This window comes from Acinetobacter sp. C15, from assembly GCF_013420645.1.
Taxonomy (GTDB): Bacteria; Pseudomonadota; Gammaproteobacteria; order Pseudomonadales; family Moraxellaceae; genus Acinetobacter; species Acinetobacter indicus.
The window spans coordinates 1-57,671 of record NZ_VOXR01000009.1 but is presented as its reverse complement, the minus strand read 5'-3'; the positions used below and the strand labels follow the sequence as shown (position 1 = coordinate 57,671).

The 57,671-nt window shown below is 47.7% G+C and carries 51 protein-coding genes and 3 tRNA genes (1 of these 54 running past the window's edge); 26 read left to right on the top strand and 28 right to left on the bottom strand.

Annotated elements, in window-relative coordinates; genetic code table 11:
• Positions 1 to 365, bottom strand: the 5' portion of a protein-coding gene (locus tag FTT63_RS05535) for an endonuclease/exonuclease/phosphatase family protein (RefSeq protein ID WP_127799025.1). 763 nt of this gene lie to the left of the window's left edge; 365 of the gene's 1,128 nt are visible here — the first part of the coding sequence; the start codon lies at positions 363 to 365; the stop codon falls past the left edge of the window.
• Between the two features lie 195 nt (positions 366 to 560).
• Between FTT63_RS05535 and asd the strand changes: the two genes are divergently transcribed.
• From asd to truA, 5 genes are all read left to right on the top strand, one after another.
• Positions 561 to 1,679, top strand: a complete 1,119-nt coding sequence (gene asd / locus FTT63_RS05530) for an aspartate-semialdehyde dehydrogenase (protein ID WP_005182074.1) — start codon at positions 561 to 563, stop codon at positions 1,677 to 1,679.
• 125 nt (positions 1,680 to 1,804) lie between these two features.
• Positions 1,805 to 3,220: a hypothetical protein gene (locus tag FTT63_RS05525; RefSeq protein ID WP_127799027.1), complete on the top strand. Its 1,416-nt coding sequence runs from the start codon at positions 1,805 to 1,807 to the stop codon at positions 3,218 to 3,220.
• Between the two features lie 65 nt (positions 3,221 to 3,285).
• A complete protein-coding gene (locus FTT63_RS05520) occupies positions 3,286 to 4,620 on the top strand; it encodes a fimbrial protein FimV (protein WP_127799029.1) in 1,335 nt (444 codons plus the stop codon).
• A 46-nt stretch (positions 4,621 to 4,666) separates the two neighbouring features.
• A complete protein-coding gene (locus tag FTT63_RS05515) occupies positions 4,667 to 5,635 on the top strand; it encodes an asparaginase domain-containing protein (RefSeq protein WP_163169936.1) in 969 nt (322 codons plus the stop codon).
• A gap of 18 nt (positions 5,636 to 5,653) precedes the next feature.
• The gene (truA, locus tag FTT63_RS05510) at positions 5,654 to 6,451 is read left to right on the top strand and encodes a tRNA pseudouridine(38-40) synthase TruA (RefSeq protein WP_104498493.1); all 798 of its coding nucleotides are present in this window, start codon (positions 5,654 to 5,656) and stop codon (positions 6,449 to 6,451) included.
• A gap of 140 nt (positions 6,452 to 6,591) precedes the next feature.
• Here the strand turns inward: truA and FTT63_RS05505 are convergent, their stop codons facing one another.
• Entirely contained in the window at positions 6,592 to 7,599 is a 1,008-nt protein-coding gene (locus tag FTT63_RS05505) for an AraC family transcriptional regulator (RefSeq protein ID WP_005182061.1), read from the bottom strand.
• Positions 7,600 to 7,829: 230 nt separating this feature from the next.
• Here FTT63_RS05505 and infA point away from each other — a divergent pair, with 230 nt between their 5' ends.
• A complete protein-coding gene (infA, locus tag FTT63_RS05500) occupies positions 7,830 to 8,051 on the top strand; it encodes a translation initiation factor IF-1 (protein WP_001284370.1) in 222 nt (73 codons plus the stop codon).
• 163 nt (positions 8,052 to 8,214) lie between these two features.
• Complete coding sequence (locus FTT63_RS05495; RefSeq protein ID WP_127799033.1) at positions 8,215 to 8,610, top strand: hypothetical protein; 396 nt, start codon at positions 8,215 to 8,217, stop codon at positions 8,608 to 8,610.
• Positions 8,611 to 8,690: 80 nt separating this feature from the next.
• Here the strand turns inward: FTT63_RS05495 and leuB are convergent, their stop codons facing one another.
• The 4 genes from leuB to leuC form a co-directional block, all read right to left on the bottom strand.
• Positions 8,691 to 9,770, bottom strand: coding sequence for a 3-isopropylmalate dehydrogenase (gene leuB / locus FTT63_RS05490; protein ID WP_005182055.1), 1,080 nt, complete (start codon positions 9,768 to 9,770; stop codon positions 8,691 to 8,693).
• Positions 9,771 to 9,810: 40 nt separating this feature from the next.
• The gene (locus FTT63_RS05485) at positions 9,811 to 10,374 is read right to left on the bottom strand and encodes a hypothetical protein (protein ID WP_016659592.1); all 564 of its coding nucleotides are present in this window, start codon (positions 10,372 to 10,374) and stop codon (positions 9,811 to 9,813) included.
• Positions 10,375 to 10,475: 101 nt separating this feature from the next.
• Positions 10,476 to 11,126 carry a 3-isopropylmalate dehydratase small subunit gene (leuD, locus tag FTT63_RS05480; protein WP_127799035.1) on the bottom strand — a complete coding sequence of 217 codons (651 nt, stop codon included), beginning with the start codon at positions 11,124 to 11,126 and terminating at the stop codon, positions 10,476 to 10,478.
• A gap of 75 nt (positions 11,127 to 11,201) precedes the next feature.
• Positions 11,202 to 12,635: a 3-isopropylmalate dehydratase large subunit gene (gene leuC / locus FTT63_RS05475; protein WP_127799037.1), complete on the bottom strand. Its 1,434-nt coding sequence runs from the start codon at positions 12,633 to 12,635 to the stop codon at positions 11,202 to 11,204.
• Positions 12,636 to 12,892: 257 nt separating this feature from the next.
• On the opposite strand from leuC, the gene FTT63_RS05470 reads away from it, so the two are divergent.
• The 3 genes from FTT63_RS05470 (at position 12,893) to ovoA (ending at position 16,513) form a co-directional block, all read left to right on the top strand.
• Complete coding sequence (locus FTT63_RS05470; RefSeq protein WP_005182043.1) at positions 12,893 to 13,129, top strand: DUF2061 domain-containing protein; 237 nt, start codon at positions 12,893 to 12,895, stop codon at positions 13,127 to 13,129.
• Positions 13,130 to 13,334: 205 nt separating this feature from the next.
• Positions 13,335 to 14,201 (top strand): LysR family transcriptional regulator, encoded by an 867-nt coding sequence (locus FTT63_RS05465; RefSeq protein ID WP_005182039.1) that lies wholly within the window; start codon positions 13,335 to 13,337, stop codon positions 14,199 to 14,201.
• 137 nt (positions 14,202 to 14,338) lie between these two features.
• A complete protein-coding gene (gene ovoA / locus FTT63_RS05460) occupies positions 14,339 to 16,513 on the top strand; it encodes a 5-histidylcysteine sulfoxide synthase (RefSeq protein ID WP_127799039.1) in 2,175 nt (724 codons plus the stop codon).
• Positions 16,514 to 16,589: 76 nt separating this feature from the next.
• Here the strand turns inward: ovoA and FTT63_RS05455 are convergent, their stop codons facing one another.
• Positions 16,590 to 16,838, bottom strand: coding sequence for a DUF2789 family protein (locus FTT63_RS05455; protein ID WP_005182035.1), 249 nt, complete (start codon positions 16,836 to 16,838; stop codon positions 16,590 to 16,592).
• Between the two features lie 183 nt (positions 16,839 to 17,021).
• The gene (locus FTT63_RS05450; RefSeq protein ID WP_005182034.1) at positions 17,022 to 17,681 is read right to left on the bottom strand and encodes an HAD family phosphatase; all 660 of its coding nucleotides are present in this window, start codon (positions 17,679 to 17,681) and stop codon (positions 17,022 to 17,024) included.
• Between the two features lie 183 nt (positions 17,682 to 17,864).
• Here FTT63_RS05450 and FTT63_RS05445 point away from each other — a divergent pair, with 183 nt between their 5' ends.
• Together FTT63_RS05445 and ptsP are read left to right on the top strand one after the other, a co-directional pair.
• Positions 17,865 to 18,347: an RNA pyrophosphohydrolase gene (locus FTT63_RS05445; RefSeq protein ID WP_005182032.1), complete on the top strand. Its 483-nt coding sequence runs from the start codon at positions 17,865 to 17,867 to the stop codon at positions 18,345 to 18,347.
• Positions 18,348 to 18,432: 85 nt separating this feature from the next.
• A complete protein-coding gene (ptsP, locus tag FTT63_RS05440; protein WP_127799041.1) occupies positions 18,433 to 20,730 on the top strand; it encodes a phosphoenolpyruvate--protein phosphotransferase in 2,298 nt (765 codons plus the stop codon).
• A gap of 13 nt (positions 20,731 to 20,743) precedes the next feature.
• On the opposite strand, the gene FTT63_RS05435 is transcribed toward ptsP, so the two are convergent.
• A complete protein-coding gene (locus FTT63_RS05435; RefSeq protein ID WP_005182025.1) occupies positions 20,744 to 20,923 on the bottom strand; it encodes a hypothetical protein in 180 nt (59 codons plus the stop codon).
• 429 nt (positions 20,924 to 21,352) lie between these two features.
• Between FTT63_RS05435 and FTT63_RS05430 the strand changes: the two genes are divergently transcribed.
• The gene (locus FTT63_RS05430; protein ID WP_016659595.1) at positions 21,353 to 21,844 is read left to right on the top strand and encodes a macro domain-containing protein; all 492 of its coding nucleotides are present in this window, start codon (positions 21,353 to 21,355) and stop codon (positions 21,842 to 21,844) included.
• 151 nt (positions 21,845 to 21,995) lie between these two features.
• On the opposite strand, the gene FTT63_RS05425 is transcribed toward FTT63_RS05430, so the two are convergent.
• Complete coding sequence (locus FTT63_RS05425) at positions 21,996 to 23,648, bottom strand: acyl-CoA dehydrogenase family protein (RefSeq protein ID WP_127799043.1); 1,653 nt, start codon at positions 23,646 to 23,648, stop codon at positions 21,996 to 21,998.
• 80 nt (positions 23,649 to 23,728) lie between these two features.
• Here FTT63_RS05425 and FTT63_RS05420 point away from each other — a divergent pair, with 80 nt between their 5' ends.
• Both FTT63_RS05420 and FTT63_RS05415 read left to right on the top strand, forming a co-directional pair.
• Positions 23,729 to 24,370, top strand: a complete 642-nt coding sequence (locus tag FTT63_RS05420) for a TetR/AcrR family transcriptional regulator (protein ID WP_127799045.1) — start codon at positions 23,729 to 23,731, stop codon at positions 24,368 to 24,370.
• Positions 24,371 to 24,662: 292 nt separating this feature from the next.
• Positions 24,663 to 26,183, top strand: coding sequence for a catalase (locus FTT63_RS05415; RefSeq protein WP_005182013.1), 1,521 nt, complete (start codon positions 24,663 to 24,665; stop codon positions 26,181 to 26,183).
• A gap of 69 nt (positions 26,184 to 26,252) precedes the next feature.
• Here the strand turns inward: FTT63_RS05415 and FTT63_RS05410 are convergent, their stop codons facing one another.
• From FTT63_RS05410 to hcaE, 8 genes are all read right to left on the bottom strand, one after another.
• A complete protein-coding gene (locus tag FTT63_RS05410; RefSeq protein ID WP_005182011.1) occupies positions 26,253 to 27,302 on the bottom strand; it encodes an MBL fold metallo-hydrolase in 1,050 nt (349 codons plus the stop codon).
• Between the two features lie 183 nt (positions 27,303 to 27,485).
• Complete coding sequence (locus tag FTT63_RS05405; RefSeq protein WP_016659599.1) at positions 27,486 to 28,394, bottom strand: DMT family transporter; 909 nt, start codon at positions 28,392 to 28,394, stop codon at positions 27,486 to 27,488.
• Between the two features lie 310 nt (positions 28,395 to 28,704).
• Positions 28,705 to 29,934, bottom strand: coding sequence for a 3-phenylpropionate/cinnamic acid dioxygenase ferredoxin--NAD(+) reductase subunit (gene hcaD / locus FTT63_RS05400; RefSeq protein WP_127799047.1), 1,230 nt, complete (start codon positions 29,932 to 29,934; stop codon positions 28,705 to 28,707).
• A 4-nt stretch (positions 29,935 to 29,938) separates the two neighbouring features.
• Complete coding sequence (locus FTT63_RS05395; RefSeq protein WP_005182005.1) at positions 29,939 to 30,904, bottom strand: 3-carboxyethylcatechol 2,3-dioxygenase; 966 nt, start codon at positions 30,902 to 30,904, stop codon at positions 29,939 to 29,941.
• A 67-nt stretch (positions 30,905 to 30,971) separates the two neighbouring features.
• Positions 30,972 to 31,787, bottom strand: coding sequence for a 3-phenylpropionate-dihydrodiol/cinnamic acid-dihydrodiol dehydrogenase (gene hcaB, locus FTT63_RS05390; RefSeq protein ID WP_005182001.1), 816 nt, complete (start codon positions 31,785 to 31,787; stop codon positions 30,972 to 30,974).
• A gap of 2 nt (positions 31,788 to 31,789) precedes the next feature.
• The gene (gene hcaC / locus FTT63_RS05385; RefSeq protein ID WP_005181999.1) at positions 31,790 to 32,116 is read right to left on the bottom strand and encodes a 3-phenylpropionate/cinnamic acid dioxygenase ferredoxin subunit; all 327 of its coding nucleotides are present in this window, start codon (positions 32,114 to 32,116) and stop codon (positions 31,790 to 31,792) included.
• On the bottom strand, positions 32,116 to 32,634 hold the full coding sequence (hcaF, locus tag FTT63_RS05380; protein WP_004781816.1) for a 3-phenylpropionate/cinnamic acid dioxygenase subunit beta: 519 nt from the start codon (positions 32,632 to 32,634) through the stop codon (positions 32,116 to 32,118). Before hcaF ends, hcaC begins: the two co-directional genes overlap by 1 nt.
• Positions 32,631 to 33,998 carry a 3-phenylpropionate/cinnamic acid dioxygenase subunit alpha gene (hcaE, locus tag FTT63_RS05375; protein WP_127799049.1) on the bottom strand — a complete coding sequence of 456 codons (1,368 nt, stop codon included), beginning with the start codon at positions 33,996 to 33,998 and terminating at the stop codon, positions 32,631 to 32,633. Before hcaE ends, hcaF begins: the two co-directional genes overlap by 4 nt.
• A 284-nt stretch (positions 33,999 to 34,282) precedes the next feature.
• Between hcaE and hcaR the strand changes: the two genes are divergently transcribed.
• Together hcaR and FTT63_RS05365 are read left to right on the top strand one after the other, a co-directional pair.
• Positions 34,283 to 35,182, top strand: coding sequence for a DNA-binding transcriptional regulator HcaR (gene hcaR / locus FTT63_RS05370; RefSeq protein WP_127799051.1), 900 nt, complete (start codon positions 34,283 to 34,285; stop codon positions 35,180 to 35,182).
• 306 nt (positions 35,183 to 35,488) lie between these two features.
• On the top strand, positions 35,489 to 36,166 hold the full coding sequence (locus FTT63_RS05365) for a DUF1345 domain-containing protein (RefSeq protein WP_005181979.1): 678 nt from the start codon (positions 35,489 to 35,491) through the stop codon (positions 36,164 to 36,166).
• Positions 36,167 to 36,241: 75 nt separating this feature from the next.
• Here the strand turns inward: FTT63_RS05365 and FTT63_RS05360 are convergent, their stop codons facing one another.
• The 7 genes from FTT63_RS05360 to FTT63_RS05330 all read right to left on the bottom strand — a co-directional run bounded on the left by FTT63_RS05360 (position 36,242) and on the right by FTT63_RS05330 (position 44,565).
• Positions 36,242 to 37,102: an alpha/beta fold hydrolase gene (locus tag FTT63_RS05360; protein WP_005181976.1), complete on the bottom strand. Its 861-nt coding sequence runs from the start codon at positions 37,100 to 37,102 to the stop codon at positions 36,242 to 36,244.
• Between the two features lie 282 nt (positions 37,103 to 37,384).
• Complete coding sequence (locus FTT63_RS05355; RefSeq protein WP_005181973.1) at positions 37,385 to 38,656, bottom strand: OprD family outer membrane porin; 1,272 nt, start codon at positions 38,654 to 38,656, stop codon at positions 37,385 to 37,387.
• A gap of 589 nt (positions 38,657 to 39,245) precedes the next feature.
• Complete coding sequence (gene dmpG / locus FTT63_RS05350; protein ID WP_005181971.1) at positions 39,246 to 40,265, bottom strand: 4-hydroxy-2-oxovalerate aldolase; 1,020 nt, start codon at positions 40,263 to 40,265, stop codon at positions 39,246 to 39,248.
• Between the two features lie 11 nt (positions 40,266 to 40,276).
• Complete coding sequence (locus FTT63_RS05345; protein ID WP_005181969.1) at positions 40,277 to 41,173, bottom strand: acetaldehyde dehydrogenase (acetylating); 897 nt, start codon at positions 41,171 to 41,173, stop codon at positions 40,277 to 40,279.
• A gap of 36 nt (positions 41,174 to 41,209) precedes the next feature.
• Positions 41,210 to 42,007: a 2-keto-4-pentenoate hydratase gene (locus tag FTT63_RS05340; protein ID WP_127799055.1), complete on the bottom strand. Its 798-nt coding sequence runs from the start codon at positions 42,005 to 42,007 to the stop codon at positions 41,210 to 41,212.
• 537 nt (positions 42,008 to 42,544) lie between these two features.
• Complete coding sequence (locus FTT63_RS05335; RefSeq protein ID WP_016659605.1) at positions 42,545 to 43,213, bottom strand: HAD-IA family hydrolase; 669 nt, start codon at positions 43,211 to 43,213, stop codon at positions 42,545 to 42,547.
• Between the two features lie 383 nt (positions 43,214 to 43,596).
• Entirely contained in the window at positions 43,597 to 44,565 is a 969-nt protein-coding gene (locus FTT63_RS05330) for an RluA family pseudouridine synthase (protein WP_045795497.1), read from the bottom strand.
• A gap of 753 nt (positions 44,566 to 45,318) precedes the next feature.
• On the opposite strand from FTT63_RS05330, the gene FTT63_RS05325 reads away from it, so the two are divergent.
• The 5 genes from FTT63_RS05325 (at position 45,319) to FTT63_RS05305 (ending at position 51,187) form a co-directional block, all read left to right on the top strand.
• Positions 45,319 to 48,723 carry an Rne/Rng family ribonuclease gene (locus FTT63_RS05325; RefSeq protein WP_180192067.1) on the top strand — a complete coding sequence of 1,135 codons (3,405 nt, stop codon included), beginning with the start codon at positions 45,319 to 45,321 and terminating at the stop codon, positions 48,721 to 48,723.
• A 170-nt stretch (positions 48,724 to 48,893) separates the two neighbouring features.
• On the top strand, positions 48,894 to 50,735 hold the full coding sequence (locus FTT63_RS05320; RefSeq protein ID WP_180192066.1) for a long-chain-acyl-CoA synthetase: 1,842 nt from the start codon (positions 48,894 to 48,896) through the stop codon (positions 50,733 to 50,735).
• A 130-nt stretch (positions 50,736 to 50,865) separates the two neighbouring features.
• A tRNA-Lys gene (locus FTT63_RS05315) sits at positions 50,866 to 50,941 on the top strand.
• A gap of 20 nt (positions 50,942 to 50,961) precedes the next feature.
• Positions 50,962 to 51,037 (top strand) — tRNA-Lys (locus tag FTT63_RS05310).
• A gap of 74 nt (positions 51,038 to 51,111) precedes the next feature.
• Positions 51,112 to 51,187: transfer RNA gene (locus FTT63_RS05305), tRNA-Lys, on the top strand.
• 125 nt (positions 51,188 to 51,312) lie between these two features.
• On the opposite strand, the gene FTT63_RS05300 is transcribed toward FTT63_RS05305, so the two are convergent.
• Positions 51,313 to 51,909 (bottom strand): hypothetical protein, encoded by a 597-nt coding sequence (locus FTT63_RS05300; protein WP_227554678.1) that lies wholly within the window; start codon positions 51,907 to 51,909, stop codon positions 51,313 to 51,315.
• 288 nt (positions 51,910 to 52,197) lie between these two features.
• Between FTT63_RS05300 and FTT63_RS05295 the strand changes: the two genes are divergently transcribed.
• Positions 52,198 to 52,464, top strand: a complete 267-nt coding sequence (locus FTT63_RS05295) for a PspC domain-containing protein (RefSeq protein WP_005181954.1) — start codon at positions 52,198 to 52,200, stop codon at positions 52,462 to 52,464.
• Positions 52,465 to 52,532: 68 nt separating this feature from the next.
• Here the strand turns inward: FTT63_RS05295 and FTT63_RS05290 are convergent, their stop codons facing one another.
• Positions 52,533 to 53,663 (bottom strand): HPP family protein, encoded by a 1,131-nt coding sequence (locus FTT63_RS05290; RefSeq protein WP_005181952.1) that lies wholly within the window; start codon positions 53,661 to 53,663, stop codon positions 52,533 to 52,535.
• Positions 53,664 to 54,143: 480 nt separating this feature from the next.
• Between FTT63_RS05290 and glyQ the strand changes: the two genes are divergently transcribed.
• Genes glyQ through FTT63_RS05275 form a run of 3 tightly spaced genes read left to right on the top strand, consistent with a single transcriptional unit; the run spans position 54,144 to position 57,462 of the window.
• On the top strand, positions 54,144 to 55,133 hold the full coding sequence (gene glyQ, locus FTT63_RS05285) for a glycine--tRNA ligase subunit alpha (protein ID WP_005181950.1): 990 nt from the start codon (positions 54,144 to 54,146) through the stop codon (positions 55,131 to 55,133).
• On the top strand, positions 55,133 to 57,202 hold the full coding sequence (gene glyS / locus FTT63_RS05280) for a glycine--tRNA ligase subunit beta (RefSeq protein WP_180192065.1): 2,070 nt from the start codon (positions 55,133 to 55,135) through the stop codon (positions 57,200 to 57,202). Before glyQ ends, glyS begins: the two co-directional genes overlap by 1 nt.
• A 2-nt stretch (positions 57,203 to 57,204) precedes the next feature.
• Positions 57,205 to 57,462: a hypothetical protein gene (locus tag FTT63_RS05275; RefSeq protein ID WP_227554676.1), complete on the top strand. Its 258-nt coding sequence runs from the start codon at positions 57,205 to 57,207 to the stop codon at positions 57,460 to 57,462.
• Positions 57,463 to 57,491: 29 nt separating this feature from the next.
• Here the strand turns inward: FTT63_RS05275 and FTT63_RS05270 are convergent.
• A partial coding sequence (locus FTT63_RS05270) for a transposase (RefSeq protein ID WP_171294848.1) occupies positions 57,492 to 57,671 on the bottom strand: 180 nt, incomplete at its 5' end.

The window sequence follows — 57,671 nt, the reverse complement described above, 5'->3', positions numbered from 1 at the left end:
TCAGCAATGAGCAGGTGATATTTCTGGTTGGTGGTCAATACATTGGAAACTATTAACGAAATTTGCTGATCAGGGTTCAGCTGCTCCGGCTTGACCTTTTTGACCTGCTTTTTCCAGATAAAGGTATAAGGCAGCACCATTTTCAGCTGGTACGCCAGAGCGGCAATCAGACCGGTTAAAATCACATAGCGCGGCGTATCCCAGGCCGCATCCCACAGCAGCATCAGCACAAAGGCCACAATCCCCAGCATCAGAACCTGCAATCTGGGAAAATCGGCACCTCGAAACCACCATTCATCGCGCGGAATCAGCGACCAGAAGCTGATCCAGATGACGAAAATGGCCAGCATTTCCACCCAAATCATATGCACCTACTTAGAAAGTTCATTTTTCTCGTTTTTTTTTAAATAGAAATCTAACGTTATCAATTTTGTATGTAACACAAACAAGTTATTTCACTCAATAATAATGATGTTTTGATTATGTAGAGCTTGCAGTTGTGTCCCCTTTTGATACACTCATACTCCTTTTTGTTTTTTTACGCACCGAGGCAAAGTGACATGAAAGTAGGTCTGGTCGGTTGGCGCGGGATGGTAGGTTCCGTCCTTATGCAACGTATGGTTGAAGAGAATGATTTTGCTCATTTTGAGCCATTTTATTTCTCTACCAGTAATGCCGGTGGTGAAGCACCAGCGTTTGGCGGTAAAACTGCCCCAGCACTTATGGATGCAACGGACATTAACAGTCTGAAGCAAATGGATGTCATTATTACCTGTCAAGGTGGCGACTATACCTCAGACGTGTTCCCGAAACTGAAAGCTGAAGGCTGGAACGGTTACTGGATTGATGCAGCATCTACCCTGCGTATGGATGATGAAGCGATTATCGTGCTTGATCCGGTGAACATGAACGTGATTAAAGACGGTCTGGTGAAAGGCACCAAAACATTTGTGGGCGGTAACTGTACGGTTTCACTCATGTTGATGGGCTTAGGCGGTCTGTTCCAGAACAATCTGGTGGAATGGGCAACCTCGATGACGTATCAGGCTGCTTCTGGTGCAGGCGCGCAAAACATGCGTGAACTGATCACCGGTATGGGCTACCTGTATAACAACACCAAAGAACTGCTGGATGACCCACGTTCTCCAATTCTGGACATCGACTCTAAAATTGCTGAACTGCAACGTGGCGAAGGTTTCCCGTCAGCCAACTTCGGTGTACCGCTTGCTGGCTCTTTAATTCCATACATCGACAAACAGCTGGAAAATGGCCAGTCGAAAGAAGAATGGAAAGGTCAGTCTGAAACCAACAAGATTTTAGGCAACCAGCAAATCGTACCAATTGATGGTCACTGTGTCCGTATTGGTGCCATGCGTTGTCACTCTCAGGCCCTTACCCTGAAACTGCGTAAAGATGTACCTCTGGATGAAATCGAAGATATCATCGCCAGCGCCAATGACTGGTCGAAAGTGGTACCAAATACCCGTGAAGCCTCAATGACAGATTTAACGCCTGTTGCAGTAACCGGTACCTTAACTGTTCCTGTGGGCCGTTTACGCAAGCTGAACATGGGTAAAGAATACCTGGGCGCGTTCACCGTCGGTGACCAGTTGCTTTGGGGTGCGGCAGAACCATTACGCCGTATGCTACGCATCTTAATTGACTATAAAAACGCGTAAGCCTTTTAAGCAAAAGTAAATTACAAAAAGCCGATCTGAAAAGATCGGCTTTTTATGTAACTAGCCTGTAAATATTTTACAATCGACTTACAACTCGCTAATCTATTCTTTTCGCTATGCGATAAATGACCGAGCTAACGATTAAGATGACCGTATATAACAAATTAAAGATCGCGATTTTAGCTATTCTTGCCTCACAACATATTCATGCGATTAATGTCGATCCTGTTCAGATTCAGTCAGCACCTGGGGAATTGCTGTATGCTGAAATGAACTTCCGTCAGTCCAATGTCAATGCGCCGATTGAAGTCAGTCTGGCCTCGGCAGAAGACTTGATGGCCATTGGTGCCAGCCATCGTCCACCGGGTCATTTAAACTTCTTTACCCGACGTGATGGTGCTGGCAACGGGGTCATTACCATTACCTCTTCTCGGCCACTGACCGATACCGAATTGAATATTGTGGTCAAAATTCGTGAAGGCTCGGCCACGCGTTTACAGCATATTAAAACCTCACTAAAACGTAGTACCCTGGCAGAACAACGCGCGCAGCTGCAACCGAAAGAGCAGCCGCTAACCCCGGTTATGGTCGTGAATGAACGGGACATTGCCTTAAACTTGCCGACCAGTACCGCCTATACCACAGCCACCACTGCATCTACCAGCACCACGCGCAGTGTAGAAGCACCCTTGGCGATTCAAGCCAGCCCGCCACCGGCTTTAAGTCCATCAACTACAGCAACTGTCAGCGCAGCAGCACAGCCGGCTGCAAGCCCTGTGTCAGCGGTTACGCCATCGACTTCGGCGACATCAGCTCAACCGGCCTCTACACATAACGCGGGCAACACAGCTGCCGTAAATACAGCTGCTCCGGTTTCAGCAGACCCACTGGTCAAGAAATATGCCGAGCAGTTAAAAGCGCAGCAACAGCAAGCACCGGCAAAGCCGGCACCAGTTACAGCACCCAAAGCACCTGCTCCATCTGCGCCAGCATCAACCACAGCACGGCATGTGGTGCAATCCAATGAATCGCTATGGGCGATTGCCTCACGTATTGCCACAGAGAACCAGCAGCCGGTCGGCGAAGTGATGCAACAGATTAAAGCCCACAATGAACATGCCTTTATTCAGGGCGATGCCAACCGTTTACGCCGCGGTGCCACCTTGAATTTACAGGCCGTCAGCAGCGGGCAAAAAGCCGCGAAAAAGACCGTGCCAATCCCAGCAACCCAGCCTTCACGCCAGTCTGGCAAGGCCAAATACCGGATCAGTCAGGCCGAAATGAGCCTGGTGGCAGAAAATCAGCAAGATTCTGCCCAAGGTTCTGCCAAAAAGAACACACAAAGCGCGCAAACCTCAGAAGAGTTGTCACTAAAAGTTATGACAGCGCGTGAGAAAACCGTTAAATTACAGAGAAACGTAACACAGTTAGAATTGGCATTAAGTCAGAAGGATCAAAGAATTCAATTACTCAATGCGCGTCTTGCTGAATTGCAACAACAGTTGAAAAAGCAACAAGCCGAAAATAAGCCAAAACTCTAACGTATTACTCAACATGATTTTTTCAGGAGAGATGGTTTATTCCTCTCTGCCTAAGGGGTAGCAACATGCTGATTTATGTGATTCCATTTATTTTGTTACTGGTCATCGCGCTGGTGTTAAAAAAGCGTGAAGCCAATAAAGAATCCGAACCAGCAGCAAAAAAACCGGCTGCAGCCAGTAAAACCAAGGCCAAGAAAAGCACCACTACGAAGAAAACTACGGTCAAAACTGCCGTAGTGGCTGAGCCTGTTGCCGAACCACAAGGAAGCACACCACTTCCGGCAGATTTACGCCAGACCATTGAGACCCAGATTCGTGACCGTAACTTTTTCTCGGCCGAAGCGCAGATTAATCAGGCGCTGAAACGTGACCCGTCGTTGCATGAACTGTATCTGCTATTACTGGACGTGCATCTGACCCAAAAAGATGAATTTGCCACCCGCCAATTGCTGGATCATCTGAAGAACCTGGGACTGGAAGATATTCTGACTCAGGCCAATGCCAAGGTAGATGCGCAAAAAGCCCCGCAGGCCAAAGAAGAACTTATTGAATTTACCCCAGCAACGCCTGCAGCAGTTCAAGCCACACCTGCTGAAAAAGCCCAAACTACCGCAGATTTTGATGCACTGATTCAATCCAGCAGTTCAAGCGCAGCTAGCACGTCATTTGACCAGCTACAACAGTCACTCAAAACTGAAACGCCTGCCGAAGCAAAAACAGAGGAATTGCCAGCACTGGATCTGGAATTTACCCCAAGCACTCCGGCTGCGCCTGTTAACACCCCTGCGCCAGCAAAAGCAGAAGAGGTTCAGCCTCTTGAATTTAATCTGTCTTTTGACTCGGCTGCCAGCACCCAAGTGGCTGCACCGGTAACACCGATTGAGCCAGTGACTCCGGCTGCACAAGAACCTCAGGCACTGGATTTCTCGTTTGAGCTGGAAAAGACTGCAACTGAAACCACACCGGCCGTCACCCCCCCACCTGCGGAAGAAAAATCAGACTTTAGTTTTGACTTCTCGATCAGTCCTACACCGGTGGCTGAACAGCTGGTAGAGCCTGCAGTTACCGCACCAGCAGACACTGCACCGCTATTCCAGTTTGACTTAGATAGCGCACCAACCATTGAAGCGACACCAGCAGCACCTGAAGCACCAATGGTTGAAGAGCCCGCTATTGCTGCGGTGGCGGCAACTGCAGTGGATCCGCATGATCCACTGATTCAGTCCTTCCCGGAACTGGGCGAAGTCAATGAAATCCAGCTGAATCTGGATCTGGCTCAGCAATATATTGAGCTGGGTGCCTATGATGCAGCCCGTGCCCTGCTGGCAGAAAAAGAAGCAAACTATTCTGCAGCACAGCAGCAACACGCCACGAAGTTACTCAATCAAATAGCTTCTTGAAGCAAATCTCACTAAGATAAAGCAGTCATCCTTGGCTGCTTTTTTTATGATGAAAAAAATTGCATTAATTTATATGGGCGGTACCTTTGGCTGTGTCGGCGAGCCACTCAGCCCCATGCCTGCAGAACAGTTTCTTCCCCAGCTGCGCCATGTGCTACCGCTACATCTGTCGGTGGAATGTTTTGTGGCACCGGTGATTCAGGACAGTAGCCGCTGTACCGCGACCGACTGGTTACGTCTGGTGCAGTTTATCCAGCAGCTGCAGTTACAACAGTTTCAGCATTTTGTCATCATTCATGGTACCGATACTTTAAGCTATGCCAGTGCCGTGCTGGCACACTTTATCGCGCAGTCTGCACATGTGGTGCTGACTGGCAGCCAGTATCCACTGCTGACCATAGATGGACAGAACACCCGTGACTTCAGTGATGCGCTGGATAACCTGAATTTTGCCCTGGAATCAGTGCTGCAATTGCCGGTTGGCGTGTATCTGGCGTTTCATCATCAATGTTTCCATGGTCGCAGCGCCTTAAAATGCCACACCACTGAATTAGATGCTTTTCAGGGTCAGGCCGCCAGCAGTGCTTTACATCAAAAAGAACAAGCCGCCTACTTGGTACAGGCTGCAGATCTGGACAAAGCACAACACTTCAACTGTATGAGTGTGATGATGCAGCCGATTGGTTTAGAGCAGCAGCTCGCCAATTTGAAACTGATCGCCCAGCAGCCACCGCATTGCCTGATTTTACAAGGCTTTGGTACTGGTAATCTGGCTGTAAATGAAACACTCCTGACGTTGCTACAGTCCTTACAGACGCAAGATTGTGCCGTGATTCTGACCACTCAAGTGCCATTTGGCCCATTGGATCAGCGTTATGCGATCAGCAGCTGGATCCAGAACAGTAAAATTTTAGTCAATGATGGCTTTGGACATGCAGATCTGTATGCAAAAGCATTAAAAATGTATTTACAATACCCGCGCAGAGAACAATGGCAACAGCATTGGTATGACTAAGGCCAATTTGAGGTGAATATGCAACGTTTTGCGGTCGGGATTGAATTTTGTGGTATTCGCTACCGGGGCTGGCAAACCCAGCAACCAGGCGTCCCGAGCGTGCAGGAAACGCTGGAAAAAGTCCTCTCTAAAATTGCCGATGAACCGATTATTCTGCATGGCGCTGGCCGTACCGATGCCGGCGTGCATGCCACCAACATGGTGGCACATTTCGACACGGCCGCCATTCGCCCTGAGCGCGGCTGGCTGATGGGTGCCAATAGCCAGTTACCCAAAGATATTGCGATTCAGTGGATTAAAGCCATGGACATGGATTTTCATGCCCGCTTTAAGGCCTGTGCGCGCCGCTACCGTTATGTGGTGTATAACCATCCACAGCGCCCGGCCCTGCTGCATAAACAGGTCACCCATGCCTACTATGCGCTGGATGTCGACAAGATGATTGCTGCCGCGCAAAAATTTGAAGGTACGCATAATTTTGAAAGTTTCCGTGCCGCGGCCTGTCAATCCAATCAGCCGGTCCGGACCGTCAGTCATTGCCGCCTGATCCGTCATGGGCATTATTTGGTGCTCGATATTCAGGCCGATGGTTTCCTGCATCATATGGTGCGGAATATCATGGGCTGTCTGCTGGAAATTGGACAAGGCATGTATGATATTGAGCATATTGATACGATTTTTGCCGCACAGGATCGTAAAGCGGCTGGCATTACCGCTCCACCCGATGGCCTGTATTTTATTCAGGCGCACTATCCAGAGCAGTTTGACTTGCCTCAAGTACCTTTAGGTCCGCATTGGCTGAATATGCCCGAATAATTGTATTCCGCCCTATCTCCCTTTTACTCAGGGAGTGGTTTCATTCTTGCCACTCCAAGCTTTAAAAACGAAAGTCACCCTTGCATCAAGCGGCAACTCTAAAAAAATCCCCCTTTAATCAAGGGGGACTGCGGAGATGCTTAACGCTGTTTACGTTTCCGGTACTCGACCGGTGTTTCATTGGTCCAGCGTTTAAAAGCCCGGTAAAAGGTGCTCGGTTCAGAAAATCCGGTCAGATACACAATCCGCTCCACGCTTTCATTGGTATTGGCCAGCAGTTTTTTAGCCAGACGGCAACGATAATCCGAGAGAATCTGCTGGAAACTGGTATTGGCCTCACTCAGCTGGGTGCGTAAACGACGCGGCGTGATATTCAGCTGCGCTGCCACGGTTTCCAATGTGGTTTCCCCACTTTCTAGGGTCGACCCAATCGCCCGGCGTACTTCACCGACCAGATCATAACGCGCCAGTTCCTGCAGCTTCTCCAGCGCCAGCTGCTCATGTAACTGCAACAGCTCCGGCTCGGCCTGCCACAGCGGATATTCTAAAATAGAGGGATCGAAATACAGTCGTGTTTCATTCTGCCCCAGACTGACCGGGCACTCATAGACCCGGAAATATTCATCATCGGCAGCGCCCTGCTGGAAATTAAAGTCGATATACAGCGGCTGGAATTTGCCTTCGGTAATAAACTTGAAGAAACGCAAAATGCCCGACATGGCACATTCAGAAAAGTGACGATTGACAATATTGTCAGCCCACGGCTGTTGACCATTGGTTAAATAACAGCGGTCATCTTCAATCACCAGTTTGGCATCAAAGGCATCACTGATTAAACGCTGATAGGCCAGCGCCCGTTTTAAACCTTCACCAAAATTTTCCGAAGAAATAAACAGATGCTCAATCACCTGACCACGATAGAGGGGCAAATGTTCACCCAGATGCAAACCAATATCCGGATCACGGCTGACTTCTTCTGCCGCTACCCAAAACGCATACTGCGCGCCCAAAGGCGTACGATCATTGGCCTCAACCTGATTAAGTGCGACACCTGCTTTTGTTAATATTTCTTCGGTTGGCAAACCGGCACGACGAATCGCTTGGTAGCCTAATCGCAATACAACCGATGCATCAGTTAGCTGACCCACGCAAAGACCTTCCTTGTATGTTCTTCATTTATACTTAAAAAGATTGATTTTAGATTAACTGTGATTGACCAAACTGACAACCATCCACCACGTTTTTTTGTAGAAAAAATTTAAATGTTTTGTTCGCTTATTTTACTGACAGATGATTCATCTGCGGCGGGTTTCACCTTGATTTTTTCAAAAAAATTGACTATAATTTGCGCCTTTCCAATTTGATCATCAGGTAGGCTATGGCCAATAAAGAGGAACTCATCGAGTTCGAAGGCGTTGTCACCGAAACGCTTCCTAATACTATGTTCCGTGTACGTTTAGAAAACGGTCACGAGGTGATTGCCCATATTTCAGGTAAAATGCGCAAGCACTATATTCGCATTTTAACTGGCGACAGCGTGAAAGTTGAAATGACGCCTTATGACTTAACGAAAGGTCGTATTACCTATCGTGCACGCTAAGTTTTAGCGCAAGCAAAAAGCCACCTTCAACAGTGGCTTTTTTATTGGCTGCTGATGCTGCGTAATAGCGAAAAATGGCGTCAAGATCTGCCGCTTATCGAATATACACATATTTTTAGGCTGTCCTTGCCTAGAATGAAGTTTTATTCAATGGAGATCGCGCATGTTTGTCTCTCGCTCCGTTGCTTTGGCGCTCCTCGCGTTCAGTCTCTCCGCTTGTGTAACCACGCCGTCCAGTACCCGAGCTGAACGTGATGCCTATCTGGCCCAATTTGTCGGCCAGTCCAGCCAGCAGATTCGCCAGCAGCTCGATTTAAGCCTGCTCGGTTACGAACAGGTCAGTTCACCACAAATCAGCCCACAGGCGCTCACCTACACCGTTATACGCCCAATCAGCATTCCGATTCCTGTAGCGAATGCCCCGGCCACCGGTCCAGCCCATATTCCAGCGCCCATTGGCCCAGCCAACAGCTATGATGTTAACCTGCACTGCCAGATTGTGTTCCGGCTGGAACAGAATATTGCCCACTCTGTGCACTATACCGGTCGCACCTGTTAAGCGCTGAATCTAGACCTAGCTATTCAATAGCCATAAAAAAACGCAGCCTGCAGCTGCGTTTTTTGATTTGCTGTCGAGACTTAGCCCAATGCCGCAACCACAGCCTGACCCATTTCCTGAGTACCCACTTTATTCATGCCTTCAGACATGATGTCAGCCGTACGTAAACCTTGATCAAGCACATTGCCCACTGCATCTTCAATCGCTTTCGCGGCAGCTTCTTCACGGAAGGTATAACGCAGCATCATTGCCACAGACAAGATGGTCGCCAACGGGTTGGCAATGTTCTGGCCAGCGATGTCTGGTGCTGAACCATGACATGGCTCATACATACCTTTGCCATTTTCATCTAGCGACGCTGATGGCAACATGCCAATAGAACCGGTTAGCATTGCTGCTTCATCAGACAGGATGTCACCAAACAGGTTACCGGTTACCAGTACGTCAAACTGTTTTGGTGCACGTACCAATTGCATTGCCGCATTGTCGACATACATGTGTGACAGGTTGATTTCTGGATATTGTTCAGCGTGTAACTGGGTCACGGTCTGTTTCCACAGCTCAGTTACTTCCAGCACGTTGGCTTTGTCCACCGAGCAGACTTTACCACCACGCAGTTTGGCCATTTCAAAAGCCACTTTGGCAATACGCTTGATTTCTGATTCAGCATAGACGTCGGTGTTAAAGCCCTGTTTCTCGCCATTTTCCAGCTCGCGAATACCACGTGGCTGACCAAAGTAAATCCCACCCGTCAGTTCACGTACAATCAGGATATCCAGACCCGATACAATTTCCGGCTTTAAGCTAGACGCATCAGCCAGTTGCGGATACAGAATCGCTGGACGCAGGTTAGCAAACAGGTTTAATTCGCTACGTAATTTTAACAGGCCACGTTCCGGGCGGATCGAACGCTCAATCGTATCCCATTTTGGACCACCAACTGCACCGAGCAATAAAGCATCGGCTTTTTTCGCCTGTTCAGACGTCACATCCGGATAAGGTGAACCATGCGCATCAATCGCGGCACCACCTAACAATCCCTGTTCCCACGTCAAGCCCAGATTGAACTTTTCATTAACACGCGTAAGCACCTGCTCCGCTGCTGTGACGATTTCTGGGCCAATACCGTCACCGGCAAGAATCAAAATATGTTTTGACATGAGTTTTTCCATTTCCTGTAGCAGTCAACGACTGTGGAGACTAAATTTTCTGTTCCACAAATTCCCCCAGTCCATGTAAGACATTATAAGGTTTGCAGAAACGTCGAATAATTTTCTGGTTTTGTAAAAGATCCACACACAGCGGCTCTGGCGCCGAAACATTCAGCAGACTGCCTTTATGCTTGCTGCGGTCACGGTACATTTTAAAAGTGTACGTTTGACGCGGCTTAAACTGATGAATGACGTGCAGGGTTTCGGCCTGATCACGGGAAATCGGATAGAACCGGATCACCACTTCATGCTGTTTAGCTGGAACCGACAGATATAGCGGATTAGGCTGCCGTAATGAATCTGCCTGCAAGCGCACCAGTCCCTGCTTGATGGCTTCACGACTCAGACGCTGACTTTCAGCATCCATGATCATGACCCGGTTCAAGCGTTCAAACTCGCAATGCTCGGTACCTGAACAATAAATACGTGCATTGGATTGGGATGCCTGTGTCTCTTTTACCTGTTTTAGACGTGCTGTATCCCAGGTTTGACATGCTGTTAACAGCGTAGCCACTCCCCCCAATACAGCAAGCCGACGAAAAACCTTCAACATAGCCCGAGCCCAACCTCATCAAAAAGCAGAATATTTAAATTATTATGCCTTGAATGTTAACAAGAGTTCGACGCCCGTGCTATGCCTATTTACGAAATAACTTAAGCTTGAATTTCCGCAAACACCCACGGACGCGCGGCTTTGGTTTTCTCCTCATACGCGCGAATATCATCGGCATCTTGCAAGGTCAAACCAATATCATCCAGACCGTTTAACAGGCAATGCTTGCGGAATGGATCAACTTCAAACTTGAATGCTTCACCGTTTGGCGTACGGACTTCCTGTGCTTCAAGGTCAATAGTTAACTGATAACCTTCATTGGCTGCACATTCCTTAAATAGCTGATCAACCTGCGCTTCGGTTAAAATCACCGGTAACATGCCGTTTTTAAAGCAGTTATTAAAGAAGATATCCGCAAAACTTGGGGCAATCACCGTACGCAAACCGTATTCGCTTAAAGCCCACGGCGCATGCTCACGGCTGGAACCGCAACCAAAGTTGGCACGTGAAATTAAAATGCTGGCGCCCTGATAACGCGGCTGGTTCAAGACAAAATCTGGTTTTTTAGGACGGATTGAATTGTCCTGACCCGGATAGCCTTCATCTAAATAACGCAATTCATCAAACAGGTTGTCACCGAAACCGGTACGTTTGATTGATTTCAAGAACTGTTTTGGAATAATTAAATCGGTATCGACATTGGCACGGTCTAAAGGTGCAACGATACCCTGTTCAACGGTATAAGCTTTCATATTTATGTTCCAATGAATCCGTAGTCTCTCTCACATCCGCTCCAGCAAGGAGCGGCCTGGGATGAGGGCTTAAACTTAGAATGAACGAACATCCACAAAGTGACCGGCAATTGCCGCTGCTGCTGCCATGGCCGGGCTGACCAGATGGGTACGACCACCATTGCCCTGACGACCTTCAAAGTTACGGTTTGAGGTCGATGCACAGTGCTCGCCTGGCTGTAACTTGTCGGCATTCATGGCCAGACACATCGAGCAGCCAGGTTCACGCCATTCAAAACCGGCTTCCAGGAAGACCTTGTCCAAACCTTCTGCTTCTGCTTGCTGTTTCACCAAACCAGAACCCGGTACCACCATCGCCTGTTTAATGCTTGGCGCCACTTTACGGCCTTTAATCACGTCTGCCGCAGCACGGATATCTTCAATACGCGAGTTGGTGCATGAGCCAATAAAGACACGATCCAGCTGGATATCAGCCAAAGCCTGACCAGCAGTTAAGCCCATATATTGATAAGCACGGGTCCAGTCATTGCGCTGTACCTCATCTTTGGCCTGTTCCAACGTTGGAACTGCTTGAGAGACTGGAATCACCATTTCAGGAGAAGTCCCCCAAGATACTTGTGGTTCAATCTCTTCACCTTGTAATACCACAACGGTATCAAAGTGCGCATCTTCATCAGAATGCAAGGTATTCCAGTACGCCACAGCCTGATCCCATTGCTCGCCTTTTGGTGCATAAGGACGGTCTTTTACATATTCAATGGTTTTTTCATCAACCGCGACCATACCGACACGTGCACCGGCTTCAATTGCCATGTTACACACGGTCATACGGCCTTCAATCGACATATCACGGAACACCTGACCGCCAAATTCAATGGCATGGCCCGTACCACCTGCTGTACCAATTTTGGCAATAATCGCCAGCACCACGTCTTTCGGGGTCACGCCCTGACCCAACTGACCATCTACGCGTACCAGCATGTTTTTCATTTTCTTCTGAATTAAACATTGCGTGGCCAACACGTGCTCAACTTCTGAAGTTCCGATCCCGTGTGCCAGACAGCCAAAGGCACCATGGGTCGCGGTATGCGAGTCGCCACATACCACCGTCATTCCCGGCAAGGTTAAACCCTGCTCTGGTCCAACCACGTGAGCAATCCCCTGACGGATATCGTTAATATCAAATTCAACGATATTAAAAGTCTTACAGTTATCGTCTAAGGTTTGCACCTGAATACGCGAAGTATCATCTTCAATACCGGCTACGCCCTGCTCACGCTCTTTTTTCGAGGTCGGTACATTATGGTCCGGAGTCGCAATATTGGCACTTAAACGCCATGGCTGACGGCCAGCCAGTTGCAAACCTTCAAAGGCCTGTGGAGAGGTAACTTCATGCAACAAATGACGGTCGATGTACAATAAAGCCGAACCATCATCACGCTGTTTTACCAAGTGGTCATCCCACAATTTGTCATATAATGTTTTTGCTTTTTGGGTTTCGCCTGCCATGTCGATGTGCTCCACTGGACTGGGTAATTCTGTCATTAATTTCGATTATAACCACACAATTACATAAATCTAATTTATCATTTTTATCAGTTAAAAAACTTTATGGAATAAATATAATTGATTTTTGCTCAGATTAACATCTGATTAAAAATTCAATTTTCCGATTGAATTTTACAAAATATTCGTTTTTACAAATTAATTCGTACTGACTATGATGATGTTATCAGCACTGAATTGTAGATACGAGGAACATCATCATGGCGCATATTCAAAACTTTGTCGCAAACAACCAGCGAATGTTTAAAAAGACTTTTAGCTACTATGTGATGCACATTACGGTGGCCATGCTTGTCGGCTATTTCGTTACCGGCAGTCTGTGGATGGCCATTACCTTAAGCTTATTGGAACCAACAGTACAGGCGGTGGCCTATTTTATTCATGAACGCATGTGGGAAAAGAAAGCACAAGACGGCACAGAGGAAATCACCGCCTAGCCTATTTTTCGCTCGGTGTTCCTCCCAAAAGATCATCTTCAGGATGATCTTTTTTATTTTAATATAACTTAAATTACTGTTTTTAAAATATTTATATTCAAGTTATGGTTGTTGAACTTCAATTTATAGAAAAATAATCTTTGATTAATTCTAAAAATTTCTAAATAATAATTTTAAGCATAAAAAATCTTTATAGGTGATTGCGATGAATCTTGCAGCATTTGAAGCTTTTGTAAAAGTCATGGAAACCGGTTCGATTTCTCTGGCCGCCGATCAGCTGTTTATTACCCAGCCCGCAGTCACCAAACGGATTCATAGCCTGGAAGAATATTTTGGGGTCAAGCTGTTTGAGTCGGCCGGCCGTGGCGTGCAGGCAACCCATGCTGCGCATTCGCTGTTACCCAAAGTCAAAAACTGGCTAAATGAACTGGGCGATATTCATCATACTTTAAGCCATGAACAGGGCCAGGTGCAGGGTCGCCTGAAAATTGGCACCAGTCATCATATTGGCCTGCATCATCTGCCCGATCATTTGCGTCGCTATGTCCAGGATTTCCCCGATGTCACCTTAGATGTGCATTTTGTCGATTCGGAACAGGCGCATGAACAGGTGCTGGCCGGTGATCTGGAACTGGCCTTTTTAACCCTGCCGCCGCAAGGTGATGACCGGCTGCAATATGTCACCATCTGGAATGATCCGCTGGTGTTTGTAGCTGCGCCTTTTCATCCGCTGGCCCAGCAGAAAAGACTGAAGCTGGAAGATTTAACCCAGTTCCCGAGCCTGCTACCAGCAGCACAAACCTATACCAGCCAGATTACCCTGGCCGAGTTTGAAAAACAGGGCGTGAAGCCAAAAATCACCATGAGCAATAACCCGCTGGAATCCATCCGCATGCTGGTGTCGATTGGACTGGGCTGGTCAGTGTTACCGAAAACCCTGATTAATCAGGACTTGCAACAGCTGGATATTAATCTGGAAATGAACCGCCAGCTGGGCATGGTCTGGCATCCGGGACGCACACAGTCCAAAGCGGCGCAGGCGCTGGTTAACTTTATGCAGCAGCCGGACTAGGTTCATCGACCGGCCGCATCCTTCTGTACAGTTACTGAACAAAACAGCACGCTGCTCCAAATTGGCGTAATTTGAAAAGACAAGGTGCCCGTACAAGACACCAGGATCTTTATAAAAAATGATGCAGGAGCAGAGCGATGAACCAGACCACTTCCCCGCTTGCCTATTCCCCTTCGTTCAGTTCAGCCCAGGCGCTCCAGCAGCGCCTAGCCGGCAGTGCACAGCCTTTACAGCCCAGTCCACGGCTGGATGTCACACAAGCCGATACGCTACGTGCCACCCTCAAGCAATATTTTCTGCAAACCTTTGACTGTTATGAATCATTGTTTAGCTGCCTCAACGGCGATGAGGCCTTTTATCACAAGCCGATTGCGCTGCGCCATCCGCTGATTTTTTACTATGGCCATACCGCGACATTTTTCATTAACAAACTGCTGCTCAGCAAACTGATTGAACAGCGTATCAATCCACATTTTGAATCCATCTTTGCGGTGGGTGTGGATGAGATGAGCTGGGATGACCTGGATGACAGCCGTTATGACTGGCAGACACCCGCGCAGGTCAAACACTACCGCGATCAGGTGCGTGCCACGGTGCTGGAAATTATTGAAAAGGCACCGCTGAGCACGCCAATTGACTGGCAGCATTCGTGGTGGTCGATTCTGATGGGCATTGAACACGAGCGGATTCATCTGGAAACCTCCTCCGTGCTGATTCGCCAGCATGCCCTTGACTATGTCCAGACACAGCCACCATGGCGGCCAAATATCCTGACTAACACCGCACCAGAGAATGCGTTGCTTCCAGTGGCAGCCGGCCGGGTACAGCTCGGTAAGGAGCAGCACGACCCGGTTTACGGCTGGGACAATGAATATGGCCAATATCAGGCAGAGGTAGCGGCGTTTGCGGCCAGCCGCTATCTGGTCAGCAATCAGGAATTTCTGGCCTTTGTTGAAGATGCCGGCTATCAGAACGCAAACTATTGGGAAGATGAAGGCTGGCAATGGCGCAGCTTTGCCCAGGCCAAATATCCGACCTTCTGGCGTAAACACGGGCCGGACTGGTCACTCCGGCTGCTGACCGAAGAAGTACCAATGCCGTGGGACTGGCCGGCGGAGGTGAATTATCATGAGGCCAAAGCCTTTTGCCACTGGAAAGCGAAGCAAACTGGTCAGCCAGTACGACTGCCCACCGAAGAGGAATGGTATCGGCTGGTACAGCTGGCTGGCGTAAATGAGCCGTCTGCACCTGCCAATCTGGCGCTGGCCTATGGTGCTTCCTCCTGTCCGGTCAATACCTTCCCGCATGGCGATTTTTATGACCTGCGCGGTAATGTCTGGCAATGGACCGAAACCCCGATTTATCCATTTCCCGGTTTTGTGGTGCATCCGATTTATGATGATTTCAGCACCCCGACCTTTGATGGCCGGCATAATCTGCTCAAAGGCGGTTCCTGGATTTCTGCCGGCAATGAAGCCGAACTGGCCTCACGCTATGCCTTTCGCCGGCATTTTTTCCAGCATGCCGGTTTCCGTTATGTGGTTTCTGATAAGGAGCCGCTGGCGATTCAATCACAATATGAAACCGACCGGCTGGTGTCTGAATATCTGGAATTTCAGTATGGCCGTGAATATTTTGGCGTGGCCAATTTTGCCCAGACACTGGTGCAACTGGCCCTGACCCAGCTGGCCGACAGACCACGACGTAAAGCACTGGATATTGGCTGTGCTACCGGCCGCGCCAGCTTTGAACTGGCCCGTTATTTTGATGAAGTGGTCGGGATTGATTTTTCAGCGCGCTTTATCCAGAACGGCGTCAAACTGGCACAGGGCGAAACTCTGCATTACAGCATCTGCACCGAAGGTGAACTGGTGGATTATCATGCCTGTGATTTAGCCCAGCTTGGACTGGCGGAGGTCCGGGACAAAGTCCAGTTTTACCAGGGTGATGCCTGTAATCTTAAAGCGATTTTCAGAGGCTATGATTTTATTCTGGCAGCCAATTTAATCGACCGGCTGCATCATCCGGCGCAGTTTTTAAGCCAGATTCATACACGGCTGAATATGGGCGGCATTCTGATGCTCAGCTCACCCTATACCTGGATGGAAGAACACACTGTCCGCAGTGAATGGCTGGGTGGCTTTAAAAAAGATGGCGAAAACTGGAGCAGTCTGGATGGCTTAACAGCCTTGCTAGAGCCGCATTTCCGTTTAATGACTGAACCGCAGGACATCCCTTTTGTGATTCGGGAAACCCAGCGCAAGTTTCAGCATACCTATGCGCAGGTCAGCTTCTGGGAACGGACTGCCTAAATGGATAGAAAAGAAAGCGAAGGATCAGGCCAAATTCCGGATTTGGCCTGATGATCTGGAGATTTGAACGAACGATTTAACGGCGAGGCACAGAGTCTTCATGCAGCGCTTCATTTAGCTGGTCGACCGTAATGGCCCATTCCCCATCCGAGGCAATTTTTTCAGCTAAAAACTGACGTTGACCATCACTCCAGAATTCTGCATCCATAATATGAATTTCCGCCGCCAGTTGATGCTGGCCGATAAAATCTTGAATCGCCTGTTCGCTGGAGTCCAGGCCCAGTTGTTCAAACAGATTGGTCATTCTTGGTCGGGTTTGGCGCATGCGTGAATCTCCCTGTTGTTGTTCTTGTCTTCACCATAGCATATAAAACTGCAAATCCTAGTGCTGTTAAAAAAAATTCACCTTTTCATAAATTTGCAAGATAGATGACAACCAGCTCAGACAAAAAACAGGGCCAGTTATAGCGGCCCTGTCTGCTGATCTTGGTGTAGATGAACTGCGCTTTTATTCGGCAGCAATCGACCAGTCCTGAATCTCCCAGCCCTGCTCAACCGCCAAGGCTCGCAAACGATCATCCGGATTCACCGCAATAGCGTGGTCTGCATATTCCAGCAAGAAACGGTCATTAATTGAATCTGAATAGGCCCAGGATTCGGTCACCTCACGTCCGGCCAGCCACTGTTCCAGACGTACCAGTTTGCCCTGCTGATAACAGGCGGTATTGATCACTTTACCGGTATATTTGCCATCAACCACTTCAGCATTGGTGGCAATGATTTCGCTAATGCCAAATTCACGGAAAATTGGTGCAGTAATAAAATCCGAAGTCGCGGTAATACCGACCAGGGCATGTCCGGCCTCACGATGACGCTGAATCGCCTTAAAACCTTCCGGGCGCATTTGTGGACGAATCACTTTTTGCATAAACAACTCATGCAGTTCGGTCAGGTAGTGTGACTCGTGCTGGGTCAGAAATTCGAATACAAATTCGTTATAGGCAATCGGGTCAAGCTGGCCAGCTTTGTAATCTTCATAAAATTTGTCATTCATGGCGCGGTGATGAACCGGATCGACCAGACCTTCATTGACTAAAAACTCACCCCAGGAATGATCCGAATCTGTATTTAACAAGGTGTGATCGAGATCAAATAGCGCCAATTTCATGAAAATACTCGTAAAAACTGAAATTTAAGAAAAAATTTGTAAATCTATCTCCGCTAGTCGATAGAAATTCGTTAAGATCATAGCAATTTTAACATTTTTAAACTTTGCTTTTTTTCGTGTTGGATACAGAAATAAAAATCCCCGGAAGCAAAGGCATAATTTACAGAATATTTAGGTAGCCAAATGATCGACTCAGAAGGTTTCCGACCCAATGTCGGGATCATTTTGGCAAACGACTTTGGACAGGTTTTATGGGCAAAACGCATTGGACACAATGCATGGCAATTTCCACAAGGAGGTATCCAGCATGGAGAAACCCCTGAGCAGGCACTTTATCGTGAGCTGAGAGAAGAAGTTGGCTTACTGCCCGAACACGTTCAAATTATCGCACAAACGAAAGGTTGGCTGCGTTACCGTTTGCCGCACCGTTACATCCGGCCCGATTCCGATCCGGTATGTATTGGTCAAAAACAGAAATGGTTTTTACTCAAACTCACGGCCTCGGCCCAGTTGATTCAGCTCAACCTGTCCGATCCGCCCGAGTTTGATCAATGGCAGTGGGTCAGTTACTGGTACCCACTGGGTCAGGTCGTGAATTTCAAACGCGATGTGTACCGCAAGGCGATGGTGGAATTATGTCATCAATTGCCATCTAAGAAAGCCTGAAAAAAGCTGTATGATCATGCAGATTTTTTAAACGACTCTTGCTATAAAGAGAACAGAACTGGAACGCTGATTTGGAGCAGACTTTATGTCGAATATGCAACTGGATACCCTAAGACGCATTGTGCAGGAAATTAATGCGTCCACCAGTTTGCATGAATCGCTCGACATTATGGTCAATCAGGTTGCTGAAGCTATGCATGTCGATGTCTGCTCCATTTACCTGCTTGACGAGCGCAACCAGCGTTATCTGCTGATGGCCTCTAAGGGCTTGAATCCTGAAGCGGTCGGCCATGTGTCTCTGCATACAGGTGAAGGTCTGGTGGGGCTGGTCGGCCAGCGTGAAGAAATCGTCAACCTGGACGATGCACCGAAACATGAACGCTTCCTGTATTTACCGGAAACCGGCGAAGAAATTTATAATTCCTTCCTCGGCGTGCCGGTCATGTACCGTCGTAAGGTCATGGGCGTACTGGTGGTGCAGAACAAGGAATGTCAGGACTTTAGCGAAGCGGCTGAATCCTTTCTGGTCACGCTCTGCGCCCAGCTCTCTGGCGTGATTGCGCATGCGCATGCTGTTGGCAATATTGATGTCTTTCGTAAACCCAGCAATCTGCCGGCCTACAAAACCTTCCAGGGCGTTTCCGGCTCGGGCGGGATTGCGCTTGGCCGCGCGGTCATTCTCTATCCACCAGCAGATTTGGCCGCGGTACCCGACCGTGAAGCCGATGACATCAGCGAAGAACTGAAACTGCTCGACACCGCGCTGGATGCCGTGCGTCAGGAAATTCAGGCGCTGGATGACAAAATGCAGGATGCGCTGATGGCCGAAGAACGCGCGCTGTTTAGCGTGTTCCTGCGTATGCTGGATGAAAATGCCCTGCCGGCGGAAATTAAAGAACTGATCCGGGATGGCAATTGGGCACAAGGTGCTGTGCGGATTGTCATTGACAGCCACATTGCCCAGTTTGTCCAGATGGAAGATGACTACCTGCGCGAACGGGTCTCCGACTTAAAAGATCTCGGCCGGCGTATTCTGGCCTATTTGCAGGAAGCCGATGCCAGTCACCGCGAACTGACCGATGAAAGCATCCTGATTGGTGAAGAAATCTCGACCGCGGCACTGGTGGAATTACCGGTCGATAAAATTGCCGCGATTGTCACCACCGAAGGCGCCATGAACTCACATATGGTGATTGTGGCGCGTGCACTGGGTATTCCAACCGTGGTCGGGGTGACCGAACTGCCGATCAATACCCTCGATGACGTAGAAATGATTGTCGATGCGCATCAGGGCCGGGTGTTTATTAATCCGCCACGGCGTTTACGCACCCGCTATAAAGAAATTCAGAAAGAAGAAGAACTGATTGCCAAAGACCTGAAACAGTATGAAACCAAGGATGCCGTTACTCCAGACGGCGTGACGGTCAAACTGTATGTCAATACTGGTCTGATGATTGATGTGGTACGCGGGGTACAACGCGGTGCCAAAGGGGTCGGCCTGTACCGCTCTGAAATTCCGTTTATGCTGCGGGACCGTTTCCCGGGCGAAGAAGAACAGCGTGCCATTTACCGCCAGCAGCTAAGCCACTTTGCCAACAAACCGGTAGTAATGCGTACCCTGGATATTGGCGCAGACAAAGACCTGCCATATTTCTCGATTGAAGAAGAAAACTCAGCGCTGGGCTGGCGCGGGATTCGCTTCACTCTCGATCATCCGGAAATTTTTTCTTCGCAAATTCGCGCCATGCTGAAAGCCAGCATTGGCTTGAACAATCTGCACATCCTGCTGCCAATGGTCACCAGCGTCAATGAAGTCGAAGAAGCGCTATATCTGCTAGATCGTGACTGGCATGCGGTACAGGAAGAAGAACAGGTCAAGATCAATAAACCGCGTATCGGGATTATGGTAGAAGTGCCCAGTGTGCTGCTGCAGATTGATGAATTTGCCGAACTGGTCGATTTCTTCTCGGTCGGTTCCAATGACCTGACCCAGTATCTGCTGGCAGTGGACCGTAACAATCCACGCGTGGCCAACGTCTATTCGCATTTCCATCCATCAGTGCTACGCGCACTGACCCGTCTGGTCAAGGAATGTCACAAGTACGATAAACCGGTCAGCATTTGTGGTGAAATGGCCGGTGATCCGCTATCTGCGGTGCTGTTGATGGCGATGGGCTTTAATACCCTGTCGATGAGTTCGAGTAACATTCTGCGCGTGCGTAAAGCGATTTGCCATGTGCCAATGAGCGAAGCACAGGAGCAGCTGGAACGGGTGCTGAAAATGAATAATTCGCTGATGGTGAAAAGCTGGATGGAATATTATTTTAAAACCCATGGTCTGGGCGATATGGTCAAGGCCTCTACCCGGATTGTTGGCGCTTAAGCCATATTTTGATTTAAATCAGACAGAATGAATAAGGGCGATAATCATCAGAATATCGCCCTTGTTTGTGTTTGCTATAGCCGCGTTTGGCATTCTTTTTCCGGTCGACAAAAACCTGGCTCTTGTTGACCTCATGCATATATTTGGCCACGAAGTTATGCTGAATCACTTCTGGCTGTTTTTTCTTTGCCATCACTTTATCCTTCCGGTTCATGATTTGAATGCAGGTGTTCCTGCGCTGTATTGATGGGTACATTTGCGCAAAATTCAAGCGCATTTTAGCCTTAAAACTGCGTTTTGCTTCCCGTCGACATCCCTTTGGAATGGGGAGTCAATCATACATTTTTTTGGACAATTCAGCAGCAGTTTTGCGACAGTCATGTAACAATAAAAGAAACGGTATAGAAAAATTTTGCAGTGTTTTTCTGAACATTCTTCAGTCAAAAAATGAAAGTAGATTCAGCTGCTCTGCCCCTATAATTATACTACGAAATATTATAATTTTTTATTATTTTACAAATATTTATCAGTTAGATAACGCGCTAGAAAAAACTTCCTGATAGGCTAAGATGAAGCTAGAAGATCAATTCAAACAGCCTCTTCCAAAACAGGAGTTCACAGCATGATTTATGAAGTTTCTGGAGATATTTTATTGAGCCAAGCCCGTGCCATTGCCCACGGTGTTGCCCCAAATGATAACTTTGCCACCGGACTGGCTTTAAGTCTGCGCGAACACTGGCCGGCGCTGTATAAAGACTTCCGTAACTATTGCCATATTTACCATCCTAAAGCAGGTGAACAATGGACCTGGGTCAATGCCGAAGGTCAGCGCATCATTAATCTGATGACTCAGGAAGCGGCCTATGACAACGGTTCCAAGCCGGGTAAAGCATCGACAGAATACGTCAACCGCACCCTGAAAAATCTGAAACAGCTGGTTGAAGCCGAGAATATTGAAAGTCTGGCGCTGCCACGTCTGGCCACTGGTGTCGGCGGTCTGGATTGGGAAGAAGTCCGCCCGCTGATTTACAAGCATTTAGAAGACCTGAATATTCCGGTTTATATCTACACCCTGTACCAGAAAGGGGTGAAAGCAGACGAACCGGCGCATTAAGCCAAGCTCGTTTGATCGTTAGAGTGAGACTGATGCCGGGATCACACGGCTGCGCAACTGCAGACCGCCATGCATCCAGTCCGATTTCCCCGCTTGGCTGAAGTCAAGCGGGGAATTTTTCTATCAGGATACTCTCTATCACGCGTGATGTTTAAACCGCCAGCGCACGTTCTAACAGCCGGGCAACATCGACCTGGGCCGGGTCTAACATGCCCACCACCTGACCATGCAGGGTCTGATAACGGCTCTGGATAAAGGCCTGTGCCACAAAATCAGGTGCATGCTGGTTTAAGATGACCGCCTGTGCCAGCAGCACCAAACGGCTTACCAGCGTACGTGCCATAAACTGCAAGGCTTGTGGGTCTGTCTGCTGGAACAGCTGCATCAGCGCCTGTAATTCCTGCTGTAACAGCGGCTGCTGTTGCACACCGTCGGCCAGCGACTGCAACAGGACCTGCATGGAGGCCGGATCACGCTGTATCGCGCGTAGCACATCCAGACACATGACATTGCCCGACCCTTCCCAGATACTATTCACCGGAGCTTCTTTAAAAATACGCGCCATGATGCCAGTGTCGACATAGCCATTGCCGCCAAAGACCTCCATCATTTCGCCGCTCAGCTCGACAGTACGCTTACACACCCAGAACTTGGCAGCCGGGGTCATAATCCGCTTCCAGGCCTGCGCCAGCGGCGTATCCAACTGGTAGCACTGCGCCAGATAAAAGCCCAGCTGCACCGCGGCTTCGGTTTCCAGTGCCAGATCAGCCAGCACCGCCTGCATCAGCGGCTGTTCAGCCAGCGGCTTGCCAAAGGCTTTGCGTTGCCGGGTATAGGCAATACATTGCACCAGCGCCTGGCGCAACATGGCACTGCTGCCGACCACACAGGTCAGGCGGGTATAATTGGCCATTTCAATAATGGTGGGAATACCCCGGCCAGCTTCGCCAATCATGATGCCCCAGGCCTCATGAAACTCGACTTCCGAGCTGGAATTGCTGCGATTACCGACCTTGTCTTTTAGACGCTGGATATGAATCGTGTTCTTGCGACCATCTTCCAGCCAGCGCGGGACAAAGAAGCAGGCCAAGCCATCCTGTTCAGTTTTGGCCACCACCAAATGCGCATCGCACATCGGCGCCGAGAAAAACCATTTATGTCCGGTCAGCAGATAGGGCTGGCCACGACCCGCGGTCCCCACCGGAGTGGCGATGGTTTCATTGGCCCGCACATCGGAGCCGCCCTGCTTTTCAGTCATGCCCATGCCCAGCCAGATTGATGTTTTCTGCGCCATTGGAATATCCCGCGCATCATATTCATTCGACAGCAGTTTATCGCCGAGCTGTTGCCACAGTTCAGGTTCACGCTGAATGAGCGGAATGCTGCCCAGGGTCATAGAAGCGGGACACAGATTGCCACATTCAACCTGACCACTCAGATAAAAGCGCGCCGCCCAATCGACCCAGGCAGATGCGGACTGAGGTTCAATAAAGGGATGGGCATGGGTCTGAAACTCCCGGTTCAGCGCCATCCAGTAATGCCAGGCTGGATGGAACTCGATCACATCCTGACGGCGGCCGCGAGCATCAAAGGCCTGTAACTGCGGGGTATGGCTATTGGCTAAATGGGCAGAATGATAAGCTTCTGCCGATCCGGCCTGCTGACCAAGGGCGCCAAGGCGTGCCTGATCCTGACTGCCATAGCGCTGCAAGATTTCCTGCAACACGCGGTCACTCGCAAACAGGTTATAATCCTGACGTTCATCAAACTGATTCTGAATAGAATGGGTCATCCATGCCTGCATCGTTCATCGTTCCTGATTGATTATGATGATAGGCTTTCAGTATAAAGAATATTCACCCACAGCATGTTCGGTTTTCAGTCATGACCTCCCCCTCTGTACAGCTGCGGCGTAAGCCTCGCCAGTCCCGGGCCAAACAGACCCAGCAGGCACTGCTGGACAGTGTTGTTCGGCTTTTGCAGCAGCAGACACCCGCACAACTGACCATCCGCGAGATTACCGAGCTGGCCGGGGTCGGTCTGGGCACCTTTTATGAATACTTTGCCCAGAAAGAAGATTTGCTGGCCTGGGTAATCCACCAGCAGATTATCCAGCATGTCGAGGCGCTACGCAGTTATACCCAGCCACCGCCACAGTTATCCACAACTGGTGATATTTGCAGCGATATACAGGCCCTGCTGTGCTTTCAGCTCGACCGTATCCGCAGCGAACAGCGGCTGTGGGCCAGTGTGTTTTTACTTGAACGCAGCCTGTCGAGCGAACAGGCCTATCAAAAGCATTATCAGCTGATGCTGGACAGCTGGCAGCAGATTTTAAGCCGCTATATACCTGAAACCCACGAACGCTTGCGCTGTGCCGAAAACCTGCATCGCATCAGTTATGGCTTTATTTCACAAACCCTGTTAATCCAGCCCACATTTCAGGACTGGCCGCAACTGCAGGCCGATATTGAACTGGCCATCCAGCCGTTTTTAGCCCGGCTCATCTCAACAAAATCCGACTAAAACACTCAGAAATCAAAACTTTAAGCTATCGATTATTCCTTTGACCACTAATCGTTTTATCCATTTGAAAAACTGCGGTACTCGGTCTACATTAAATGAGAACCAAGCTACATTTTTATGTTTTTATCCATCGCCATCCTGCCCAGTCAGTCGTTGCAAGGCAGATGTCCATGATGGGCTGGGTTGGTTTTTTAATGACTTTGATAACGGTTAATTTCATGGGATGTCACCTGCCTGGAGAATCCAGCCCGTGTCCAACGTCAGCACATGAATACAATAACGGAGAACGATAATGAGCCAAGACTTTAAAAAATGTCCGGTCACCCACCTCACCACCGATGCCGGTGCTCCGGTGGTCGATAACCAGAACAGTATGACCGCCGGTGCCCGTGGTCCATTGCTTACCCAGGATTTATGGCTCAATGAAAAACTGGCGAACTTTGTTCGTGAAGTGATTCCTGAGCGTCGTATGCACGCCAAAGGTTCAGGTGCATTCGGAACCTTTACCGTGACTCACGACATTACCCAATATACCCGCGCCAAAATTTTCTCTGAAGTCGGCAAGAAAACCGAAATGTTTGCCCGCTTCTCGACAGTGGCCGGTGAGCGCGGTGCAGCCGATGCCGAACGTGATATTCGCGGTTTTGCACTAAAATTCTATACCGAAGAAGGCAACTGGGATTTAGTCGGTAACAACACACCGGTGTTCTTCTTCCGTGACCCGCGCCAGTTCCCGGACCTGAACAAAGCGGTAAAACGTGACCCGAAAACCAATGTCCGTTCCGCCAACAACAACTGGGATTTCTGGACCCTGTTACCAGAAGCGCTGCATCAGGTGACCATTGTCATGTCAGACCGCGGTATTCCTGATGGTTATCGCCATATGCATGGTTTTGGCAGCCACACCTACAGCTTCATTAATGCCAACAATGAACGTTTCTGGGTCAAATTCCATTTCCGTACCCAGCAGGGCATTAAAAACCTGACCGATGCCGAAGCCGCAGCACTGATTGGCCAGGACCGTGAAAGCAGCCAAAATGACCTGTTTAATGCAATTGAACGTGGCGATTTCCCGAAATGGACCCTATTCGTGCAGATCATGCCGGAAACCGAAGCGGAAACCGTACCTTATCATCCGTTTGACCTGACCAAAGTCTGGCCAAAAGGTGATTATCCATTAATTGAAGTCGGTGAGTTTGAACTGAACCGTAACCCAGAAAACTATTTCCAGGATGTGGAACAGGCCGCTTTTGCACCAAGTACTCTGGTGCCGGGGATCAGCTATTCACCAGACCGTATGCTGCAAGCGCGTTTAATTAACTATGCCGATGCCGCACGTTATCGCGTGGGGGTAAACCATTCCCAGATTCCGGTAAACGCAGCCCGTTGTCCGGTCCACTCTAACCGCCGTGATGGTCAGGGCCGTATGGATGGCAACTATGGCGGCTTGCCACACTATGAGCCAAACAGCTTCCAGCAATGGCAGGAACAGCCACAGTACCGTGAACCACCACTGAAAATCCGTGGCGATGCCGATTTCTGGGATTATCGTCAAGATGACAGCGATTACTTTAGCCAGCCGCGTGCCCTGTTCAACCTGATGAATCCTGAACAGAAACAGGCGCTGTTTGACAATACTGCGCGTGCCATGGGCGATGCCTATGACTTTATCAAGTACCGTCATATCCGTAACTGCTTTATGTGTGACCCGGCCTACGGCGAAGGTGTAGCCCAAGCCTTGGGGATGACCGTGGCAGATGCTCAGGCCGCTCGAGCCACCGACCCTGCGCTGGGTCAGCCAGGCGTGCTCTAAGCCTCTACACAGAGAGTTCAAGCCATAAAAAAACCACCTTCGGGTGGTTTTTTGTTGCAGGATTTAAACTTAAACAATCAGCTTCTTGCCTTCGCGAATGCAATAAAACGGATTCATCAGTTTTGAGGATTTACGCATGGCATTTTGCAAATCGACTTCCGGCTGTTCACGGCCTTCATCGGTGAGCTGGAAGGTACGGTAATGAATGGCCAGCGAACATTTGGAATGCAGGTCTTTATGCGCCTGAAAAGCATCTTCCGGATTCATGTGCATATAGCGCATCAGGTCCCGTGGCTCATAGGCACCAATCGGTAATAGTGCAATCCGCGGTGCGCCAATACGGGCATGGATTTCCTTAAAATGCGAGGAATAACCGGTATCTCCGGCAAAGAAGCAGTGATCTTCACCATGCAGAATCGAGAAACCACCCCAGAGGGCGCTGTTCTGGTCGCGCATACCACGGCCTGAACCATGCTGCGCCGGAATATAGACCAGTTTTAATTCATTAAATAGCGCCGATTGCCACCAGTCCATTTCCACCACATGAAAGTTTTTTGGCAAATACCAGCTGTTGCCCAGTCCGGTATAAATTGGCATGGCAAAACGGGCATGTAACCAGCGCAGGGTGGCCAGATCCATGTGGTCATAATGGTTATGGCTCAACAGCACCGCATGAATGGTCGGTAACTCTTCCAGGGCAATTCCAGCCGGGCAAATCCGTTTCGGACCTCTGCCCTGCTGCGGTCCGGCATATTCACACCAGACCGGATCGGTCAGGAAATTATAGGGGCCAATCTGAATCAGAACGGTAGCATGCCCTACAAACCAGATCTGCCAGTCATCCAGGCTGGCATTCGGACGTTCCTGCGGAATCGGACGCTTGCCTTCAGCGGGCTGCTCTGGTGTGTTTTCTGCGGTCCAGCTATTGCGTTTACGCTGTAACAGCCATTTCAGCAAATCACTGCGGCTACGCCCTTCGGGTGCCGGCACCGGATTGAAAAACTGGGCACCGTTATAATGCCGGGAAGGTAAAAACTGCAAAGCAGGCTGACGCCAGGCGTGTGACCAACATGTTTCGGTTGGTAGCTGAAAATGCTTAGGTTCCGCGTTTTGATTCATGTCAGTCCGATAAAAATTGAAGCACGTAGAGCAAATCCTGTGATTTATTAAGTCTTCATTACACAGGACAGCAAGTGCCGATGCAATATGCATAGTATCCAAAATTGTGGAATATTTTGTTTTATGTTTTTGTTGTTTTTAGCAAAAGCCAAAACAGCAGGAAGCGCATGGCTTCCTGTGCTGTCACCATTTAGAAAAATACTGACGCTGCCAGTCTTTCCAGAAATACATCACAATGCCCAGCATCACCACCGCAATCCCGGCCACCGCATGTGCACTGATATGCTCATGATTCAGGGTCGCTCCGAGTACCAGTGCAATAATCGGGGTCATCACATTGCTTAAAGAGACAGTGGACGCAGCCAGACGGCGAATCAGCCAGAAATAACACAGCATCGCCACAATCGAAGACATGATCATGGTAAACAAAAAGCCAATCATGGTTTGCATGCCCGGCCATTCGGTTGGCATATGTGACCAGATGAATGGCAACATCAGCATTGAACCCAGTGCCGAGACCAGCAAGGAACCGGTGGCCTGTGACATCGGACTCAGTGGTGCATTAATCTGCTTGACCCAGAAAATCGAGCTGATATACGACACCATGCTAATTAACATCAGCACAATCCCAATCGGGTTGATCTTGCTGTCTGCCGAGTCGGCAAAGACATAACTCAGCCCGGCCACCGCCACCGCCATGCCCAGCCATTGCAGGGCCACCAGTTTCTGGGTTTTTAAAATCACATGGCCAATTAAACCGGCAATAAGCGGGGAAAAACCAAAAATCAGCGCCATTAAACCCGAAGTCAGGTAATTGGCTGCCAGATAAATAAACAGCTGCGCACCAATCAGGTTCAGGCTGCCCGCCACATAACTTTTGAGTGAGGTTTCATCCAGCGGCAACGGATCACGCATCAGTTTCAGTAAAAACAGCGCAATCAGCGAAGCCCCGAAATAGCGGATAATCAGCACCCACATGGGATGGACTTCTTCCACACTCCACACAATCGCCAGCGGCGTGGTGGCCCAGATCAGCACCAGCAAGGCATAGATACTTGCGGTAACGATCATGGGAGATGAGTTTGAACTCATAGACAACTCAACTAAATTTGAAAACCATAAAATGAAAGCATCTTTATTCAAACCCATCTTGAAATAATGAGGATGACGACCTGAATGTCACCACGGAACGAAGAGACGCCCAAACAATGAAAAGAGTTTTGCCCTGCGAACTCAAAAATAAATTTTGAGGATTCTTATCAGCTTTAAAAAGTAAGACCTACCGACACAAAGTCATGTACAAATCACCATGCACATTGCGCTCATGTCTCAACAAGAAAATAAAACAGCCATAAAAAAGCAGACCAAAGTTACCCAAGGTCTGCCCTGCCGTATCGCCGGATTATTTTACCAGCTTACGAAGATCCTGACTCAGATCGAGATATTTGTCAGCCTCAAAAGCCGCCTGTTTGCTGATCAGCTTTTTCAGGTGACGCATGTCTTTGGCTGCATTCACGGTAATCCCGCCAACGATCACGCCATCGGTGACACCAAACAATACGAATGATGATTCAGCACGCAGTTCAGGTTTAATCTCGCCACGCACATGCCATTCAGCCGCTGCCATATCACCAACAAACTGATAGTTGATGTCCAGCTGATCGGTCCAGAACCAGGCCGGGTTTGCCGCTGGATGTTCAACGCCCATCACGTGACGCGCGAAGATACCGGCTTGCAGGTTGGCATTTTCCCAGGTTTCAACGCGGCGGTGGTTACCACAGTCACGCAGTTGCGTGGCCACGTCACCCGCTGCATAAATATCCGGATTTGAAGTCTGGCAATTTTCATTGACCTTAACCGCAAAGTCCGCATCCAGACCGGCTTCAACGGCCAGCTGTGCATTCGGGATAATCCCGATGCCATAGACCACAGCATCTGCACGCAGCTCTTCACCGCCTTCCACTGTTACCACAATTTCTTCGCCATCCAGCTTGCATTCTGCAATCTGGGTCGACAGGCGTACATCAACACCGGCCAATTGTTGCTGCTGCAGCAGGAACTCGCTCAGGATGCGTGGTGATGAACGACCCATCACCATTGGACCCATTTCAATCACGGTCACTTCACATTCTTTAAAACGTGCGCTTGATGCAAGCTCCAGACCGATCACACCACCACCAATCAGGATGATACGGCGGCCCGGCTGTAATACCGGCACCAGCGCTTGTGAATCTTCCAGGTTACGCAGGGTGTACACGTGTTTACCCAGCGCATCGAAGTTGGGTAAACGACGCGCTGCACCACCGGTGGCCAGCAGTAACTTGTCATAAGCAACGACATCACCGTTTTGCAGTTCAACCGTTTTTGCCTCGGCATTGATTTTGGCCACACCGTTACCACGGATGGTTTCAACGCCCAGTTCCGCCAGTTTTTCTTCTGACAGAATTTCGATTTTGGTTTCGGCTGGTTTGAGAATCACATCTTTAGACAAAGGCGGACGCTCATACGGCAAATGGGTTTCATCCCCGATCAGGGTGATTTTGCCTTCGTATTTGTTGCCACGTAATTCCAGAATTGCGCTGGCACCGGCCTGACCTGCACCGACAATCACGATGCTGTTTACATTGCTCATTCAGTTAACCTTTTAATTCTGCAGAAACGATACCGAAACCGGCAATCCACTCGCTGATTTCTTCATAGCAGTGGGTGGTCATGTCATATTCGCCCAGCTCATGCAATGCAGCAAATGCCGCCATCCATGAACGGACTTCCTGACCGCCACGGCCGCCATCACGACGGATTTCCGCTTCAGTCATGGCTTCCAGTGCTGCGAAATCTGCCTGCTTGAATTTCTCCAGCAAGGCAATATCCCATTCCGCATTCAGCGGAACCGCTACCGAGGTATCCCCCGCGGCCAGCTTCTGACCCACGGCAATAATTTTTGCCTGACGGGCTTCACGTGCTTCCGGCGTCGGGTTGCGACCGGCAATCAGGAATTCTTCCACTTCTGGTGGTACCGAACCCATTTGCGGTGTAGGTGGATCGTGAGACAGACCACCCGTACCCAGAACCAGTACGCGTTCGTTTTCAAGATTCAGTGACTTGATAAACTGACCGACCGCACGACCTAAAGCAATGGTACGTTTGGTGGTTGGCATTGGCGCAGCTGCACCATTAATGAAAACTGGAATGGTAGGATAACGATCGAGCTGACCACCACACAGGAAATGTAATGGCTGGGTCACACCGTGGTCGGCCTGCATACGATACGAATAGGCCACATCCACGCCTTCATCAAGGACACGGCGAACCAGATTGAGTGCAGTTTCTTCAGGCACATCAATCTTGTTGTTGTCTTTACCATAGTCCCAGTCACCTGCTGCAGTGGCACGAATACCCACACAGAAACTTGGCATCAGGTCATAGAAGAAACCATTGAAATGGTCTGGACCAAAGGTAATGATCAGGGTTGGATCGTAGGCTTTGACTTCCGCAGACAGTTTTTCAAACGCCTGACGAACAGCTTGTTCTTTGCGTTGTTCTTGCGGAGTGGCAAACTCCATTAAAGGACTGTGCGATGCACAAATAAGTTTAACGGCCATGTGTGACTCCTAAACGGAAGGCAGCCAAAAGGCTGCCGGGTTAGTCCATTATGTTTTAAGGCGTGAATTACTCGTCAAAGAAACCGGCACGTGGTTGACGTAAACCACGAATGCCCAAGCCACATTCCGCGTTAATCAGCACGCCGGTCAGTGGACGGTTATTTTGACGTGAAGCCAGCAGCACATATGAACCGGTCATATCTTCTGGTTCTGGCAAGAAGTTCAGTGGCATACCACGGGCAATTTTCTCAGGATCACGTGCATCGAGCAGGCCAACATTTTCCTGACCGAGTGATGCCGCGCCTTTGATATTCACATTCATGGCAGACGGTGCCACGGCATTGACACGAACTTTTGGCGCTAATTCATAGGCCAGTTCTTTCATGATGCCTACACCGGCATGTTTGGATGCGGTATAAACAGGACCACCGCCCGATGAATACAGCGCAGAGTTTGATAAAGTGAAGATAATTGAACCTTCAGACTTGATCAGTTCGTCTAGCGCTGCTTTGGCACCCAGGATCAGCGACTTGGTATTAATGCCCATGATTTCATCAAAGGCTTTATCCAGTTGCTCACCCGAGGTGTTGACGATATCGGCATAGTGATCCCAGATACCGGCATTACCCACAAAACAGTCAAGCTTGCCAAAACGCTCAACGGTCGCTTGAACAGCACGGACATTGTCTTCATAGTTGGCAACATCACCAGCGATTGCAAGAATTCGGTCACCGAAGTGTTCCTGTAAAGCATCAACTTTAGACTGAGAACGCTGAAGAACGGCCACCTGTGCTCCTTCTTCTAAAAAACGCTCAACCAAAGCCCAGCCTAAACCCGAACCACCACCAGTGATGAGTGCAACTTCGCCTTTTAGCCAACCCATGATTACTCTCCTGCCATCTCTACGTATAACGCGCCATCTTCAACAATCACTGGGAATGTCTGGATTGGATCTGTTGCTGGCAAGCATAGTGCTTGACCAGTTTTCAAACAGAAACGTGCAGAGTGCAGCGGACATTCAACTGTACCGTCGTCTTCCAGATAACCTTCAGACATCGATGCATTACCATGTGAACAGCGATCATTCATTGCGAAGAATTCACCGCCATTGTTGAATACTGCCAGCGCATCGATACCGTTTACGCCGCAGTCCACTTTCAATGCTTCGCCTTCGTCAAGCTCGTCAACTTGGCAAACAAAAATCTTATTCATTAGAAGAATACACTCAGGTTATGTGAGTTATAGGTAACTTGGTCAAGCGTGATCTTACGGTTGAAGATCTGGAAGCCCAGGCCGCCTTCAACTTTGCGGATCTTGTCATGACGTTTACCACAGTAAATCGTAACGTCTTTCTCTTTCTGAGTACGGTACAGTAGGTATGTCACGTATACATCGTATTCGCCTTCAACTTCAGTCGGCTCAACAATCACGTTGCTCACCATGTGAGTGGTACGTGATGGAGGCTCTTCAGCCCAAGCCATACCAGTTTCCAGACGTGCAACACGACGTTCCAGAAGATCTTTCGTATCGTTGAATACCCAGGTAGTAGGTGGTTCAACTGAACGACGACGATCACGCGTTTGAGCGTTTGGTGTAGTACGTAGCGTGTAAGAAATATCTTCAGCTAGCGTGTCCAACCACTCGCGGAATTTCCAGTCATCAAGAAGCTTGGCTTCTTGATACAGGAACTGACTAATTTGGTGATGAAGTTCTAAACTGATTTGACTCATTTCATAAGCTCCTTCTCATATTCGTCAGCCGCAGCTTCAACGTCTTCCCATTTTTCATGAATCAATAAATCTGCCCAACGGCGGTACATACCACGTGCTGCAGTTTCAGAGAAAATATAGTTAGTGATACCCGGGATATCATCTTCACGTACTTTCTCGTTACCTTTACCCATTTCCATAATGAGTTTGTTTTGACGCGCTTTGTAACCACGTAAAACTTTTTGGATTTCGATCCAGTTTTCAGAGTCATCTTGCTCCAGGAAACCAGCAGGACCGAAGGCACGAGTTGCAGAACGTTCAAATGCTGCTTGTACATCTTCTGGCGCGTCCGCATCACAGATACAGAATGCCCAAACTTCAGTTTTGTTTGGACCACGTGGGTGCCATACACGAAGAGTCGCAGTACCGTTCAACCAAGACAATGTAGGGAACATGGTGTTATGACCAGCTAGACGCAGTGCACGAGTTTCACCTAGGCGTTCTTTCACTTCTTCGTAAGTTTCGCGGAAGTAGTTTGCAACTTCACCATCAACCCATACGTTTGCATCTGGTTTCTCTGTGAAGAAGAAGCCTGAACCGTGACCACGTGAACCGTATTGGATCGCGTCTTTCGCAGTTTCCCAAACTGGACGAGCCGTTTGAGCAGCACCTAATTTCTTGGTTGATTCGTCGTCTGGTTTCGCGCCAAGTACCTGAATCGCAGATGCGTGAGAGAACAGGGCGTGGTATTGGTCAGATGCAAACTGTTCAGCTGCAAATTTCCAGTTACACTCGATTTCCCACTTGTGTACACCACCGATGATTTCAGTACCACCTGGACGACGGTCTACAACGCCATCAAGATACCAAGCGATATCACCCATGTATTCTTCTAGATCTGGTGTGGTTTCATCCCAGCAGCCGAATACCAGGCCTTTGTAAGACTTCACACGGTTTACTTCAACCAGACCCCATTGCTCTTTACATGCACCATGCGGGTAAGCACGATCTTCAAGCGGGATGTCTTTTAAAGAACCGTCAATACCGTAAGACCAGCCGTGGTATGGGCAAGTGAACGCACGGGTATTACCACAGTCTGCGAAGCTTACGCGCATAGAACGGTGACGGCATTGGTTTAAGAATGCTTTGATCGAGCCATCTTTTTGACGTGCCACAATGATCGGATCTTCACCCATATAGGTATTGAAGAAGTCGCCCGCCTTAGGAATTTGGCTTTCATGGCAAAGGAATAACCAGGTACGACCAAATACACGTTCAAGTTCTAACTCGTAGATATCTGGATCAGTATAGATAGATGGCGTAATACGTCCATTTTGTGCATCGACTAAAGCGTCGATTTCGCGCACATCAATTTTTCCACTCATTGAAAGCTCTCCTGTGACCGACACAACGGCACAAAATAAATAGACTCAACTTTGCATGGATAATGATTTTTTAGCGGGGTTTAGTGAAATATTTTTTTTGTTTTAATTAAGATATTTTATCAATTACTTATCGCTTATTTCTCTTTATTAAAGCATTAATAAAATTTGAAAGCCTATTTATTTCCTAAATGGCAGAATAATCTTCACCTAATAGTTGATTATAGATTATACTCTTAAGACATGATAGTTAGACATTTTTTGAATTAATCTTTTGGAATGGGTTTATGGAATTACGTCACCTTCGCTATTTCATTACCGTGGCTGAAGAACTGAACTTCAGTAAGGCTGCCTTGAAGCTCTACACAGCCCAGCCTTCTTTAAGTCAACAGATTAAAGACCTCGAAGAAGACGTTGGCGTAAAACTGTTACACCGGACCAAACGTAAGGTCGAACTGACAGAAGAAGGCGCAGTGTTTCTGGAACAGGCGCGCTTGACCCTGGCGCAGGCCGACAAAGCCGTGGCTATGGCGCGTCAGGTGTCCCAGGCCAAACAGCAGATGCTACGCATTGGCTTTGTCCCGGTCGCGGAAATGAAGATTTTCCCGTATGTGTTGCCGAATCTGCGCGTACAGAACCCGGATCTGAAAATTGAATTGCTCAGTATGAACAACAATGATCAGATGAAAGCCATTAAAAAAGGTGAACTGGACATCACCTTTACCCGTCACAACTTTAACAGTGATGAAATTGAAAGCCAGTTCGTGCTGCGCGAACCGCTGATTTTCATTTTGCCAAAAGACCATCCGCTGGCCAAATACGAACGTATTCCGGTCAAAGCTCTGAATGGCATTGATTTTATTATTCCGGCCGCAGAGCAGTCACAGACTCTGCATCATACTATTCTGGATTTTGCCAAAGCCAACGGTATTGAATTTAATATTGTCCAAAAGGCCGATAATATCCTGTTCAATATCAACTCGATTGGTATGGGCTTGGGCTGTACCATCCTGCCGGGCTACATTGCCCCGCTGACCATGAACAACACCATCATCCGTCCGCTGGATATCGAACTGCCTTATCTGGACCTGTATATCAGTTACCGTAAAAACAGCAACTCGCCATCGGTCGACAAGTTTATGGAACTGTTGACCCGGGTGTTTTATCTGGATATTAACCGCGATTAAGCCACGCTTTGGCTGACTGCCTGCCAGCATCATTATTTCGAGACTAAATAATGGTGCTTTTTTTATGGCTAATTTGCCGACTTTTTAATCAGATTAGACTTAAGTCGCAGGCTTTTTTGCACCATTTTTTATCATTTTTGCACTTTTACGACTTTTTCTCTGCTAGCCGCACAGATTTATTTTCAGCCGCAAACTACAACTTAAGTCTAATAAGCTAGACTACAGTGAAGTGCCGCTATGTTCTGCCCCTGAAGCAGGATGCTAGGCATGCTTTTATCTGTCATGGGCCAGATTAAAGGAATAAGAATGATAAAAACACCGTTTAGCCATATTAAAACCGGGATGCAGTCTCATCCTTATTTTTTTATCAGTTTTCTGATCACCACGGTGCTGTACGGTATTTTTCAGTGCTTGAGCCCGTGGACCTGGTCGACCTGCCTGCTCATCAGCTGGAATATTGCCGTGTCCGGCTATCTGCTCTTTACCCTGCTGAATTTCTGGCACAGTGATCATCAGCATATTCTGCAACGCGCCCAGCAGCAGGATGCCAGTAAATGGCTGATTCTGTTACTGCTGTTTCTCACCCTGGTGATGTGTTTTATTGCGATTATTGTCGAGATCAACTTATTTGCCCAAACCGACTTTGCACGCATGGGGCATTTTCTGCTGGCGATTACCACTATTTTATGTGCCTGGCTGTTTATGCATACCATTTTTGCGATTCACTATGCGCATGACTATTATCTGGCGCTGCAACAGCATCAGGCAGGTGGTCTGGAGTTTCCGAAAACCCCTTATCCGACCTATCCGGATTTTCTCTATTTTAGTTATGTGATTGGCACGTCGGCACAAACCGCCGATGTCACCATCAGCTCACGCGCGATGCGTATCCTGAATACGCTGCATATTGTGCTGGCCTATATGTTTAACACCACCATTCTGGCGATTTGTATTAATCTGGTGGCCAGCTTTATTCAACACTAAACCAGTTGAACCAGAAATTCCGCCCATAAAAAAAGGATGGCCTGTCACCATCCTTTTTTCGCTTTTATCACCGGCTTATTTTACGCCGTGCGCCGCCAGGTAGTTTTTAATAACTGTGTTGAACTCATCGGCTTTTTCAACTTGTGACCAGTGCCCACACTGGCTGAAGATGTGTGCATCTGCATTTGGCACCACATTCAGAATGTCCCAGGTACGGGATACTGGAATCACCACGTCTTGAGTACCATGAATCAGAAGTACAGGTACCGTGATGTCTTTCATTTTTTCGAAGTCTAATGGGAATTCGAAACGGTCACGGTCACGCGCACCCACCACGTCCATTAAACGGTCAGAGGCATAGTCATTTGCAGCCGAGTCAAAACGGACTTTCACCAGTTCATCTGTAATCAGGTCTTTGTTTACCACGAACATAGACAGTGTCTTACGGATCCCTTCTTCAGTCAGTACAGGGTTCGCGTGTGCTTTCAGTGCCGCAGTTTGCTTGGCACCACCGGTACCCATAGACACGATACCCAGAACGCGTTCTGGATAATCCAGTGCCAATTGGAATGCCAACCAGCCACCCAAAGAGTTACCCACCAACCAGGTTTTCTCGATACCTAAAGCATCTAAGGTACGGATTGCGTGATCGACCCAGGCACGGATCCCGTATTGGGTACCAGGTGCAACAACGGTTTGACCATAACCAATGGTATCAATCGCGATACAACGTGCCTGTTCACCAATTTGTGGCAGGTTTAACCACCAGTTGGCCGCTGCAGATACACCCGTACCTGAACCGTGCAAGAACAGAATTGGCGTACCTTCACCAATTTCATGGTAATGGGTGAGTTCGCCTTCTGCGGTTTCAATCCATTTATCTTCTAAGCCAAAGAATGAATCTGTTGTATAGTCAGGGATTTGGACAGTGCTCATACTTACTCCTCATACAGTCTTTAGCTTGCGTTTCCCTCAATCTTGGAAGGTCTGGACGTCAAGTGACTCGTTGAACATGCGTTTTCTATAGGCTTATATTAACCGCTCCTGCGCTTTCAACTGATACAAAATTACGATTTTAAGCTACAAAAAAACGATTATTTAAGCCATTGTTTTTAAACATTTTAGTTAATTTTAAATCCTTATTTTTATTAGGACTTTCATCTGTTTTTATATAAAAAAGAGCAGCTGGAGGTGCAGCTGCTCTTTGATCTTGACCAATTAGAATGTATAGGTATAGGTCGTCGCGATACGGTGTTCTTCTAGATCGTTACCACCTGAGATATTGTCATAGTTGGTATCAATAAACATGTAGTTGAAACCTAAACCTTTTAGCTTACCTTCTGGTACCACATAGTTCACAATCAGGTTGTTTTCATTTTCTTTGCCACGCGGTTCGCCTGCACCATTATCGACATCCCAACCACGGAAATGACGTGCAGTTGCGGTTAAACCTGGTACACCCACATCAGCAAAGTTATAGGTATAACCCAAGCTCCATGATTTTTCATCTTTACGGATAAAGCTTGCCACCGACCAGTTGTCTAGATAAGGCTGTGGTACCCAACCACCCAATGTCGGGAACATTGGCGCTTTGTTACCATGCTCTCCAAACATTTGCTGGTAGCCTAATTGTACTGTGTGCATACCATGGTTGATTTTTGCACCTGCAGACACGGCCTGGCTGTCAATCTTGCCATACAGCTGGTCACCCGATTCGCTGTTGTCAAAATAACGTACATGGGTGTCTAACTTGGTGTTTTCAGCCAAGGTCGTTTTATAGTTTACTGCGGCATAGTGTTGTTGGTAGATGTTGGTGACATCGGCATACCAGTAACTACCACCCACTTTTGGGGTGAATTGATGATCAATCCCGGCAATATACATACCGTCATCTGTACTGACTGCTGTCGCAAAGTTGTTTTGCGGAAATAAGCTCAGGTCATGATATTGATTTTCATAACGTGCATTAATGCCATCTAAATATGCCAAGGTCAGTTTAGTATCTTTAATGTCCTTAGACTCTAACCAGGCACCACTATAAGTAGTCAGTAATTGGCGAGATGGATCAAAGAATACCACTGGTGACATTGGTAATAGATCACCAACCTTCAACTCAGTTTCAGATACCTTAACTTTTAAGGTTGCACCAACTTTACCAAAATGATCTTTAGATTCTTTGCCATCGTGAGGTAACACCCAATCCGGATTTTGATCACGGCCGTTGAGTTTAACTGCATGTTGAACCAGTACATCTGCTCCAATTTGCACGCCACCACCAATATCATGATAACCAGACTTGGCATCCAAAGTTACCGCCTGTGACCATGAACCAAAGTTCAATTCTGGTTTATCTTGATACTGACGATCTAAATAGAAATTTTTAAATTTAAGTTGAACATTGCTGTCATCAATAAAATCTGCATATGTAGCAGAAGTTCCTAAAGTTGCTGTCGCAGCAAGCATTGCTATCCATAATTTTTGACGACGCATGGTAAATTTTCCCATTCAGCAGATAAAAACAATGCCGTCATCATGCGTAAGCATAATCAAATAGAAAATCCGACCACAGTATTAAACATTTATCGGTTTGGGCATTTTTTTGATTTCACAGCGCTTTTTTTATTTTTTTAAGATATTTCAGCAATCATTTCCCTGCTAAATACTCTCCACCCTAAAAATATAAACATCTGTTATTCATATTATTTTTCACTGTATTTTTTATTTATTCTGAGTTTTTAAGCTTTATTTATTGGTTTTAACATTAACACTTTAACTAATAGCTTTTAACTATCAGTATTATTTATAAAAAATTTAATATTTAAAACAATTCAGCTTTTCCCCGAATTTAAACCCCTTAGCTTTCTATTCCCTCTTTTCCATCCTTTTAAAATAAATCCCGGCTGATCATTTAAAAGACTTTTTATATAAAAATAAGATGCGTTTTAAATACATTGATCTGTGTGATTTTAAATCCGGATTTATTTTTAAAGTGTGATATTAAGCAACTCAATCACACCAATAAAAAAAGCACCCCAAATATATTGGAGTGCTTTGTTTAAGCCAGTTTTAAAATTAAAACTTAAGCTTGCATTTCACGTGCTTTAGACATGGTCAACGCCAAGTCTTCAATCATGTCTTCCTGACCACCGACTGTACCACGGCGACCCAGTTCCATCAGGATTTCACGCGCAGACACGCCATATTTCGCTTCAGCGCGTTTTGCAAACAACAGGAATGAAGAGTAAACACCCGCATAACCTAAAGTTGCCGCATCACGGTCTGCACGAATTGGGTTGTGCATCATTGGAATCACAAGGTCTTCAGCAACGTCTTGTACTTTGAACAGGTCAACGCCTGTATCCATACCCATACGGTTCGCTACAGCAATGAACAATTCAAGTGGTGTGTTACCCGCACCCGCACCAAGACCTGCAGAGGCCAAGTCCACACGTACTGCACCTGCTTCAACCGCAGCAACCGTATTTGATACACCCATACCTAAGTTGTGGTGACCGTGGAAACCGAGTTCGATGCTTGGGTCAAGGTGTTGACGCAAGTGACCCACGCGGTCTTTCACGTCTTGAGGAAGCATATAACCTGCTGAGTCTGTGACATAAATACAGTTCGCACCGTAAGACACCATCTTCTGTGCTTCTTCTAAAAGACGCTCAGGAGAAGCCATGTGAGCCAGCATTAAGAAGCCCACGGTGTCCATGTCGAGTTTACGAGCAGCAGTGATGTGCTGTTCAGAACAGTCCGCTTCTGTACAATGTGTTGCAACACGAATCGTCGATACACCAATTTCATGCGCCATTTTCAAATGGTCAACTGTACCGATACCTGGAAGAAGCAGTGCAGACACTTTCGCATTCTTCATACGTGGCACAACAGCAGACAGGTATTCTTCATCTGTTGCAGCAGCAAAACCGTAGTTCACTGATGAACCGCCCAGGCCGTCACCGTGGGTCACTTCAATTAAAGGTACGCCGGCATCATCTAGCGCTGTTGAAATGGCAATCATTTGCTCAACAGTGGTTTGATGGCGCTGCGGGTGCATACCATCACGTAAAGTCATATCATGAACAATAATCTTAGACATGAGGTTGCTCCTTAAGCTTCAGCAGTGTTGAAAACGTGTTCAGCAAACATTTCTGCAGTACGTGCAGCTGCTGCTGTCATGATGTCGAGGTTACCTGCATATTTCGGCAAGAAGTCACCTAAACCTTCGACTTCTAAGAAGATCGAAACACGGTTACCGTCAAAAATAGGACCATTTACCAGTTTGTAACCTGGTACATATTTTTGCACTTCTTTAATCATCGCATGTACAGATTCAGTGATCGCAGCTTGATCTGGCTCACCTTCTACTAGACAGTGAACAGTGTCACGCATCATCAGTGGTGGCTCAGCTGGGTTAATGATGATGATCGCTTTACCTTGTTTCGCGCCGCCAACTTTCTCAATTGCACCTGCAGTAGTACGGGTAAATTCATCAATGTTTTTACGCGTACCTGGACCAACTGATTTCGTCGATACCGTTGCAATGATTTCGCCATATTCAACCGGTTGAACGCGAGAAACCGCAGCAACCATTGGAATGGTTGCCTGACCGCCACACGTTACCATGTTGACGTTTGGCACTTCACCAGCCGCAAGCAATGCTTCCAGGTTGACAGGTGGTACACAGAATGGACCAATTGCAGCCGGTGTTAAGTCAATCATTAACACGCCAAGTTCATTGAGCTTGCGGCTGTTTTCTGCGTGTACGTATGCAGACGTTGCATCGAATGCAATTTTGATGTCATCTTCGATTACGTGAGGAAGAAGACCATCTACACCTTCAGCCGTGGTTTTTAAACCCATTTTCGCCGCACGCGCTAGACCTTCAGATGTAGGATCAATACCCACCATCCATACTGGCTCTAACCATTCGCTACGTTGTAATTTGTAAAGCAAATCAGTACCGATGTTACCTGGACCGATCATTGCACATTTAATCTTTTTCATGAATGTACTCTCTTAAAATTCTGATCAGGTTGGGGCTTATCCAGCAGCGAATGCCGCTGTAACTGAACCAAAGCCTTCAATTTCAACTTTGAATTCATCGCCTGGTTGCGCCACAACCATTGGCCCTAACGCACCTGTTAAGATGATGTCGCCTTTTAACAATGGACGCCCACGACGTACCATTTCATCTGCCAGCCAGACTGCAGCATTCAATGGGTTGGCTAAACAGGCTTTACCCACACCTTGAGAAACCACTTCTTCACCGCGGGTCATGACCATCTTGCAATTCACAAGATCCAGGTTTTCCAGTTTTACCGGTTGAGAACCCAGTACAAACGCCGCTGAAGATGCGTTGTCTGCCACGGTGTCAATCAGGCTGATTTTCCAGTTTTCAATACGGCTATCCACCACTTCTACTGCTGGCAGTGCGTAGTCAGTTGCACTGATAATGTCAGCATAGGTGTGTTTTTCTTTGGTCAAATCTTCTTTAATGACCAGTGCAATTTCTGCTTCAACTTTCGGTTGAATCAGCAAACCTGCAGGAATGGCTTCACCATCACCATAGGCCATATCTGCAAACAACATACCGAAATCTGGCTGATCAACACCCAGTTGTGCCTGAACTACCTTCGAGGTCAAACCAATTTTGCGACCTACTAAACGGCGGCCTTCTTTCAACGCGCGTTCGGTATTTACTTCTTGAACTGCGTACGCGATATCTACATCAGCAGATTCACCGCCTAATTGTGGGCGAATCGGTGCAATCGCAGTTTGTGATAATTCAGCATCTCTTAACGCTTGAGCAACTGATGCAACAACAGCAGAATTCGACATCAATGTTTCCTTAAACTGCAAAAATTGGGCTTATGCTGTTGACTAGATTTTCCGGCATGCAGCTGAACATCGGCCGATATAGGGGGGACTGATCAGAGCGGCAACAGGCTGTTGCTGCCGATCTCTAGCAAACGCGCATAGATATAAACTGATTTAGAATCGGAAAAATGGACTTTTTATGCCAATACTTATTTTATTTTTTACAATAGCTAGAACCTATAACACAGCCACAACTCAACCGACACGAAGCCCCTGATAGCTATAGATTTCCGAGTATTTCTATCCACTTTTTAAGAAAATCTGGATGAGAAGTTTCAGCGCTTAAGGCTTCGGTATTAGACGATTTTATCAGCAGCTTTTAGAGGCAATAAGGCTGCACAGTGTTTATACAGCCTCTAGAACAGAAAAAGAAAGACGAAACTTTGCAATCACGCAACATGCCCAGGCAGAGATCAATATAAGAAGGAAGAAAATAAGCTCTTGAATAAAAGAAGAAGCGGCAAGAGGTTCACTTCTTCTGAAAAGATGCTCTCCCACCTAGATGGCCTGTTTCATTTGTACCTGCTGTAACAGGAACTGATGCAGGCTGCTGACATCCCCGGCAATTTTTAGCGGTTGAAACAGCTGTAACACTTCGACCGTATGTACCCCATAGCTGACACCCACACGCGGCATGGCAATAGCCTGCGCCATTTCCAGATCATAAGAGGTATCGCCGACCATAATTGCCTGCTCAGGGCGCACTCCGGTTTCTGCCAGAATTTCTTCTAACATTAAGGGATGCGGTTTAGAGCGGGTTTCACTGGCGGCACGGGTCGCAGCAAACAGATTCATACTTTGAGTCTGCTGCAATACACGATCTAGGCCTTTACGACTTTTACCGGTAGCCACCGCGAGTTTTACCCCGGCATTCTGTAAATCATCCAGCATCGCCGCCACACCATCAAACCAGACATCGGTTTTGGAGTTGGCTACATAGTGCTCGGAATAGCACTGTAAAATCTCGCCATGCAATTCCGGCACCATCGGGAACAAACGCTGCGCCACTTCAGGCAGGCCCAAACCGATAATGCTTTTGGCTGCTTCATCGGTTAAGGGTTGCTGAAACTGCTGTGCAGCGAACTGTAAACTCGCCACAATTTGACCGACTGAATCAAACAAGGTGCCATCCCAGTCGAAAATGATGAGTTCTACAGCTGTGTTCATATATGGTTTCCTCGATTTGATTCGGTTTAAATCCACCCCGCCCCTCCTTTAAAAAAGGAGGGAGAGCTTCATTAGAAAATAACTTTTATTGCAAGATCACAACAGATATTAATTACCCAACGGCGACATCCATGTCGCCTTTCGCACATTTCGGATGCAGATATCATTTACTATCGCAACGCTCCCTCTCCTGAACGAGTTTAAAGCACTGCTTTAAACGACGTGCAAGAAGGAGACTTGCGCAGCAGTGCTGCTCAGGGAGAGGATTTTTCCGAAATTTAATCTCCCCCTTGCGGAACAATGTTCCTCATCTTTAATTTTAATAAAGAGGGAAATTTCCCACTTAAATAAAGCAAGACGAACGAGAATTAAAAAGCCAAAGATTATTCGTCATCTTCCCCAAGTGTTAGCACCTTATCTGCCTTTTGCGCACGGAGCTGTGCGACCAGACTCTGCATATCTTCAGGCAACGGCGCTTCAATGGTCGGATAACCCGGAATTTCCAGACGCATGGCGTGTAAACACAAGCGACGTGGTTTAGGGCCACGATATTCGGTTTCATGACCGTATTTTTCATCACCCACCAGCGGATGGCCAATACTCAGACCATGCACACGAATCTGATGGGTACGTCCAGACAGCGGCGATGCATAGACCAGTGTGGCATGCATAAAGCGCTCTTGCACATTCCACTGGGTTTTCGATTCTTTACCTTCTTTAGACACACGCACGCGACGTTCGCCATTGGCCAGCTCATAACGATGTAGAGGTGCATCAATCAGCTGTTTGTCCAGCGTCACCTGTCCTTTCACCACCGCAGCATAGGTTTTACGGATTTTGTGTTCACGCAGCATGTCCTGCAAGGTTTTTAATACGCTGCGTTTTTTCGAAATCATCACCAGACCCGAAGTATCGCGGTCAATGCGGTGAATCAGCTCCAGATATTTTTTCCCGGTGGCGGCGCGCAAGCCTTCAATCAGGCCATAGGCCACACCACTGCCCCCATGCACGGCAATGCCCGATGGCTTGTTCACCACCATCAGCCCTTCATCTTCATAGATGACCCGGTTCAGCAAGCCTTGAGCAACTTTGTCCGACACCGGCGCCGGGGTATCATCTTTCTGTTCAAAACGGATTGGAGCAACCCGGATCTGATCGCCAATATTCAGCTTGGTTTCGGCTTTGACCCGTTTTTTATTGACCCGCACCTGACCTTCACGAATCAGACGGTAAATCCGGCTTTTGGGCACGCCTTTTAAACGGCTAAACAAAAAGTTGTCAATCCGTTGCCCCGCTTGATGCTCATCGACTTCAAACCAAGTGACACTTTGCCATTGTTGGGTAGAATTCATACAGTTACGACGACCTAAAAAAATACTAAAATTGATTAAAAACTGATCACTTGGGCTATGCTTTACACAAGAAACATAAGCTTAGCCCATAGGCAGATGATGCAAGGTTTGATATAGTCAGCGCACGGAAACCATCGTAAGTGGGTAAAAGTTGGGTCATTTCGGTTTTTACTGAAGTTGATTATTCAATCAAACACTCCACTAAACACGTAAAGGTCCCAAAAGAATTATGCCGACGCCGAAGGCTTATTATATCGGCAAAACTGCAAACTGTTGCGTTTAATTGTACTTAAGGTACATAAATCAGTTTGCCTGAAAAAATATGTCGCCAACCTCAAGTTGGTTTTTAAACGTAAACTGATACACATCAGACTAGTCGTTCCCTGATGTCGCATTCAGGCTACAGCGTTGATACATTGGATCTGCACAAATTGTAAAGATACGACGATAATTCCGTATCAAGACACTCGACTAAAAGAAGGGATGATCTTTGAGCAATGTGACAGTGAAAGTTACTCACATCCAATGTACCGCTCGTCCGCCAGTGAAACGACCAGGTGACTTTAATCGTTTAAAGATTGAAGCCGTATTGACATCATCAATACGTGAATCATCCACCGAAACCCGATTATCAGGCCGGTAGAGAAACGTTCAGACCGCTGTATTTGAGATCTGAACCATGATCCGTGATGTTTGATGCTCGCTACGTATAGAGCGATGTTTTGCTGTGTATCACTATAAGGTGTTACACCCATGAAACGTATGTTGATTAATGCAACACATGCTGAAGAAATTCGCGTTGCACTTGTCACTGGTCAGCGTCTTTACGATTTTGATTTAGAAAATCGTACCCGTGAACAAAAAAAATCAAATATCTATAAAGGTCATGTGACTCGCGTAGAGCCATCTTTAGAAGCTGTATTTGTTGAGTATGGTGCCGGTCGTCAAGGCTTCCTGTCGATGCGCGAAATTGCCAACTCTTACTACAAGGCCGATCCTCGTCAAACTTCAAATATTCGCGAACTGATTACTGAAGGCACCGAACTGCTGGTTCAGGTAGAAAAAGAAGAGCGCGGCAACAAAGGTGCTGCCCTGTCGACCTTTATTTCACTGGCGGGCCGTTACCTGGTCCTGATGCCAAATAACCCGAAAGGGGGTGGTATCAGCCGTCAGATTTCCGGTTCAGTGCGTGAAGAACTGAAAGAAATGCTGGCCTCTTTAAACGTGCCACGCGGTATGAGCGTGATTGTACGTACTGCCGGTATTGGTCGTTCTCAAGAAGAATTACAACTTGATTTACAGCATCTGCTAGATCTGTGGGCGCAAATTCAAAGCACCTCAAGTTCTGGTCCATCGCCAATGCTGGTGCATCAGGAAGCCGGTGTCGTCACGCGTGCCATTCGTGACTACCTGCGTGATGATGTGGCTGAAATCCTGATTGACTCAGAACAGGCCTATAACGAAGCTTATAACTTCGTAAAAGCGGTGATGCCACGTCAGCTCGACAAGTTAAAAACCTATACCCTAAATGAACCACTGTTCGCGCATTTCGGTATCGAAAGCCAGATTCAAACCGCCTATGAACGCGAAGTCAAACTGCCTTCAGGTGGTTCAATCGTGATTGACCAAACCGAAGCATTGGTGTCAATCGACATTAACTCGGCAAAATCAACTCGTGGTCAGGACGTTGAAGATACCGCACTAAACACCAACCTGGAAGCTGCTGAAGAAATTGCACGCCAGTTACGTTTACGTGACATCGGTGGTCTGGTAGTAATCGACTTTATCGACATGACCAAAGACCGTAACCAGCGTATGGTGGAAGCCAAGCTGCGTGAAGCAACGCAAAGCGACCGCGCGCGTATCCAGTTTGGTCAATTGTCACGCTTTGGTTTAATGGAGATGAGCCGTCAGCGCTTACGTCCATCTTTAGAAGAAGCGACCGGTTATGTTTGCCCACGTTGTCATGGTACCGGCATGGTACGTGACTTACGTTCTCTCTCACTGTCGATTATGCGTAAAGTGGAAGAGATTGCGCTACGTGAGCGTCATGGTGAAGTTCAGGTTGAAGTACCGGTTGAAATTGCAGCATTCTTATTGAATGAAAAGCGTCACAGCCTGGTTTACCTTGAACAAACCTCAAATGTACGTGTAACGGTATTGCCGCACCCGCATTTAGAAACCCCACATTACGAAATCTCTTACAATCCGGAAGGCTTTGCCCCAACCAGCTATGAACGCACAGCAGCCACCCGCTTAAGCGAACAGGAACTGGGTTATGAAGCCTCTGAATGGCATTTAGAAGAAGAACAGCACGCTCAGCATGCAGCTGCACCTGCAGCACCGCAAAAGGAACAGAAGCGTCCAGCCAAAGCTCAAGCCGCTGCGCCTGCACAAGTGGCCCCTGCTGCCGCTGCACCAAGTGCTAGCCCATGTGCATGGTTAGAAAACCTGTTTGTGCAAAAACAGGCCAACACGGTTGATCAGTCACGTAGCGCCAACAATGCGGCTGCAGCGATTGAGCAAATGGTCAATAATGGCGCAGTTAGCCGTGGCCAGTTCGGTCAGATTGCAGCTGCGGCGCCTGTGGCTGCACCAGCAGCAGCAACCAGCAATGCTTATCTTGCCCCATCAACTGTGGCCAAGCATGAGCGTGATCACGCTGAAAAACCGGCTGAACGTGAAGAAAAATCATCACGTCACAACAACAAAAAGCGCAGCAAGCACAAAGAGCCGCGCGAGCAAAACAGCCAGAACGACAACAGCCCGGCACAGCATCAGGTACACGAAGAAGTGGTGCAGCTGTCACGTCAGGAGCAACGTCAGGAAGCGCGTGAAAACAAACGCAACTCCCGCCGTCAGCACAACAGCAACAATGAGCAGACGCAAAACGAAGCGCAACAGCAAGATGCTGTGCCACGTCGTGACCGTCGTAACCAGCAACGTCCAGAGCGTCCAAACCGCCACCGCGATGCCAGCGTGCTGAATGACACGGCTGCACCGGCAGCAGCTACAGCAGCACCAGCCGCTGAAGCACAAGGCCTGAAAGTGGACCTGGTGGATGCACCACGTCAGGACGTGATGCCAACTGCTCTGGTGGTGAATGTTGATGCTGCACAAAGTGAAATTGTCGCGCTAAACCAGAACGCAGCCGCTGCACCTGCAGCAACTGCTGAACTTCCGGTTGCGACCAGCACTGAAGCAGTAGAAGAAGCACCAGTACCAAAAGAAGAAGTGGCACCTGCGGCAATTGTGGCTGAAGAGCACAAATCGCAACCGGTGAAACGCGCCAGCAACGATCCGCGTCAGCGTCGTCGCCAGCAACGTGAAGGTCGTGCGCAACAAAACCAGCCGCCAAAGCTGTCACCATCTCAGGTTCCAGCCTTGCAGCAGTACACGGTAGGCAGCCTGATCCGTCATGTGTATGGTGAAGATTGCTCGGTACTGATTGAGCAGTTTGGTTTAGTCCCAACCTTTAACCGCGCCCTGCAAAAGTTCACTGAACAATATGCAGCCAGCCTGGTCGCTCAAGCACCTGCGGCAGAAAGCCAAAAGCAGCCTGTGACCCGTGATGTTGAAGTCAGCAAAGCTGAGCCAGAAGCAGAACCTGCTCCTGTGCTGGACCTGACTCCACCAGCGCCAGTCAAACGTGTGGCCAATGATCCGCGTGAGCGTCGTCGTTTAGCCAAACTTGCTGCCGAACAGGCGCTGGAACAGGCCAAACAGGCCCATGCCGACGAAGCAGAAAAAGCACCCGCTAACGATGCACCAGCAGAAACTGCGGCGGACGCTCAAGCAGCTGAAGCAACAGAAGCCACTGCTGCAAGCAGCACAGCAGCACCTGTAGAAGCGACTGCCGAGCCAGCAGCAACTGAAGCAGCACCAGCGGCTGAAACCACTGCGACTGAAACTGAAGTGGCGACTGAAGAAAGCGCTGCAGCCGAAGCACCGGCTAAAGAAACAGCGAAAGCTGAAGCAGCGCAACCAGTACAGGCTGAACTGCCAGTTGATGCAGCAGATGCCAGCGAAGCACCGGCAAATGCAGAAGCTGAAGCTCCAGAAGCCGCAGCAGACAAGGCCGAGAAAGAAAAACCGGCACGTCCGCGTCGTCCACGTGGCCGTCCACCAAAGAAAGCCAACACCTCAACTGAGTCATAATTTGCTTTTTTGCAGGTGAATAAAAAAATCCAGTCATTTCGGTGACTGGATTTTTTTTGTTAATTTGTCAGATTAGGTTGATTACACTACAACGAAACGATTAAAACCTTAAAGTGCAATATTCATGCGCTAGAACTACAGATTGGATGTCGAGAATAAATAGGATTCATATGAGCCATACAACACAACATGATCTTATTGGTCTGGCCGATGTCGCCGCCAAAATTCCAAAGTTTATCGGCAAAGTCCCGAATCTTATTCAGGGTCTGAGTCAAGCCTATTTACGAACGCCATCCACCCCTGCCGGTCTGGGCATTGCCTTTGAAAAAGCGGTCAAACGTAATCCGCATGGTCTGGCTTTAATGTTTGAAGAGCAGCGCTTTAGCTACAAAGCCCTGAATGAATGGGCCAACCAGATTGCCCACTATTATCTGTCACAAGGCGCACGCAAAGGCGATGTGATTGCGGTAATGCTGGAAAACCGCCCGGAACTGATCGCGACTGTCATCGGTCTGGCCAAAATTGGCGTCACCATTGCACTGGTAAACACCTCACAGGTCGGCAAGGTGCTGACCCATAGCATCAATCTGGTCAAACCGGTCGCGCTAATTGTTGGCGAAGAATGCCGTGCTGCGGTAGAGGAGATTCGTCAGGCGCTGGATTTGCCGGCAGATCGTCTGGACTGGTTTGCCGATCAGGAAACCCAGCGCGATGCGGGCAAAGCTCCGAAAGGCTTTAACAATCTGGCCGAAAAGATCAACCATTTTCCGAAATTCAATCCGCCGACCACGCATTCCGTCCAGGGCAAAGATGGCCTGTTTTATATCTATACCTCGGGAACCACCGGCCTGCCGAAAGCCGTGGTGTTCACCCATAGCCGCTGGACCCTGGCCTATGGCACCTACGGCCATGTACTGAATCTGAATCCAAAAGATGTCATGTATGTGACCCTGCCGCTGTATCATGCCACTGGTATTGTGGTGTGCTGGTGCGGCGTAATTGCCGGTAGCGCAACCCTGGCAATTCGACGTAAATACTCCACTTCCAGCTTCTGGAAAGATGTACAGAAATTTAATGCCTCTGCCATTGGTTATGTCGGCGAGCTGTGCCGCTACCTGATGGATGCACCACCATCCGCGCTGGATCAGGGCCATCGTGTTACCAAAATGATTGGGAACGGCATGCGCCCGAATATCTGGAACAAGTTTAAGCAAGGCTTTGGCATTGAAGAAATTCTGGAGCTGTATGCCTCCAGTGAAGGCAATGTCGGCTTTAGCAACATCTTTAACTTTGACAATACCGTTGGTTTTTCTCCAACCCCTTATGCGATTGTGGCTTTCGATAAAGAAAAAAATGAACCGGTCCGGGATGCGCGCGGCTGGTGCCAGAAAGTCAAAAAAGGTGAAGTTGGTTTATTGATTGGCAAAATTACCCGCCGTTCGCCATTTGATGGCTATACTGATCCGGAAAAAAACAAGGCGGTGATTTTAAAAGGCGTTTTCCAGCGTGGCGATCAATACTTTAATACCGGTGATCTGGTACGAAATATCGGCTTCCGTCATGCCCAGTTTGTTGACCGCCTGGGTGATACCTTCCGCTGGAAAGGTGAGAATGTTTCCACCACCGAAGTGGAAAATATACTCTGTGATTATGAGAAAATTGCCGAAGCGGTGGTTTACGGCGTAGAAATTCCAGAAACCAATGGCCGTGCCGGAATGGCGGCCATTACCTTAAATACCGATGCAACACTGGATGAACATGACCTGCAGCAGATGGTGAGCCAGTTTAAACAGGCCCTGCCCGGCTATGCGGTTCCGGTATTTTTACGGATTCAGGCCCAGGTTGAAACCACCGGCACTTTTAAATATCAGAAAAACAAGCTCAAAGAACAGGCATTTAATCCGGCAGCTACCACGGATCGTTTGCTGGTGTTGCTGCCCGGTGCAGCGGCTTATACTGATCTAACCCCGGAAATTTTCGAGCAGATTCAAACCTATCAATACCGCTTCTAAGCCCAAAGTTGTCTATTTTTTGATTCCCTAGCATGAATTTGTTTCATTTATAATCAAACATAGACAACTTTTTTATTTTTTACTTGCGCTCAAACGAGATCTTGCTACAATACGCTCCATCAAATGATATGGGTCGTTAGCTCAGTTGGTAGAGCAGCGGACTTTTAATCCGTTGGTCCCGCGTTCGAGTCGCGGACGACCCACCACTCATTTGAAAGCCTAAGATGGGTCGTTAGCTCAGTTGGTAGAGCAGCGGACTTTTAATCCGTTGGTCCCGCGTTCGAGTCGCGGACGACCCACCATCTTTCCTTAGGAACTCTGCAAAAACTCCAGTTCTTGCATCTTAAAAAATAAGCAGCTTATTTTTTATTCCTCAGGGTCGTTAGCTCAGTTGGTAGAGCAGCGGACTTTTAATCCGTTGGTCCCGCGTTCGAGTCGCGGACGACCCACCATTTATCTTCCAGAATAAATATCCTCGCTTCCCTACTCTGCATTGCACATTTATATGCTGGGCTGCATTGCATCTGCGCTACAACCTCAATATTAATGTGGATGAAAGAACGCTCAATCTGCTTTTTTAATCGGCCGACTTTTCCAGATAATAAGCATGTGCCGGTAAAGGATTACGGGAAAAATACTGCTGATTTACCGTCGATACTGTGGCAATTTTTTCTAAATCCATGCGTAGATTCTGCGTGTCATCAATATCATAAAAAATTTCCACCCCATTACTGCGATGCACAATAATCTGGTGTGCGGTTTCATCATACATCCAGTAATCCAGATAATAGTTCATTTGTGCACCGGCCATGACCCGGCCAAGATAGACAATGGAACGATGTGCGGTGCCATCGGGCAATAAAGTCAGAATAAAATCGGCTGTACCGGTCTCACATTTGACATAGGCATCTTCACAGCTAATTTTTACCTGATACCGGCCGAAATAGGCCAAGGCCGCTTCCGGCACCACGGCTTTATCGGCATCTTTTGCAGATGGAAATACCGGTTGGCCAGCCACTTCACTCAGGCGTTTACTTGGCACATCTTCCGTCACCTGCAGGTCTGCCACGGGTGTAAACGGCTGTGCCTCCTCTCCTTCTTGACTGTTAAACGTCGGGTCACAAGCGGCCAAAGACAGGCAACAGATTCCCCATAACCATTTCGAACAATGCACAGCCAATATGGTGTCTCCCGGGTATCAATAAAAATAGCCACCGTATGCCTTTGCATCAGGTTGATGGGCACACAGAGAAGCTATTGAAATTACATGAATTTTCACCCAAATCTACAGTTTTTGTAGACCTGTTTCAAGATTTTAAAGCGCAATATTTATACCGTGTCATTTTATTTACATAAATTAACGATTTATAGCGCATTGACCCTTTAAAAACGGAAATAGGTCGCCATTTTTATTTTATGAGTTGTTGATTGACTCACCATTTTATTTTTTAAGGAGACCTCAATGGCCAATGTTGGTTTATACCGCTCTAACCGCTCAAACATGATTGCAGGTGTAATGGGTGGTATTGCTGAACGTTTTGGTTGGAATGCAAATTTACTCCGCATTATTTTTGTGTTGGTATCCATTATGAGTGCCGCCTTCCCGGGTATTCTGGTGTACTTGGTACTGTGGCTGGTGATGCCGAAAAAGAAAGCTGAAATTGAACACGTGAATGGCTATCGCAATCCGGTACGTACCATTCATGAAGATCAGAACAGTTACCGTTAATCTTCATTTTTCTTGCACAGTTTAAAGCTACGGTGGCCCCCTATTACCGTAGCTTCTTTTTTCTGGCTTTAACTTTCCGTAGTTTTGCTGCGTAGCCAGATCAGACGCTGGTTCATGGCGGCAATCATATCGGCGCGGCTAATAATCCCGACCAGCTGCTGCTGTTCCACCACTGGAATATAGTTAAACGAACGTTCCACAAAATACGGGACCAGATCGGCAATACTCTGATGTGGTTTTACCGTCACCACCTTGCGGTTCATAATGTGTTTGACCTGATGCTGCCATGACATCCGCACATCAGTAGCATGTTTAAACCATTCCACCACTTCATACAGTGCCAATGTGCCGACCAGTTGCTGCTCGGCATTTACCACCGGCAAGCTCATTAAATTGACCTGCTTGAACTTGTCTAGCGCGAGCTGGATATCATCATCCTGCTGCAAGGTAATCACATCATGGGTCATGATATCTTCACAGCGCCATTCCTGCACGTTTTCATCCTGCATACGCGCATTGGCCTGATATTGCGCTTCCAGAATAATTTTCTGCAAGTCATATTCACTAATGTCCAGCAGCTCGGTCTGATGCTCCAGCACATGATGAATATCTTGCGGCTGAATGGTGACTTTCTGGGTCGGGGTCGGGTCTTGCGAACGCAGGTTCAGCTGGGCCTTGTGTGGATATTGCTTGCCGGTCAGTCGGTTAAACATCATTGCCACCAACAGCAATAACAGCGAATTTAACAGCACCGGATAAAAGATAAATAAATAGCCCAGTTCACTGACCGCCTCACCGCCCAATACCGCAGTAATTGCGACTGCACCACTCGGTGGATGCAGCGAATCGGTCGACATCATTAAAATAATAGATAAGGCCACCGCCACACTAAAGGCTTCGGTCAGATTCGGAATATACAGCGCACAGGTCACACCAATAATGCCGGCAATAGTATTGCCGATCACCATATTCCACGGCTGTGCCAGCGGACTGGCCGGCACCGCAAACAACAATACTGACGACGCACCCATCGGCGCGATATACCAGGCATTAATATCGCCCAGAATCCATAAGCTGATCAGTGAAGATAAACTTAAGCCCAGCAAAGCACCCAATCCGCACAACAGACGTTCTTTCAGCGGCAGTAATTTGAAATTGGGTTTTAAGATTTCTAACCATTCAGATTGCGGATGAAACACGGGAATCCTTTGTGATTTTGGCGACGGCCGCCATTATAAAATGAAGCAGCTTATAAGATGTATTCATTCTATATCTTATAATTATGAATTTTTCTGTTGAGATGTATATCAGTATAGGCACACTGAATCATCCTCTTTTTAGAAAAAATTGATAAGCCCTTCATTTTAAAAACATCGTTTTTGCGTATACACCGTTCAGCGCAGATGATTGCGCTGTATACACCAGATGAAACCAATCTTTGAGAAAAATGACTGAAATGACAATGCTGGGTTTTCCCCGAATCCTACAGATCAAAATCCGTTTTTTGTGGATAGACAGATCAACCGAATGTCGGTTTCTCTACTGATTTTTCATGGCGATTTTTCGGTTAGGCTTCGCTTCCTGATCAAAGCGCCAGCATTGTATGGATAACCTTTGCTACCTCCCGCCAAAATCCTTATAATTGAGCACAATTTTTCTCTAATTTTAAGTGGATGACCATGAGTCGCGCCATATCGCATATTGATACTTTCCAAGGCTTAATTCTTGCCTTACAAAATTACTGGGCGGAGCAAGGCTGCGTCGTGTTGCAGCCTTACGACATGGAAATGGGTGCAGGAACATTCCACACTGCAACTTTCCTACGTGCATTAGGGCCTGAAACCTGGAATGCCGCTTATGTGCAACCTTCACGTCGTCCGAAAGATGGCCGTTATGGTGAAAACCCGAACCGTTTGCAACACTACTACCAGTTCCAGGTGGTATTAAAGCCAAACCCGGACAACATCCAGCAGCTGTATCTGGATTCTTTAAAAGCCATCGGGATTGATCCTTTGGTTCACGACATCCGTTTTGTCGAAGATAACTGGGAATCACCAACACTCGGTGCTTGGGGCTTAGGTTGGGAAGTCTGGCTGAATGGTATGGAAGTGACGCAATTCACTTACTTCCAGCAAGTCGGTGGTGTTGAATGTTATCCGGTCACCGGTGAAATCACTTACGGTTTAGAACGTCTGGCGATGTATCTGCAAGGGGTCGACTCTGTGTATGACCTTGTTTGGACTAAAGGTCAGTTCGGTACGGTCACCTATGGCGATGTATTCCATCAAAACGAAGTAGAACAATCGACCTATAACTTCGAATATGCGCCAGTCGACAAACTGTTTGAACTGTTCGACTTTTACGAAGCAGAAGCCTCTCGTTTGATGGAAGCGAAACTGCCACTTCCTGCCTATGAGCAAGTGGTGAAAGCATCACACAGCTTTAACCTGCTTGATGCGCGTGGTGCGATTTCTGTGACTGAGCGTCAGCGTTATATTTTACGTGTCCGTACATTGGCGCGTGCCATTGCACAAAGCTACGTGGCCGCACGTGCAGAGCTTGGTTTCCCAATGGCAGAACCGCATTTACGTGATGAAGTTCTGGCACAGTTAAAAGCACAGGTTGAGGCGGAAGCCGCGCAAGCAGAAAAATCAGCGGAGAGCAAATAATGTCTAAACATACTGTTTTATTTGAACTTGGCTGTGAAGAACTTCCACCAAAAAGCCTGAAAAAATTACGTGATGCGTTACAGGCTGAAACGGTTAAAGGCTTAAAAGATGCAGGTCTGGCTTTCGATTCAATTGAAGCTTATGCTGCACCACGTCGTTTGGCACTTAAAATTGTCAATGTAGATGGCGCGCAAGCCGACACTCAAAAACGTTTTGACGGCCCTGCAAAACAAGCAGCGTTTGATGCTGAAGGCAATCCAACCAAAGCTTTAGAAGGCTTTATGCGTGGTCAAGGCATTACGGTTGATCAAGTATCGACTTTCCAAGCAGGTAAAGTTGAAAAAGTGTGTTACTTAAAAGATGTCAAAGGTCAAAGCCTTGATGCGCTGTTACCGCAAATTTTACAAAATGCTTTGGACAACCTGCCAATTGCGAAACGCATGCGTTCTGCAGCCAGCCGTACTGAATTCGTTCGTCCGGTAAAATGGGTGGTGTTGCTGAAAGACAACGATGTGGTTGATGCAACCATTCAAGATCATAAAGCTAGTAACGTGACGTATGGTCACCGTTTCCATGCACCTGAAGCGATTACGCTGGCCAATGCAGATGCATACTTAGATGCACTTCGTAGCGCTTATGTGGTTGCATCATTTGAAGAGCGTCAAGCCGTTATCGACCAGCAAGTCAAAGCCTTGGCGGATGAAGTCAATGCGATTGCGATTGTACCAAGCGACCTTCGTGATGAAGTAACCGCACTGGTTGAATGGCCTGTTGCGCTTCGTGCCAGCTTCGAAGAACGCTTCCTTGCTGTTCCTCAAGAAGCGCTTATTACGACCATGCAGGACAACCAAAAGTACTTCTGCCTGGTGAATAGCGATAATAAACTGCAACCGTACTTCATTACGGTGTCAAACATCGAGTCGAAAGATCCGTCACAAATTATTGAAGGTAACGAGAAAGTCGTTCGTCCACGTTTGTCGGATGCTGAATTCTTCTTCCTGCAAGACCAAAAACAACCGCTTGCGTCTCGTAAGGAGAAACTAGCGAATATGGTATTCCAGGCAGAACTCGGTACGCTTTGGAACAAATCTGAACGTATTGCCAAACTTGCTGTTGCGCTTGCGCCAATTACAGGTGCAAATGCGGCTGACGCTGAAAAAGCTGCCCTGCTGGCAAAATGTGACTTAACCTCTGAGCTTGTAGGTGAATTCCCAGAACTTCAAGGCATCGCGGGAACTTACTATGCACGTCTTGAAGGCGAAAATGATGAAGTGGCTGAAGCACTTGGCGAGCAGTACTTGCCTAAATTTGCAGGTGATGTTTTACCGAAAACCAAAACAGGTACAACCATTGCGCTTGCAGACCGCTTAGATACGCTCACCGGTATTTTCGGTATTGGTCAAGCGCCTACAGGTTCGAAAGACCCGTTTGCCCTGCGTCGTTCTGCAATTGGTATCTTACGTCTAGTGACTGAAAACGAGCTTGATGTTTCAATCGAAGATTTGATCAAACTTGCTTTAGCTGCGTATGGCGATGTACTCAAAGATCACGATAAGACTTTAAACGATGCGGTTGCATTCCTTGAAGGTCGTTACCGTGCCAAATATGAAGACCAAGGTGTGGCTGTTGACGTGATTCAAGCGGTTCAAGCGTTGTCGCCAAAATCACCACTTGATTTTGACAAACGTGTCAATGCGGTTAATCACTTCCGCGCATTGCCTGAAGCGGCTGCACTTGCTGCTGCGAATAAGCGTGTTGCCAATATTCTTGCTAAAGAAGCGGCACCAGCTGGTGAAGTGGTTGAAGCAAACTTGGTTGAAGATGCTGAAAAAGCATTGTTCGCTGAACTTGCGAAAATCACGCCTGTGGTTGAACCATTATTTGCTGCCAAAGACTACACTGCTGCATTGTCTGCACTTGCTGCACTGCGTGCGCCTGTAGATGCGTTCTTTGACGGTGTAATGGTGATGGCGGATGATGCTGAATTAAAAGCAAACCGTTTACGCTTGCTTGCTCAGCTTCGCGCCTTATTTACCAAAGTGGCGGATATTTCGGTGCTTCAACACTAAAGATGAGTATTTATAACGACTCACCTATCACCCTTGCAATCCTCAAGCTCTTTCAAGAGCTTGAGGATTGGATTTCAATGAATCATCAATATCTTCCTCATGGTGCCGTTAAGGCATTTATTTTTGGTGGCTGTGCGTTTCACATCCACACCAATGCTCGAGGTAGCAATGATATTGATGCTGAAATCCAATCGATCAGCCAATTAAAAAAAGAAGATATTTTCTTATTTCTAGAAAATAATGATATTGAACAAAACTAAGAGCGCATTCTCGCTCTTTTAAGGGCGAGTTAGCTCTTTTTTAATGACATGGACTTTTTAGCATTTTTTTCTGACGTTGGTGTTCTTTGTTCTTCAATGTATTTTTTCACTACATCCAAACTTGCGCCACCACAGGATACAGCGCAGTAACTAGGCGACCAAAAGTGATTGCCCCATAGTTTTTCCTTAACTTCATCCCAAAATGAACG

Bases quoted from the DNA above. Each gene is read 5' to 3' on its own strand.
- infA (WP_001284370.1), top strand. From the start codon at position 7,830: ATGGCCAATAAAGAGGAACTCATCGAGTTCGAAGGCGTTGTCACCGAA.
- FTT63_RS05495 (WP_127799033.1), top strand. From the start codon at position 8,215: ATGTTTGTCTCTCGCTCCGTTGCTTTGGCGCTCCTCGCGTTCAGTCTC.
- FTT63_RS05515 (WP_163169936.1), top strand. From the start codon at position 4,667: ATGATGAAAAAAATTGCATTAATTTATATGGGCGGTACCTTTGGCTGT.
- FTT63_RS05470 (WP_005182043.1), top strand. From the start codon at position 12,893: ATGGCGCATATTCAAAACTTTGTCGCAAACAACCAGCGAATGTTTAAA.
- leuB (WP_005182055.1), bottom strand. From the start codon at position 9,770: ATGTCAAAACATATTTTGATTCTTGCCGGTGACGGTATTGGCCCAGAA.
- FTT63_RS05425 (WP_127799043.1), bottom strand. From the start codon at position 23,648: ATGCAGGCATGGATGACCCATTCTATTCAGAATCAGTTTGATGAACGT.
- ptsP (WP_127799041.1), top strand. From the start codon at position 18,433: ATGTCGAATATGCAACTGGATACCCTAAGACGCATTGTGCAGGAAATT.
- hcaE (WP_127799049.1), bottom strand. From the start codon at position 33,998: ATGAGTGGAAAAATTGATGTGCGCGAAATCGACGCTTTAGTCGATGCA.
- FTT63_RS05435 (WP_005182025.1), bottom strand. From the start codon at position 20,923: ATGGCAAAGAAAAAACAGCCAGAAGTGATTCAGCATAACTTCGTGGCC.
- FTT63_RS05455 (WP_005182035.1), bottom strand. From the start codon at position 16,838: ATGCGCCAAACCCGACCAAGAATGACCAATCTGTTTGAACAACTGGGC.
- FTT63_RS05365 (WP_005181979.1), top strand. From the start codon at position 35,489: ATGATAAAAACACCGTTTAGCCATATTAAAACCGGGATGCAGTCTCAT.
- dmpG (WP_005181971.1), bottom strand. From the start codon at position 40,265: ATGTCTAAGATTATTGTTCATGATATGACTTTACGTGATGGTATGCAC.
- FTT63_RS05275 (WP_227554676.1), top strand. From the start codon at position 57,205: ATGAGTATTTATAACGACTCACCTATCACCCTTGCAATCCTCAAGCTC.
- FTT63_RS05465 (WP_005182039.1), top strand. From the start codon at position 13,335: ATGAATCTTGCAGCATTTGAAGCTTTTGTAAAAGTCATGGAAACCGGT.
- leuD (WP_127799035.1), bottom strand. From the start codon at position 11,126: ATGAAAGCTTATACCGTTGAACAGGGTATCGTTGCACCTTTAGACCGT.
- FTT63_RS05520 (WP_127799029.1), top strand. From the start codon at position 3,286: ATGCTGATTTATGTGATTCCATTTATTTTGTTACTGGTCATCGCGCTG.
- FTT63_RS05525 (WP_127799027.1), top strand. From the start codon at position 1,805: ATGACCGAGCTAACGATTAAGATGACCGTATATAACAAATTAAAGATC.
- FTT63_RS05345 (WP_005181969.1), bottom strand. From the start codon at position 41,173: ATGAAAAAGATTAAATGTGCAATGATCGGTCCAGGTAACATCGGTACT.
- FTT63_RS05340 (WP_127799055.1), bottom strand. From the start codon at position 42,007: ATGTCGAATTCTGCTGTTGTTGCATCAGTTGCTCAAGCGTTAAGAGAT.
- glyS (WP_180192065.1), top strand. From the start codon at position 55,133: ATGTCTAAACATACTGTTTTATTTGAACTTGGCTGTGAAGAACTTCCA.
- FTT63_RS05330 (WP_045795497.1), bottom strand. From the start codon at position 44,565: ATGAATTCTACCCAACAATGGCAAAGTGTCACTTGGTTTGAAGTCGAT.
- ovoA (WP_127799039.1), top strand. From the start codon at position 14,339: ATGAACCAGACCACTTCCCCGCTTGCCTATTCCCCTTCGTTCAGTTCA.
- FTT63_RS05415 (WP_005182013.1), top strand. From the start codon at position 24,663: ATGAGCCAAGACTTTAAAAAATGTCCGGTCACCCACCTCACCACCGAT.
- FTT63_RS05395 (WP_005182005.1), bottom strand. From the start codon at position 30,904: ATGGCCGTTAAACTTATTTGTGCATCGCACAGTCCTTTAATGGAGTTT.
- FTT63_RS05410 (WP_005182011.1), bottom strand. From the start codon at position 27,302: ATGAATCAAAACGCGGAACCTAAGCATTTTCAGCTACCAACCGAAACA.
- FTT63_RS05450 (WP_005182034.1), bottom strand. From the start codon at position 17,681: ATGAAATTGGCGCTATTTGATCTCGATCACACCTTGTTAAATACAGAT.
- hcaC (WP_005181999.1), bottom strand. From the start codon at position 32,116: ATGAATAAGATTTTTGTTTGCCAAGTTGACGAGCTTGACGAAGGCGAA.
- FTT63_RS05295 (WP_005181954.1), top strand. From the start codon at position 52,198: ATGGCCAATGTTGGTTTATACCGCTCTAACCGCTCAAACATGATTGCA.
- FTT63_RS05360 (WP_005181976.1), bottom strand. From the start codon at position 37,102: ATGAGCACTGTCCAAATCCCTGACTATACAACAGATTCATTCTTTGGC.
- FTT63_RS05430 (WP_016659595.1), top strand. From the start codon at position 21,353: ATGATTTATGAAGTTTCTGGAGATATTTTATTGAGCCAAGCCCGTGCC.
- FTT63_RS05420 (WP_127799045.1), top strand. From the start codon at position 23,729: ATGACCTCCCCCTCTGTACAGCTGCGGCGTAAGCCTCGCCAGTCCCGG.
- FTT63_RS05335 (WP_016659605.1), bottom strand. From the start codon at position 43,213: ATGAACACAGCTGTAGAACTCATCATTTTCGACTGGGATGGCACCTTG.
- truA (WP_104498493.1), top strand. From the start codon at position 5,654: ATGCAACGTTTTGCGGTCGGGATTGAATTTTGTGGTATTCGCTACCGG.
- FTT63_RS05405 (WP_016659599.1), bottom strand. From the start codon at position 28,394: ATGAGTTCAAACTCATCTCCCATGATCGTTACCGCAAGTATCTATGCC.
- glyQ (WP_005181950.1), top strand. From the start codon at position 54,144: ATGAGTCGCGCCATATCGCATATTGATACTTTCCAAGGCTTAATTCTT.
- FTT63_RS05320 (WP_180192066.1), top strand. From the start codon at position 48,894: ATGAGCCATACAACACAACATGATCTTATTGGTCTGGCCGATGTCGCC.
- FTT63_RS05445 (WP_005182032.1), top strand. From the start codon at position 17,865: ATGATCGACTCAGAAGGTTTCCGACCCAATGTCGGGATCATTTTGGCA.
- FTT63_RS05325 (WP_180192067.1), top strand. From the start codon at position 45,319: ATGAAACGTATGTTGATTAATGCAACACATGCTGAAGAAATTCGCGTT.
- hcaR (WP_127799051.1), top strand. From the start codon at position 34,283: ATGGAATTACGTCACCTTCGCTATTTCATTACCGTGGCTGAAGAACTG.
- hcaF (WP_004781816.1), bottom strand. From the start codon at position 32,634: ATGAGTCAAATCAGTTTAGAACTTCATCACCAAATTAGTCAGTTCCTG.
- hcaD (WP_127799047.1), bottom strand. From the start codon at position 29,934: ATGAGCAATGTAAACAGCATCGTGATTGTCGGTGCAGGTCAGGCCGGT.
- FTT63_RS05485 (WP_016659592.1), bottom strand. From the start codon at position 10,374: ATGTTGAAGGTTTTTCGTCGGCTTGCTGTATTGGGGGGAGTGGCTACG.
- asd (WP_005182074.1), top strand. From the start codon at position 561: ATGAAAGTAGGTCTGGTCGGTTGGCGCGGGATGGTAGGTTCCGTCCTT.
- FTT63_RS05355 (WP_005181973.1), bottom strand. From the start codon at position 38,656: ATGCGTCGTCAAAAATTATGGATAGCAATGCTTGCTGCGACAGCAACT.
- hcaB (WP_005182001.1), bottom strand. From the start codon at position 31,787: ATGGGTTGGCTAAAAGGCGAAGTTGCACTCATCACTGGTGGTGGTTCG.
- leuC (WP_127799037.1), bottom strand. From the start codon at position 12,635: ATGGCAGGCGAAACCCAAAAAGCAAAAACATTATATGACAAATTGTGG.